Genomic DNA, 56,281 nt, shown 5'->3' with positions numbered 1-56,281 from the left:
GAGGGGCGGATCGCCGGCTCGCTGGAGATCGTGACGTCGGCCGCCACCGAACTCGACGCCACCGCCCGTTCGATGACGGGGGTCGCCGACAGCACCAACGGCCAGGCCATGGCCTCCAGTGCCGCCGCCGAGGAGACGTCGGCCAACGTGCAGACGGTGGCGTCGGCGGCCGAGGAGATGGTGGCCTCGCTCCAGGAGATCGAGCGTCAGGTGCAGCGCTCCAACGAGGTCGCCGGCCATGCCGCGCAGGAGGCCGAGGCGACCACGGGGGCGATGACCGACCTGGCCGCCGCAGCCGAGAAGATCGGCGAGGCCGTCACCATGATCTCCAGCATCGCCGGCCAGACCAACCTCCTGGCCCTCAACGCCACCATCGAGGCCGCGCGGGCCGGGGAGGCGGGCCGGGGCTTCGCCGTGGTCGCCTCCGAGGTCAAGGAGCTCGCCGGGCAGACGGCGCGGGCGACCCAGGAGATCTCGAGCCAGATCGCCGCGATCCAGGCCGCCTCGGGTCTGGCCCTCACGGCGATCCAGCAGATCGGCCGCACCATCGTCACCGTCAACACGATCACCGGTACGATCGCCTCCACGGTGGTGGAACAGACCGCGGCCACCAACGAGATCTCGCGCAACGCCTCCGAGGCGGCGCGCGGCACTCAGGACGTCTCCATGAACGTCGCCCGCGTCCTCGCCTCCTCGAGCGAGACCGGCAGTGCGGCCCAGCAGGTGCTCATGGCCGCGGCCGAACTCGCGACGCAGTCGCTCACCGTCAAGGAGGAGGTCGACGGCTTCCTCGCCGACATCCGCGCGGCCTGAGAGCGGCAGACGCAAAGAAGGTGGACGGCGGCCTCCCGGAAACGGGCGGTCGCCGCTCGCGTCCGGGCAGGCCGATCGCTCAGGGGACCCGGAATGACGCCGGCCGGCCGATTGCACCGGTCCCGCGCTTGTGAGCCGCCGGCCTTCGGTCTAGTGCTGCGGCGTCCCGATCCCTCGCAAGAAGGAGTCCGACGAGCCGTCGAGGCTCATCGGGCAGGCCGCGGACGAGACCTCGGGGGTCGTGTGCGCGACGGGCTCGTTCGCGCCGAACCCGGGGCGGTGGAACGCCCCCGGGACCAACATCAGCGACGAGGCCGGCATGGTATCTGCGACCCAGACATTCAAAAGCGACCCTGGCCTCGCGGAAGCTCTGAAAGGCGCGCGCGTCCTCGTGGTGGAAGCACGCTATTACGATGGGCTCGCCGACGAGCTCCTGGCGGGCGCGCAGGCGGCCATCGACCGGGTCGGGGCCGAGGCGGTGGTGGTGACGGTGCCTGGCGCCCTCGAGATCCCCGCCGCCATCGCCATCCTGATCGAAGCGGCGGCACGCGCCGGCCAGCCCTACGATGCGGCGGTGGCGCTCGGCTGCGTCATCCGCGGCGAGACCGGCCATTACGACATCGTGGCCGGAGAGAGCGCGCGCGCGCTCATGGACCTGTCGGTGACGCTGCGACTGCCGCTCGGCAACGGCATCCTCACCGTCGAGACGCAGGCCCAGGCCGAGGCCCGCGCCCGCGTCGCCGAGATGAACAAGGGTGGCGGCGCCGCCGAGGCCGCCCTCGCGGTGCTGGCGCTCAAGCGCGCCGCGGCCGCAGCCTCCGTCGGAGAGGACTAGCCCCATGGCCAAGCCCCAGAATACCCGGACCAACGAGCGCAGCGGCGCGCGTCTCTCCGTGGTCCAGGCGCTCTACGAGATGGAGATCTCCGACAAGGGCGTGATCGAGGCCCTGGCCGAGTTCGAAGCCTTCTGGATCGGCCGCGAGGTCGAAGGCATCGATCATCCGCCCGCCGAGATCGCGTTCTTCCGCGATCTCCTGCGCGGCGTCGTCGAGGAGCAGCGTGCCATCGATCCGCAGATCGACCGGGCTTTGGCCGCCGGCTGGTCGCTCAAGCGCATCGAGGCGGTGCTGCGGGCGATCCTGCGGGCGGGCACCTACGAGTTGATGTTCCGCCGCGACGTCCCCGCCCGCGCGGCGATCTCGGAATACGTCGACGTCGCCCATAGCTTCTTCGGCGGCGACGAACCCGGCCTCGTCAATGCGGTCCTCGACAAGGTCGCCCGCGACGTGCGCGGCATCGAGTTCGCGGGCCTGCCCGGAAGTGCCACCCTGCCCGGCACCGCCAAGGGCTGAGGGGACGGTGGCGGGGGAGCGGCCGAGCGAGGACGGGCTGATCGCGCGCTATTTCGCGCCTCTGGCCGGACCTGGCGCCGACGGCTTGCGCGACGACGCCGCCACGCTGACGCCCCGCGAGGGGTACGACCTCGTCGTGACCACCGACACGGTGGTGGCGGGCATCCATTACCTTCCCGACGACGCCGGCGCCTCGGTGGCCCGCAAGGCGATGGGCGTCAACCTGTCCGACCTCGCCGCCAAGGGCGCGACCCCGTGCGGGTTCGTCGTCAACCTCGGGCTGCCCGAGGCCTGGACCGAGGCCTGGCTCGCCGATTTCGCCGCCGGGTTGGGCCGGGCCATCGCGCAGTTCGGGTGTCCGCTGCTCGGAGGCGACACGGTGCGCACCACGGGGCCCGCCTTCGTCGGCGTAACGGCCCTGGGCGAGGTTCCGGCCGGGGCCATGGTCCGCCGGATGACGGCCCGGATCGGGGATCGCCTGTGCGTCACCGGCACCATCGGCGATGCGGCACTCGGACTGCCTCTGGCGCGCGGCGAGCGCCCGGCCTGGGCCGCGGGCCTCGACGACGCCTCGGTCGCCACCCTCGTCGACCGCTACCGGCATCCGCGACCCCGCCTCGCGCTGGCGCCGGCGTTGCGCCGCCATGCGCGGGCGGCCATGGACGTGTCGGACGGTCTGGCCGGCGACCTCGCCAAGATGCTTGCCGGCGAGGGACGCTGCGCGGTCGTCGCCATGGCCGACGTGCCGCTCTCGCCGGCCGCCCGCGCCGCCGTGGTCCGCGATCCCCGTCTGCACGACCTCGCCGTGACGGGGGGGGACGACTACGAGATCCTGTGCGCGGTGCCGCCGGACGCGCTGACGGCGTTTCTGGCCGACGCCAGGGCGGCGGATGTGGCGATGGCCGTCATCGGAACGGTGACGGCCGGGGCGGGGCGGCCGCTCTTCCTCTTTCCAGACGGTAGCCAACGGCGATTCGCGACCGGGTCCTTCAGCCACTTCTGACGACATCCGGCCGCCGCCGGCACAGGCCGATGTGCGCGGACGCACCGCTTGCCGACCCGCAGCGGCTGGTGCGGACGACGCGCGGCCCCATGTGATCCCGCATGGGACGACGCCCGCCCACGATCGCGCGCGTCCCCACCCTCGACACGCAAGAACGCGAGAATCCCTTTCATGCCGTCACTGTTCGATCCGATCCGCCTCGGCGCGATCGACGCTCCCAATCGCATCCTCATGGCTCCGCTGACCCGCGGCCGGGCCACCCGCGAGCACGTGCCGACGCCGATCATGGCGGAATACTACACCCAGCGCGCCGGCGCCGGCCTGATCATCAGCGAGGCCACCGGCATCAGCCGCGAAGGCACCGGCTGGCCGTTCTGCCCCGGCATCTGGACCGACGAGCAGGTCGCCGCCTGGAAGCCGGTCGTGGCCGCCGTGCATGGCGCCGGCGGCCGCATCATCTGCCAGCTCTGGCACATGGGCCGCATCGTGCACCCGGCCTTCCTCGACGGCGAGAAGCCGGTCTCGGCCTCCGCGACCGCCGCACCGGACCAGGCCCATACTTATGAGGGCAAGAAGCCTTACGAAGAAGCGCGTCCGCTCGGCCTCGACGAGATCCCGCGGCTCCTGGCGGATTACGACCGCGCCGCGCGCAACGCGATCGCGGCCGGCTTCGACGGCGTCCAGATCCACGCGGCGAACGGCTACCTCATCGACCAGTTCCTGCGCGACGGCACCAACCTGCGCGACGACCGCTACGGAGGGTCGGTCGAGAACCGGATCCGGCTGCTCGCCGAGGTCGCCAGGACTGTGGCCGACGCCATCGGCAAGGAGCGAGTTTCCGTGCGTCTGTCGCCCAACGGCGAGATCCAGGGCGTCGACGATTCCAACCCCGAGGCCCTGTTCACCGCCGCGGCCGCTGCCCTGGCGGAGGTCGGCATCGCCTTCCTCGAACTGCGCGAGCCCGGCCCGAACGGCACCTTCGGCACCGCCAACCGCCCGCCCGTGGCCCCGGCGATCAAGCGTGCCTTCGGCGGTCCGTTGGTGCTCAACTCCGACTACGACGGCCCCAGGGCGCAGGCCGCGCTGGATGCGGGCGAGGCCGATGCCATCGCCTTCGGTCGTACCTTCCTCGCAAACCCCGACCTGCCGAAGCGACTGGCGGAGGGCGCTGCCCTCAACAAGGACGATGCCAAGACCTGGTACAGCCAGGGACCCGAGGGCTACGTCGATTACCCGATCCTGGGACGGGCCGACGCGGCCTGAACCAACCGGTCCGGGCGTCGCCCTGACCACGTGATACGGTTCCCGCTTGATCCAAGCGGAAACCGTATCACCGAGCCCGCGCGGCGCCTGAGCGACGCCCATGTCCGCATCACGAAGTGATCACCCGGAAATGGTATGAGGTGATCGACCCGGCCGTTATTGTATCGTTTCGTACAATGACGGCCGGACTTTGGTGACCGTTTTGCTAACGATGGCGCCGGACCTACGCCATTTGGTCTAGCCCTCCATTCAGCGCGCGGCGACTCGTGTAAGCTCGACCGCAAGTGAAGCTATCGCAGGCCGCATTTCGGGCCTATGGACGGTTGTCCAGCGAGGGTTCAGAGGTTTGAGTTCGAACGACCCCTGTCTATCGGCTGTCTGTCATTGGGCGGAGAACGATCGGCTCGCGCATCTGCGCGACCTGAAGATTCTCGATACCGGTCCGGAATCGGTCTACGACGACATCGTCGCGATCGCGGTCCGCGTCACCGGTGCGCCGATTGCCCTCGTCAGCCTGGTCGACGAATTCCGCCAGTGGTTTAAGGCCCGCGTTGGCTTCCCGGAGGCGGAGACGTCACGACAGGTCTCGATCTGCGCCCATGCGATCGAGAGCGAGGCGCTGCTCGTCATCCCCGATCTGACCCTCGACCCCCGCACGCGCGACAACCCCTTCGTGACCGGCCCCCAGGCCCTGCGCTTCTACGCCGGCGCTGTCATCCGCACCTCCGGTGGCTTGCCGCTGGGAAGCCTGTGCATCCTCGACGCCGCGGCGCGCCCCGACGGGCTCACCGACATCCAGGCCGACGTACTGTGCGCCCTGGCGCGCCAGGTCGCCACCCTTATCGAGACCCGGCGCATCCGCGAGGAGGTGGCCGCGCAGGAAGCGGAACTGGCCGCGAGCGAGCGCCGGTTCCGCGTCATGACCGCGGCTATGCCGCAGATGGTCTGGACCACGCTGCCGGACGGCTTCCACGACTTCTACAACGACCGCTGGTACGAGTTCACCGGCGTGCCGGTCGGCTCCACCGACGGCGAGGGCTGGAACGGCGTGTTCCACCCCGACGACCAGGAGCGGGCGTGGTCGCGCTGGCGCCACAGCCTCGCCACCGGCGAGCCCTACGAGGTCGAATACCGCCTGCGCCACCGGTCCGGCGCCTACCGATGGACGCTCGGCCGGGCGATGCCCCTGAGAGACGCCGAAGGCCGCATCGAGCGGTGGTTCGGGACCTGCACCGATATCGAGGATCTCAAGCGGGCCGAGGGCGAGGCCCGCAAGCTCGCCGCGATCGTCGAGCAATCGAAGGATTTCATCGGCATCGCCGATACCTCCCTGGCGATGCTGCACGTCAATGCCGCGGGCCGACGCCTGGTCGGCCTGCCCGACCGTCAGGCCGTGACGGGCATGGAACTGCGGGATTACTTCACGCCATCGAGCCAGACAACGATCGAGGCGGTCGTCCTGCCCGCGGTCCGGCGCGAGGGCTGGTGGGAAGGCGAACTGACGTTCAGCCACGTCGTCACAGGCGAGGAGATCGCCGTCCTGTGCACCGTCTTCCCCGTCCACGACGACGACGGGGTGCCGATGGGCTACGCCACCGTGACTCGCGACCTGCGCGAGCGCAAACGCGCCGAGGAAGCCCGCGATCTCCTGATCAAGGAACTGTCCCACCGAATCAAGAACATCTTCGCCGTGGTCGGCGGCATCGCCGCCCTGTCCGGGCGGGGTGACCCCACCGCCAAGCCCTTCGTCGAGGCGTTCCGCCTGCGCCTGGGTGCCCTGGCGCAGGCGCACGAATACGTCCGCCCGCACTCGCCGGCCAGCGCGCCCTCGGTGGGCGATCAGACCGTTCTCGGCCTGATGCGCCTTATCATGGCCGCCTACAGCGACGAGGGCCGCGCCCGCGTCGTGATCGAGGGCGACGACGTCGCGATCGGCGACAGTTCGGCAACCGCGCTCGCCCTGATCATGCACGAGCAGGCCACGAACGCCATGAAGTACGGCGCCTTGTCCACGCCGGCGGGGCGCGTCACCCTCACGGGCCGCCTCGTCGACGGGACCTACGAACTGACCTGGGCCGAGACCGGCGGTCCGGTGGTGACCGGCCCGCCGTCGCGGCGGGGCTTCGGCACCCTGCTGGCCGAACGCAGCGTCGCCGGACAACTCGACGGCACCCTGCACCACGACTGGGCGCCGGGAGGCCTCGTCATGCACCTGGGCGTTCCCGCGGCCAACCTGCGGCATTGACCGAATTCGGGACGGGCATGAGCCCGATGGCGCGGTGCGGCGACGACGACCTCGCCCACGGACTACGCCCGGCTTCGGCGCGGCCCTACGGTCTCGTGGCGTTCGATTTCGACGGGACCCTGGCCGACAGTTTCCCTTGGTTCTGTGGCGTTCTCAACGACGTGGCCGCCCGCTATCGCTTCCGGGGCGTCGCGGAAGCCGACCTCCATACGATGCGCGGCATGGATGCGCGGGCCATCGTTCGCCACCTCGGCATCCCGGCCTGGAAGCTTCCCTTCGTCAGCCGGCACATGAAGGCGCTGGCGGTGCGCGATCGCGCCGACATCGGGCTGTTTCCCGGCATCGCGCCGATGCTGCGGACACTGGCCGGAGCCGGGATTCCACTGGCCGTCGTCAGCTCGAACGGCGAGGGCACGATCCGCACGGTGCTCGGGCCGGAACTCGCGGAAACGATCCGGTATTTTGCTTGCGGCGCCTCGCTGTTCGGCAAGGCCAAGCGTCTCGCCGAAACGGTCCGGCGGGCGGGCGAGCCCGGTACGGCGACACTCTATGTCGGCGACGAGATCCGCGATCACGAGGCGGCCACGGCGGCCGGCTGCGACTTCGCGGCGGTGAGCTGGGGTTATACGCGGGCCGATACCCTGGAGGCGCGACACCCGGCCTTCGTCTTCACGAAACCGACCGACATCCCGGCGGCCGTTATCCCGCAGTGACGCGCCAAACCGGCGACGACGACGGGAGGGCGTCGAACCCTCGCGTCGTCCCGTCGACGGGACGGATCAGAGGCCGCTTCTGGCGCCCGGGACGATGCTGGTGCCGCTGCCGCTGCCGAACGGCTCGTAGCGGGTGAGGCCGCGGAAGAGCTGGCTGAGGAAGGCGCGGTCGGCGCCGCTGGACGGGGTCGTCCGCTCGATGAAGTCGAACACCCGGCCGTCCTGGAGGCCGTACAGCGCCACGCGCTCGACCTTGAAGCCGGCGTTGAAATAGACTGCGGTGACCTTCTGGTCCTCGACCTGCTCACCGAGGAACAGCACCGTGCGGCGGGTGTTCTGGGTGATGTAGTACCAGGACTTGTTGCCAACGGTGGAAACGGTCGACGGCGTGCCGAGGATCTGTAGGACCTGCTCGGCGCTCATCCCGGGCTTCACGGTGGCGAGCGCGGCTTGATCGATCTGGTATCCGTGGCGGATATCCTCACCGATGCAGCCCGATACCCCGATACCGACGAGACCGACGATAGCGAAACGGGCGAGCGACGAAACGAGACGGCGCGACATCGACCACCCTTGATCTTGAACAACTGAACGCATCTTCGGTGCGGTGCAGGTAACCCGGTGACGACCGGGAGCCCTTGCACCTTGACCGTTCGTTGCCGTACCGCGGGGTTATGGTTTTGACAAGGCAAGCCCGGACACAGCCCTCCGCCCAAGCGCAGGCGCGATGGACCCACCATTGCGGGCAGGGGACCCGATCGTGATCTGGCGCTTGTTCAAGCGTGAGGCGCCGCGGGGGCTGGCCGTCGAGACGCTGCACCGGCGCATCAACGACGCCTCGCGCCAGCCCGGGCTCTATACCGGCCTCGGCGTGCCCGACACGGTCGAGGGCCGGTTCGAGTGCCTGTGCCTGCACGTCATCCTGGTGCTGCGGCGCCTTGAGACGCTGCCCGAGCCCGCCGCCGACGTGGCGCAGGATCTCGTCAATGCGGTCTTCCTGCAGCTCGATTCGTCGTTGCGCGAACTCGGCGTCGGCGACTTCGGCGTGCCCAAGCGCATGAAGAAGCTCGGTGCCGCCTTTTACGGACGGGCCGAGACCTACGGCGCCGCCCTGGCGACCAAGGACCTGGCGACCAAGGACGGTGAGGCGCTCGCTACGGCGCTGGCCCGCAACGTCATCGGCACTCCCGAACCCGGGGACGGGGCCGGCCTGGCACGCTATGTCCTGGCCGCGGCCGCCGCCCTGGAGGGGACGGACCTCGACGCCCTGCTGGCGTCGGGGCCTGGTTTCCCCTCGCCCGACGCCTTCACCGACCAGACGGGTGCGCCATGACACGTCACGACCACCCGCCACGCCACGACCGGAGCAGGGACCCCAAGCCCGGCCCGCTCTCGCGCCCGACCCGCGTCGATCGCCTGCGCAAGGAGGGCAGCGAGGTGATCGTGACGGCGACACCCGCCGAATGCCTGGCGCTGGCGGCCGACTTCAAGATCCCCGCGATCCGCGACCTGGTCGGGCGGTTTCGCGTCGCCGGCCCGTCCTCGCGCCTGATCGTCACCGGCACCGTGACGGCGCTCGTCACCCAGACCTGCACGGTGAGCCTCGATCCGTTCGAGGCGCCGGTGTCGGAGCCCGCGGAAGTGGTCTTCACCGACACCGACATTCTCGCGGGCACCGATGCGGAGGAGGTCGACGTGCCCGACCCCATCGTCGGCAACACCATCGATTTCGGAACCCTCACCGCCGAGTTCCTGGCGTTGGGCCTCGACCCCTATCCGCGCAAGCCCGGCATCGCCTTCACCCCCGTGATCGAGGACGCCGAGCCCGGACCGTTCGATCCCCTCGGGCAGCCTCCGGGGCGGCAGGACTGAGGGCCGGCGCGGGGCTTCGCGCGCCAGGCACCGCAGATTTCGTTTGCCCGGTGGGCCCGGATCGCTATTTTCCGCCCCGCCGAGCAGGGCCCCGCACGATGCGGCGCCTCCATCCCGCCCTTGACGACCGGGGCACCCCTTCGCACGAGGCCACCGGCCGGACCCGTCATGTCACAACGCGTGTGCATCTCCCTCGACGCCATGGGCGGCGACCACGGTCCCGCGACCGTCGTCCCCGGCGCGGGCCTCGCCCGCGAGCGACATCCGGAGATGACCTTCCTGATGTTCGGCGACGAGGCCGTGCTGGCGCCGCTGGTGGCGGCCGAGCCCCGCCTGAAGGGCGCCGTCGAGATCCGCCACACCACCGTCTCCATCGCCATGGACGAGAAGCCGAGCCAGGCGGTGCGCTCGGGGCGCGGCAAGTCGTCGATGTGGCGGGCGATCCAGGCGGTCAAGGACGGCGAGGCGGATGCCGCGGTCTCGGCCGGAAACACCGGCGCGCTCATGGCGATGTCGAAGATCTGCCTGAAGACCCTGTCGGGCATCGAGCGCCCCGCCATCGCCTGCCTGTGGCCGACGGTGCGCGGCGAGAGCGTCGTGCTCGATGTCGGCGCCACCATCGGCACCGACGCCGAGCACCTCGTCGAGATGGCGCTGATGGGCGCGGCCATGGCCCGGATCGTGTTCGACCTCGACACGCCGACCGTCGGCCTGCTCAACGTCGGCACCGAGGAGAAGAAGGGCAACGAGGCGGTCAAGGAAGCCGCCCGCATCCTGCGCGAGTCGCCGCTGCCGGGGCTGACCTACCATGGCTTCGTGGAGGGCAACGATCTCGGCCTCGGCACCGTCGACGTCGTGGTGACGGAGGGCTTCACCGGCAATATCGCCCTGAAGACCGCGGAGGGCACGGCCAAGCAGATCGGCACCTACCTGCGGGCCGCCATGAGCCGCACGCTCTCGGCCAGGATCGGCTACTTCTTCGCCCGCCAGGCATTCAAGGCCCTGCGGGAAAAGATGAACCCGAGCCGCGCCAACGGCGGCGTCTTCCTCGGGCTGGAGGGCATCGTCATCAAGAGCCACGGCTCGGAGAACGCGCAGGGCTTTGCGGCCGCCGTGGACCTGGCCCACGACATGGCCCGTCACGACCTCATGCGCACGATCCGCGACATGCTCGACCTGACGCCGACGGCGGCCTCGGCGTGAGGGCGCCCCCGATGCAGGAGCGGATGCGATGACGATCCTGCGTTCCGTGGTCGTGGGCGGCGGCTCGGCGCTGCCGTCGCGCTGCGTCAGCAACGCCACGCTGGCCGAGACCGTGGACACCTCCGACGACTGGATCGTCCAGCGTACCGGTATCCGGCAACGCTACCTCTGCGGCCCCGGCGAGACCACCTCGGTCCTGGGCGCAAGGGCGGCGCGGGCCGCCCTCGACGATGCGGGTCTGACCCCCAACGACATCGATCTCGTGATCTGCGCCACCTCGACGCCGGACCATACCTTTCCCTCGACGGCGACGCAGATCCAGGCGGCGCTCGGCATCCACCAGGGCTTCGCCTTCGACCTTCAGGCCGTCTGCGCCGGCTTCGTCTATGCGGTGGCCACCGCCGACAAGTTCCTGACCTCGGGCTCGGCCAGGCGCGCGCTGGTCGTCGGCGCCGAGACCTTCTCGCGCATCCTCGACTGGGAGGACCGGACCACCTGCGTCCTGTTCGGCGACGGCGCCGGCGCCATCGTGCTCGAAGCTCAGGACGGGCAGGGGACGATCGCGGACCGCGGCGTGCTCGCCTCCAGCCTGCGGTCCGATGGCCGCCATCGCGACAAACTCTACGTCGACGGCGGTCCCGGCTCGACCGGTACCACCGGGCACCTGCGGATGTCGGGCAAGGAGGTGTTCCGATTCGCCGTCGGCTCGGTCACCGACGTGATCCTCGACGCCTTCAATGCCACCGGGACGACCGCGGACGACCTCGACTGGTTCGTACCGCACCAGGCCAACCGCCGCATCATCGAAGCCTCGGCCGACAAGCTCGGGATCGCCCGCGACAAGGTGGTGCTGACCGTGGACCGGCACGGCAACACCTCGGCGGCCTCGATTCCGCTGGCGCTCGACGTCGCCCGCAAGGACGGGCGGATCAAACACGGCGACCTCGTGATGATCGAGGCTATCGGCGGCGGGTTCACCTGGGGCGCCGCGCTGATCCGCTGGTAAGGCCAAGGCTTTCTGTTGACCCGGGCCGGGCGGGCGATTAGCGTGTCCGATCATAGAGATACGTGTCAAACGTAGAAACGGCCCGGGGACGGATTCATGAGTGGGAAGACGGTCACACGCGCCGATCTGAGCGAGGCCGTCTATCAGCAAGTCGGCCTGTCCCGCACCGAATCCTCGGCCCTCGTGGAGACGGTGCTCGCCGAAATCTGCGCTTGCCTCGCGCAGGGAGAAACGGTCAAGCTGTCCTCGTTCGGATCGTTCGTGGTGCGCAGCAAGGGCCGGCGCATCGGCCGCAATCCGAAGACCGGCGTCGAAGTCGAGATCGAGCCGCGCCAGGTGATGGTGTTCAAGCCCTCCAACGTGCTCAAGGCCCGGATCAACGGCATGAACGGCGCGGCGGATCACGACGAGGAGTGAGCGACCATGGCGCTGGCGGCAACCCGGGATGGCGTTGACGGATCGGAGAAGAGCGCCGGGGCCTTCCGCACGATCAGCGAGGTCGCCGACGACCTCGACGTGCCGCAGCACGTCCTGCGCTTCTGGGAGACGCGTTTCACCCAGATCAAGCCGGTCAAGCGCGCAGGCGGGCGCCGCTACTACCGGCCGGAGGACGTCGATCTCATCAAGGGCGTGAAGCGCCTGCTGCACGGGCAGGGCTACACCATCCGCGGCGCTCAGCGCATCCTGAAGGAAGGCGGCGTGCGCTTCGTCCAGTCGATCGGACGCGGCGAGGCCGAAGCGGCGGCGCCGGCGGTGCGCGACGCGGACACCGGCGAGGATGGGCCGGACGCCCCCACGTCCATGACCGCCACGGACCGCGCCCTCCTGGAAGACGTGCTCGCCGATCTTCAGGTCTGCCGCGACAGGCTCGTCGCCCTGCGGCTCCCGCCGGAGATGGATCTGCCGGACCTGATGCTGCCGGACGTTACCGCGGAATCGTGATTCCCGCCCGGTTCCGAGGCAATCTGCCTCGAGTCTTCCGTCGACCTCGGGCATCCGTGCCTCGGCGGAGGGCAGCCTGCCCAACCGATCATCGTCCGCCGCAGAGCGGACGGCCCTCGACGCTCCCCCTCGCGCTCCCCACATCACGGGTGTTGGGGCGCGACCTGGCCGGGACACTCCGGATCTCATCGGCGCGCCCGCACCGGAGTGTCATCCCGATGTTGATCCGTTCGTCCGCCATCCTCCTCGCAGGCCTCGCCCTGTCGGGCCCCGCCTTCGCCCAGACCACGGTCACCCGCAGCGAGAGCGTGGCCAGCGGCAAGTCGGTCAGGCTCGCCATCGTCCCGAACCTGAAGAAGGATTGCTCGGCCGGCCCGATGCCCGAGATCCGGGTGAGCGGGGCCCCCAAGAACGGGTCGCTCGTCACCAAGGTTGGCAAGATCAAGACGCCCGCCAGCTATCGCTGCCCGGGCAAGGACGCCGCCGTCCAGGCCGTCTTCTACGAGGCCAAGGCGAATTACACCGGCGCCGACGAGGTGGTGGTCGACATCAAGGATTCGGACGGCCAGGTGCAGACCCAGACCATCAAGATCACGGTGGGACCGGCCGCCGCCAAGACGGGCGGCGACGCCAAGAAGGAGGGGACCGACCTCTGAGGACGACGGACGGAGGGGGTGAGGCCGGGAACCGTACCGGCCTCGCTCCCATTCGATCGCGGGCAGGGCGTCAGGCGTGCACCTCCGCGATAGGCCGGCGAGCGATGGGCCGGCGATCCGACACGGCCGCCCTCGAGAGGTCGTGCGAGAGGAAGCCAGGCACCGGCGGCCGGGCCCGGTGGTTCGGGCGCTCGGCCCAAATTCGGCCCCGTGTGGCCGTCATCACACGGGGTGTCCCGGCCTCCATCGCACTGCGACAAATCTGGGCCTGTCAGTTGCATCAGAGGCCAGACAGGATGAAGCTGCGAATGTCGTGAGGGGATCGGAGAGCCCATGCCGTCGACGAACGACCTTTTCCAGAGCTTTGCACGGGGCTACGAGGCCCGCCGCGATACGGAGATGAGCCTCTCCGACTATCTCGAGGCCTGCCGCGACGAACCCCTGATGTACGCCTCCGCCGCCGAGCGCATCCTCGACGCGATCGGCAAGCCGGAGTTCGTCGACACCGCCAAGGACGCCCGCCTCGGCCGCGTCTTCATGAACCGCACCATCCGGGTCTACCCGGCCTTCTCGGAATTCTACGGCATGGAAGAGACGATCGAGCGGATCGTCTCGTTCTTCCGCCACGCCGCGCAAGGGTTGGAGGAGCGCAAGCAGATCCTCTACCTGCTCGGCCCCGTCGGCGGCGGCAAGTCTTCGCTGGCCGAGCGCCTCAAGGCCCTGATGGAGGTCCATCCGGTCTACGTGCTCAAGGCCGGCAACGAGGTCTCGCCGGTGTTCGAGAGCCCGCTCGGCCTGTTCGACCCCGAGGTGATGGGGGCCGAGATCCAGGAGCTCTACGGCATCCCGCGCCGGCGCCTCACCGGCCTGATGAGCCCCTGGGCCCTCAAGCGCCTCGACGAGTTCAACGGCGACATCTCGCAGTTCAAGGTGATCAAGGTCCGGCCGTCGCGCCTGCGCCAGATCGCCATCGCCAAGACCGAGCCGGGCGACGAGAACAACCAGGATATCTCCTCGCTGGTGGGCAAGGTCGATATCCGGCGGTTGGAGACCCTGAGCCAGGCCGACCCCGATGCCTATTCGTATTCGGGCGGCCTGAACCGCGCCAACCAGGGCGTCCTCGAATTCGTCGAGATGTTCAAGGCGCCGATCAAGATGCTCCACCCCCTGCTGACGGCGACGCAGGAGGGCAACTACGTCGGCACCGAGAACATCGGCGCGATTCCCTTCACGGGCATCATCCTCGCCCACTCGAACGAGTCCGAGTGGCAGACCTTCAAGACCAACAAGAACAACGAAGCCTTCATCGACCGCATCTACGTCATCAAGGTGCCCTACTGCCTGCGGGTGACGGAGGAGCAGCGCATCTACGAAAAGCTTGTCTCCGGCTCGGAATTGTCGGCGGCTTCCTGCGCACCGGGCACACTGGAAATGCTGGCTCGGTTCTCGGTGCTCTCGCGCCTTCGCGAGCATGCCAATTCCAATGCTTTCTCGAAGATGCGGGTCTACGACGGCGAGAGCTTGCGCGAGGTCGATCCCCGTGCCCGCTCGATGCAGGAGTACAAGGATTCCGCCGGCGTCGACGAGGGCATGGACGGGATCTCGACCCGTTTCGCCTTCAAGGTGATGGCGGCGACCTTCAACCACGACACGACCGAGGTCTCCGCCGACCCCGTCCACCTCATGTACGTGCTCGAACAGGCCCTTCGCCGCGAGCAGCTGCCGCCCGAGACCGAGAAGCGCTACCTCGAATTCATCAAGACCGAACTGGCGCCGCGCTACGCCGAGTTCATCGGGCACGAGATCCAGAAGGCCTATCTCGAGTCCTACCACGACTACGGCCAGAACCTGTTCGACCGCTACATCGACTACGCGGACGCCTGGATCGAGGACCAGGACTTCAAGGACGCCGAGACCGGCCAGCTCCTCAACCGCGAACTCCTCAACCAGGAGCTCACCAAGATCGAAAAGCCGGCCGGCATCGCCAACCCGAAGGATTTTCGCAACGAGGTCGTCAAGTTCGCCCTGCGTTCACGGGCGCAGCACGGCGGCCGAAATCCGTCGTGGACGAGTTACGAAAAGCTGCGCGAGGTGATCGAGCGGCGCATGTTCAGCCAGGTCGAGGAACTGCTGCCCGTCATCTCGTTCGGCTCCAAGAAGGACGGCGACACCGAGAAGAAGCACGGCGAGTTCGTGGAGCGCATGGTGGCGCGCGGCTACACCGAGCGGCAGGTTCGCCGCCTCGTCGAATGGTACATGCGCGTGAAGCAGGCCGGATGAGGACGGCCTCCGGACGGCTCCCTGCAGGGGACCGTCCGGACAACCGGGACCCGCGGCACTCCTGGGGCGAGGGCGAAGAGACCGTATGCACATCGTCGACCGTCGACTCAATCCGGGAGGCAAGAGCCTCCCCAACCGTCAGCGCTTCCTGCGCCGCATCAAGGACATGGCGCAGCGTTCAGTGCGAGAATCGGCGCGCGAGAAGGACATCAAGGATCTCGGTAAGGACGGCCGCGTCACCGTGCCGGTGGACGGGGTGCGCGAACCGCGCTTCAGCCGCCAGTCCGGCAGCGGGTTGCAGGACCATATCCTGCCGGGCAACAAGACCTACGTGGAGGGCGACCGTATCGAGCGCCCACCCGGCGGATCGGGTGGCGGCGGCTCGGGGGAGGGCGGCGACGGCAACGAGAACAACGAGGACGCGTTCCGCTTCGTCCTCACCCGCGACGAGTTCCTGGAACTCTTCCTCGAAGACCTCGAGCTGCCCGACCTCGCCAAGCGGCGCCTCTCCGTGGTGGAGACCGAGGGCCTGCGCCGGGCCGGCTACACGGTCTCCGGCTCGCCCGCCAACCTCGCCCTGACCCGCACCCTGCGGAACTCGATGTCGCGGCGCATCGCCCTCAAGCGCCCGAAGCCCGACGAGATCGCGGCCCTGGAAGCGCAGATCGCCGAGGCCTTCGAGACCGACCCCGGCCTGCCCGATCTCAGGCTCGCCCTGGAGGCCCTGCGCGAGCGCGCCAAGCGCATCCCCTACGTCGACCCCCTCGACCTGCGCTACCGCCGTTTCGAGACCTACCCGCGCCCGGTGGCCCAGGCGGTGATGTTCTGCCTCATGGACGTTTCCGGCTCGATGACCGAGCACATGAAGGACCTGGCCAAGCGGTTCTACATCCTGCTGCACATCTTCCTGACGCGCCGCTACCGCCACGTCGAGATCGTCTTCATCCGCCATACCGACAAGGCGACGGAGGTGGACGAGGAGACGTTCTTCGGCTCGCGCGAGACCGGCGGCACGCTGGTGTCCTCGGCGCTCGTGGAGATGAAGCGGGTCATCACCGAACGCTACGACCCCAACGACTGGAACATCTACGCGGCGCAGGCCTCGGACGGCGACAACGTCTCGAGCGACGCGCCCACCGCCACCGACCTCCTGCGCGCCCACATCCTGCCGGCCTGCCAGCACTTCGCCTACCTCGAGGTCGGCGACGAGAACGGCCCGCGGGCCGGCTTCGTCGAGCACCGCACCACCCTGTGGCGCACCTACGAGGCCCTGGCGAAATCCGGTGGCGCCATCGCGATGCGCAAGGTCAACCACCGGCGCGAGATCTATCCGGTGTTCCGCGAACTGTTCGGGCGCAAGGATGCACGTACGGAGGCGGGGGCATGACGGGGACGGCACCAAGACACGTCTCGGGTGGAAACATCTCAGGTGCGCAGCAACCCCTGTTCACCGGCAACGACTGGGATTTCGACACCATCCGGCGCATCCACGACGCCTGCGAGGCCGAGGCGGCTGCGCTCGGGCTGTCGTGGTACCCCAACCAGATCGAGATCATCACCGCCGAGCAGATGCTCGACGCCTATGCCTCGATCGGCATGCCGCTGTTCTACAAGCACTGGTCGTTCGGCAAGCACTTCGCCCAGCACGAAGCCGGCTACCGCCGCGGCCTGATGGGGCTGGCCTACGAGATCGTCATCAACTCCGATCCGTGCATCTCCTACGTCATGGAGGAGAACACGGCGACGATGCAGACGCTCGTCATCGCGCACGCCGCCTTCGGCCACAACCACTTCTTCAAGAACAACTACCTGTTCAAGCAGTGGACCGACGCGGAAGGCATTCTCGACTACCTCGACTTCGCCAAGGGCTTCATCACCCGCTGCGAGGAGCGCTACGGCCACCAGGCGGTGGAGCAGGTGCTCGATGCCGCCCATGCCCTGATGAGCCAGGGCGTGCACCGCTATCCCCGCAAGAAGCGCCCCGACCTCGCCTCGGAACAGCGGCGCGAGCGCGAGCGGCTGGAGCACGGCGAGCAGATCTACAACGACCTGTGGCGGACCCTGCCGCAGAAGGTCGCCGGCGTCCGGCCCGACGTGGCGATGGAGCGGCGCAAGGCACTGCTCGAACTGCCCCAGGAGAACATCCTCTACTTCCTGGAGAAGGCGGCTCCCCGCCTGCGACCCTGGCAGCGCGAGATCCTGCGGATCGTGCGCCTGGTGGCGCAGTACTTCTATCCCCAGCGCCAAACCAAGGTAATGAACGAGGGCTGCGCGACCTATTGCCACTACCGGATCATGAATAGCCTCTCCGAGAAGGGGCTGATCACCGAAGCGGCCTATCTCGAATTCCTGCAGTCGCACACCAACGTCATCCGCCAGCCGAACTACAACGAACGCGGCTACGGCGGGCACAACCCCTACGCCATCGGGTTCGCCATGATGCAGGACATCGCCCGCATCGTGGAGCAGCCCACCGACGAGGACCGGCAGTGGTTCCCCGAGATCGCCGGCACCGGTGACGCCATGGCGACGTTGCGCGATATCTGGGCGAACTACCGCGACGAAAGCTTCATCGCGCAGTTTCTCAGCCCCAAGCTCATGCGCGACATGCGCCTGTTCCACGTGGTCGACGACCCCGACGAATCCGAGCTGCGGGTGGCGGCGATCCACGACGAGCGCGGCTACCGCAAGCTGCGCCGCTCGTTCGCCCGGCAGTACGACGTCGCCTGGCTCGACCCCGACATCGAGGTGATCGACGTCGACCTCGAAGGGGACCGCCGCCTCATCCTCCACCACAAGGCCCTGAACCGCATCACCCTGCAGAAGGACGACGCCAAGCGCGTGCTCCAGCATCTCGCCGATCTGTGGGGTTACGACGCCGTGCTCAGGGAGATCGATCCGGCCACCGATGCAGTCCTGGCCGAACACAACGCCAGCGCGCGGCCGATCTTCTTCTGAGGGCCGCGCCCGTCAGCGGGCATCGAGCAGGGTGTCCGGCCGGGCCGGCGTCAAAGGCCCCTGCGAGCCGGGCAGGAGCCCGCTGTCGATGAGCCAGAGCAGGGCCATCACCCCTGCGATCAGCGTCGCCAGCGAGGTCAGGCGGCCGATGTCGCGCCGCCGCACCAGCATGAGCACGAGGACGGCGAGCAGCGCGAGGCCGAGGAGCACCGTCAACATGGGCGAGCAACGCCGGTCACGCGACACCCCGGCGCAGCCCGAGTCGGTGTCGCCGGCGGTCGCTCGGTGATCGTCATGCCCGCGCCATCCTGATCCCTCGCAACGACTACGGTTCCGTGATGCCGCACGGCTCGCCTCCCGGCAACCGCCCCGAATTGGCGCGGCCGGCGACGACCTGCAGCGAAGCGGCCTTCGGTTGACTCCGCCCTCGGCCTCGTGCGCCTCTGGCCGAGGCGGGCGAGGGGCTCCGCATGAGCGGTACCGGCCACATGCTCGATCTCGCGACGCGGGTGCACAACCACAACTTTTCCATCGACCCGGTGGTGCGGTCGCTGCTCGACACCGATTTCTACAAGCTCCTGATGGCACAGACGATCTTTCGGCGACACCGCGACGCCGACGTGACCTTCGGGATCCAGAACCGCAGCCGCAGCGTCCGGCTCGCCGATTTCGTCGATGCCGGCGCCTTGCGCGAGCAGCTCGACCACGCCCGCTCGCTGCGCCTCAGCCGCGGCGAGTCGACCTGGCTGCGGGGCAACACCTTCTACGGTCGCCGGCAGATGTTCTCGTCCGACTTCATGGAGTGGTTCGAGGGCTTCTCCCTGCCCGAGTACGAGCTCGAGGCCCGCGACGGGCAATACGTCCTCACCTTCCACGGCCCGTGGATCGAGACGACGATGTGGGAGGTGCCGGCGCTGGCCATCCTCAACGAGCTGCGCTCGCGCGGCGTGTTGCGCAGCCTCGGCAAATTCGACCTGCAGATCCTCTATGCGCGGGCCATGACCCGGGTCTGGGAGAAGATCGAGCGCCTCAAGCGCCTGCCCGGTCTGTCGATCGCGGATTTCGGGACCCGGCGACGGCACGGATTCCTGTGGCAGGACTGGTGCGTCGAAGCGATGCGCGAGGGTCTGGGAGAGGCCTTCCTCGGCACCTCGAACTGCCTCATCGCCCTGCGCCGGGAGGTCGAGGCGGTGGGCACCAACGCCCACGAGCTGCCGATGGTCTATGCGGCCCTCGCGGACGGTGACGCGGCGCTCGCCCGCGCGCCCTACGACGTGCTCGCCGACTGGCAGCAGGATTATGCCGGCAATCTCCTCGTCATGCTGCCCGACACCTACGGCACCACCGGCTTCCTGGCCGAGGCCCCGGACTGGATCGATGCCTGGACCGGCATCCGCATCGACTCGAAGGAGCCCATCGCCGGCGGCGAGGAGGCGATCGCCTGGTGGCGGTCGCGGGGCTGCGACCCGCGCGAAAAACTGGCGATCTTCTCCGACGGCCTCGACATCTCCACCATCGAGGCGATCCACGCCCATTTCCACGGGCGCATGCGGATCGGCTACGGCTGGGGCACCCTTCTGACCAACGATTTCCGCGGGCTGGCGCCGCAGGGCGGCCTCGACCCGATCTCCATCGTCTGCAAGGTCATCGCCGCCAACGGCCGGCCGACGGTGAAGATCTCGGACAATGCCTCGAAGGCGATCGGGCCCGAGGCCGAGATCGCGCGCTACCGGCGGGTGTTCGGTGTCGGCGAACTGGCGGCGATGCCGGTCGTGGTCTGAACCTTCCTCACGCGGGCGGCGTCTGCACGATGACGCCGTACCAGCCGAGCCCCGCATAGGTCTCGTAGCCGGGCGTGCGGTGGAAGGCAGTGACCGCGCCGGAGGTCGGGCTGCGCGCGGCGCCGCTCGCCTGCGTTCCGGGGGCGAAGGCCAGGGTCTCGGTGAGGGCGCCCTTGCCGTCGGAGGCGGCCAGGACGCGCCTGTCGGCATCCACGAGGAGGATGCGGGTGCGCGCCCTGTCCTCGGGGCTCACGCGCACGCCCTCGACGATGGCCTTGGCCTGCGGCTCCCAGTCGAAATGGACGGCGAGGATGCCCAGCGGCCGACCTGTGGCGCTTCCGCCGGCGCGGATGCCGGCGCAATAGGTGGCGACCTGGGCGCCGCCGAGCAGGCCCTGCCGGGCGACGTCGCCGGCGACGTAGGCATCGCCGGCGGGCAGGGCCATCGCCTCGCGAAACCAGGTCTCGCCCGCCACGCTTCGCCCGGTCAGGCCGGGATAGCGGTCGGGGCGGCCATGGGCGACGACCCGGCCGTCGAGGTCGCACAACCACAGGTCGAGGTAGACCGTGTAGGCCCCGAGGATGACCGCGAGCCGCTCCATGGCGTAGGCGATACGTTCCGGCGAGGGCGCGGCGGCGCATTCGACGATGGCGGTGTCGGTGGCCCACCAGCGGACGTCGCAGGTGCGCTCGTACAGATTGCGGTCGATCAACTCGACCGCATTGAGGGCGAGGTCGGTGAGGCGGGCGTCCTCGGACGCCTGCGACAGGCTCTCGAACCGGCCCTGGAGCCCCGCGATCCTGTCCGAGAGCTCATCCTCGAGGGCCTTGGCGATGACCTCGATCTCGGCTCCGATCGCCCGCACCTCCTGGGCGACCACGGAGAAGCCGCGCCCCATCTCGCCGGCGCGCGCCGCCTCGATCAGGGCGTTGAGCGCCAGCATCTTGACCTGGCCGGTGATGCCCTGGATGCGGCGGCTCTTGTCGAACGAGATCCGTTTGATCTCGCCGATCTCCTCGGCGATGCCGCGGATGCTCACCCCGGCGGGAGCCGCCCCGGCCGAACGCGCCGCCCTGTCCTCCCTCGAGATCGTCAGTCCAGCCACGGGGTCGCGTCCCTCTTGTGTTTCGTTGCGCGGATTATCCGTGGCGGCGCATTACAGTTTCATAAAGACGGGGGGATTTCGGCCGGTCGGTAGCGCTATCAATCCGGCTTCATCCCGTCGGGCGGGGTCGTCGTCCGTTCGAGAACAGATCACGCCAGGACATCACCCGGCGCCAAGACTGTGTTCACGCCGACCGTCGAAGGCCTCGGCGACGCGTCGATGCGGGAGCGCGCAATGAACCGGCACCCTCGGGGTCATGCCATCCTCAAACGCCGTATCGGGCACGGCTTGGAAAAATCAGGCCGTTCGGGCATGTCCCCACCCATGAACACATGCCCCCACCTATGAACACTTGTTCTCACCCATGAACACCTGCCCTGGGATCCGGGCCGTGCGCGGTCGGCCAATACGGCCGGGCGTTCCCGTCGCCCGCGCGGTGGCGCGGTCATGACGGGGGCTGCCGGTGACGGAAAGGTCATCGACCTCAATGCCGACCTCGGCGAGGGCTTCGGGCCCTACCGGATCGGCGACGATGCGGCGCTTCTGGACATCGTCACCTCGGCCAACGTCGCCTGCGGTTTCCATGGCGGCGATCCCGTCATCATGGTCGCCACCGCCGCCGCTGCGAAGGGGAGGGGGGTGGCGATCGGCGCCCATCCGGGCTTCGAGGACCGCCGTGGCTTCGGCCGGCGCCCGATCCGCCTGAGCGAGGCGGAGATCGAGGCCGAGGTCGCCTATCAGATCGGGGCGCTGCAGGCCTGCGCCGCCCTGGCCGGGCATGTCGTGACTTACGTCAAGGCCCACGGTGCCCTGGCGAACCTGTCGAACCGGGAGGACGGCGTCGCCGGGGCCATAGCCAGGGCGGTGCGCGCGGTCGACCGCGCCCTTCCCGTGACGGTGATGCCCGGACTGGCGGCCGAACGCGCGGCGGAGCGGGCGGGCCTCAGGACGATCCGGGAAATCTACGCCGACCGCACCTACGACGAGGACGGCCAGCTCGCCGACCGCAGCCTCCCCGTGGCGGTGATCCACGATCCCCCGGCGGTGGCGGCCCGCGTCGTGCGGATGGCGGCGGCGGGCGTGATCGAGACCCTGTCGGGACGGGCGATCCCGGTGTCCATCGACACGGTCTGCGTCCACGGTGACGCGCCCGGCGCCGTGGCGACGGCACGGGCGGTCCGGGCGGCGCTGGAAGACGGCGGCTACCGGCTGGCGCCGTTCGCGACGGCGTGAATCCCCGGCACCCGGACCCGTCCACCGGGACATCCCGCCGGCGCCAGGGATCGATTGGTGCCGGACCGTCGTTTTGAATACGGATGCCGCGCCCGTCGGGCGTCGTCGAGAGCGGGCTTGATCATCGGAATGAATGCGAAGGCGTCCCTCCCGCGCTTGCGGGGCACCCGCGTACCGCCCGCCGAGACACCGCCGCCCGTGCTCGTCTCACCGGTCATCGTCACCGCGGTCTTGATCGCAGGGCTCTACGTGGCGCGGGACGTCCTGATCCCCATCGCCATCGCGATCCTGCTCTCGTTCGTCCTCGGCCCCCTCGTGAACCTCCTGCGCAGGCTGCGCCTGGGCCGTCTCTTCGCGGTGGCGTCCGCCGTCCTGCTGACGCTCGGGATCGCGGCGGCGCTCGCCACCCTGATCGGCGTCCAGCTCGCCGATCTCGCCGGCGACGTGCCACGCTATCGGGACACCATCGAGCGCAAGGTCGAGGGCCTGCGCGACAGTCCGGCCGGCCGGTTGACGGGTTATGTCGCCAGCATCGGCCGCTCCATGCGCGAGGGCGAGCGGACGGACGAGAAACCGAAGGACGAGGCTCCCAAGACCGAGGCTTCCAAGACCGAGGCTTCCAAGACCGAGGCTCCCAAGACCGAGGCGGCGCCCCAGCCCCCGCCGGTGAAGCCGATCCTGGTGGAGGTGCGCGAGCGCCCGCCGAGCCCCGTCGAACTCGCCACCACGGTGCTCTCGCCGGTGCTGCACCCCCTGGCGACCACCGGCATCGTGTTCATCGTGCTGCTGTTCCTGCTGATGCAGCGCGAGGACCTGCGCGACCGCATGATCCGGCTCGTGGGCTCGAACGACCTCCACCGCACCACCGTGGCGATGGACGACGCCGCCCGCCGCCTGAGCCGCTACTTCCTGGTCCAGCTCGGCCTCAACGTCGCCTTCGGCGTGGTGATCGGGGTCGGGCTCTATTTCATCGGTGTGCCGAATCCGGTGCTCTGGGGCATCTTCTCGGCGTTGATGCGGTTCGTGCCCTACATCGGCGCCGTCGTCTCGGCCGTCTTCCCGCTGGCGCTGGCCGCCGCGGTCGACCCAGGCTGGTCGATGGTCATCGCGACGCTGATCCTGTTCCTCATCCTCGAACCGCTGGTCGGCCACTTCATCGAGCCGATGCTGTACGGCCACTCCACCGGCATGTCGCCGTTCGCCGTCCTCGTCTCGGCGCTGTTCTGGACCTGGCTGTGGGGGCCGGTCGGGCTGCTGCTGTCGACGCCGTTGACGGTGTGCCTGGTGGTGCTCGGCCGGCACGTCGACAAGCTCGAATTCCTGGAGGTCCTGTTCGGCGACAAGCCGGCCCTGACCCCGGTGGAGAATTTCTACCAGCGCATCCTCGCCGACGACCCGGAGGAAGCGCAGGAGCACGCCGAACTGCTGCTGCAGTCCTGCTCGATGCTCAGCTATTACGACGACGTCGTCCTGAAGGGGCTCGAGCTCGCCGCGCGGGACGCCGGGCGCGGTGTCCTCACCGCCGAGCAGAAGACCGACATCCGCGCCAGCATCGCCGGGCTCGTCGAGGACATGGCCGGCCGCGAGGTGGCGGGGGACGCCACGGAGCGCGTGGCGGAGGTGCCGCCGGCCTGGCGCCGGCCCGGCGCGGTGCTGTGCGTGGCCGGCCGCAGCTTCGTCGACGATGCCGCCTGCGCGATCCTCGCCCAACTCCTGGCCAAGCGCGGCTTCGGCATCCGCGTGGTCCCGTTCTCCGAGGTGTCCAAGGCCAAGATCGACGATTTCCGCGACGACGACGGCGAGACGGGGCCGGCCCGGATGATGTGCGTGGTGTCTCTGGCCATCAACGGGGAGCCGACACACCTGCGCCGCCTCGTGACGCGGTTGCGCCGGCGCATGCCCGACATCCCGGTGGCGGTCGGCGTCTGGCAGGCGGACGATACCCTCCCCGACGAGGCCGCGAAGCGCGACATCGGCGCGGATGCCAACCTCGTTTCGTTCCGTACCTCCCTGGAGGCCGTCGCGGCCATGGCCGCCGCCGACCCCGGCCCCGCCATGCCGCCCGAGCCGGCCGCGGTCGAGCCGGCGCCCGTCGTCGCCCCCGCCGACCTCGACCTCGGCCGCATCCTGGCCGGACCGCCCACCGCCCAGGCGTGATGACCCTCGAAAAGCCCTTGACGCTGGCTGGCCGAGACGGCTTGCCTCATCGACGCTGAAGGGCCGAACGGGGGGTCATGCGATGGCGGTGGTCGATCTCGCGCGGTTCATGGACGATCTCGCCGCCCAGTCGGGCCAGGCGATCCTGCCGTTCTTCCGGGCCGCCTTCGGCATGGACGACAAGACCCGCGGTGCCGGGGCGTTCGATCCGGTGACGGAAGCCGACCGCGCCGCCGAACTCGTCCTGCGCAAGCTGATCGGAAAGACCTTCCCGACCCATGGCATCCTCGGAGAGGAGTTCGGCGACGAGCGGCTCGAATCCGAATACGTCTGGGTGCTCGACCCCATCGACGGCACGCGGGCCTTCGTGGCTGGACTGCCGACCTGGGGCACCCTGATCGGCCTCACGCGCAACGGCGTGCCGGTGCGTGGACTGATGCACCAGCCCTTCCTCGGCGAGAGCTTCTCGGGAGACGGCGGCGGGGCGCGGCTGCGCGGGCCGCGTGGCGAGCGCATCCTCTGCACCCGGCGCATCGCCGATCTCTCGGAAGCCCTGCTGGCGACCACCGACCCGCGCCTGTTCGCTCCCGGCGAGGAGCGCGAGCGGTTCGCGACCCTGGAAGGCCGCACGCGCCTGTTGCGCTACGGCACCGACTGCTACGCCTATTGCATGCTCGCCGCCGGCCAGATCGACCTCGTCGTCGAGGCGGGCCTCAAGCCCTACGACATCGTCGCCCTCATCCCGATCGTCGAGGGGGCAGGGGGCGTGATCACCACCTGGGACGGCGGTTCGGCCGCGGGCGGCGGCCGCATCGTGGCCGCCGGGGACCGACGCCTCCACGAGGCCGCCCTGGCGATCCTCAACCCCTGAGCTGCACCCTCATCCCACCGCCAGCGCGGCCGGATCGGCCTCGGCGACGGCGGTGCCGGGCACGAATGCGTCGAACGCGGCCCAGAACTGGTCGCGGATGACGTCGGTCTCGGACAGGATCTCGTGGCGGGCGCCGGGCAGGACGATGACGTCGCCCACTCGCATCCGCGCGCCGAACCGCTCGGTCGTGGCCGTGCAGCAGACCGGATCGGCGCCGGCGGCGACGATCAGCGTCGGGATCGTGATGGTGCCGGCCAGACGCAGGTCGCGCAGGCGTGCCATGGCCCGGAAGGCCTCGGCCGCCCAGGCGATGCTCGGATCGCCGACGGCTCCCGCCCCCACCGCCTGCGCCGCCCTGGCGTTGCGGGCATAGCGGACGCGGTCGCCGCTGAGGCGGTTGCCTTCGAAGGGCTTGGTGGCGATCGACACGGCGTTGCCGCCGGCGATGTAGCGCTGTCCGAGGCCGATGCGCTGCAACAGACGGGCGGCGACCGAATTGATCCGCGGCCAGCGCACCATCGTCAGCCCCAGCATCGGCGCCACCGTGACGATCCGTTGGAACGGCAACCAGCCCTCCACCGCCCCGGTGAGCACGACCGCACCCCCCATCGAATGGGCGAGGCAGACGTGAGGATGCGGCATGAACGGCCGCAGCACCGCGTCCTCGATGGCCTTGAGGTCGCGGCGATACTCCTCGAACCGGCCGATGTGGCCGCGATGGGGATCGTCGAGCACCCGCGCGGATTCACCGTGGCCGCGCCAATCGAAGGCCACCACGGCGAATCCCCGGGCCCTGAGGTCGCCGATGGTCTCGTAGTACTTCTCGATGAACTCGGCTCGACCCTGGACCAGGCAGACGGTGCCCTTCTGCGTCCGCCCGGTGGACGGCCAATGGGCGGCCCGCAGGGTGATCCCGTCGGACGTGACCACCGGCACGAGGGTGCCGCCGGGGGGGACGGGATTGTCGGGGGTGTCACGCAGGGTCAGCATCGGCCGGTCCTGAAATCGCAAAAGGAGCGCGAAAAAAATCGGCCGCACCGATGGGCGGACCTCTTGAAGGGTCGGAAAAGCATACCGATCTCAGTCCTGTGCCGGCCAATACGGCGGCACGACAGTCTGGCCTTCGGGCGGACCTTGACGTTACATGTTGCTTCACTTGGAGGATATGTCATGCGCCAGTTCGATCTTGCTCCCCTCTACCGTTCGACCGTCGGCTTCGATCGCCTGTTCTCGGCCCTCGACCAGTTCGTCGCCAGCGACGCCGTCCCCAGCTATCCGCCCTACAACATCGAGCGCACCGGCGAGAACGCCTACAGGATCACCGTGGCCGTCGCCGGCTTCACGGAGGCGGATCTCTCCATCGAGGTCAAGGAGAATGCGCTGACCCTGAAGGGCGAGCGCAAGGGCGAGGCCTCTCGCACGACCGAGGTGCTGCACCAGGGTATAGCCGCACGCGGTTTCGAGCGTCGCTTCCAGCTCGCCGACTACGTTCAGGTGACGGGTGCGTCACTCGATCACGGCCTGCTCCATATCGATCTCGTCCGCGAGATTCCGGAGGCGAAGAAGCCGCGCCACATCCAGATCGCGTCGGGATCGACCCGGACGACACCGGTGATCGAGGGTACCGCCCAGGAGAGCCGCACCCGGGAAGCCGCTTGACCGGTTTCGAGCGGCCGGCTCCGAATGAGCCATTCATCGCATGCTGACCGAAGCGCCCCGACCGAGGTCGGGGCGCCTTTTGTGCGGATCTATACCAGGGGCCGGTGCTAGAAGGCGCCGTCGAAACGGTCGCCGCGACCGGGCTCCTTGCAGCGGTAGCCGATGAAGCATTGCGGCGTGTCGCGGGTCGGTGCGAGGGCGCGGGTGGCGATCTCGGTCACCTCGCAGAAGCCACGGTCGCGCACGAAGCGATCGTAGGTCGGACCGCCGGTGCCGAGCACGATGCCGCCGGCCTGAGCGACGGTGGCCTGGGCCTGCCGGCAGGTTATGTCGACCGTGGACGGACGCTGCGCCTGCGCCGAGGTCGACAGAACGACGAGCCCGAGGACGAGGACGAGGCCGGTGCGGAGGGTGGCGGGTCGGGTCATGAGGCTTGTCCCATCTGCGATGATCCGGATGGAGAACACGCCGGCCTGTCGCCCGGGTCCGCGAACCTTGTGCGATGAACTTCGTGTGCTCGCGTCGACCGGGCGCGGGCAGATCGGAGGCGTCGGCCACGCCTGAACATCTCCGAAGCCTGGAGATCTCCGACCTCTAGAGATCGCCGAAGACCAGCTGTCCTTGATGCCCGGCGGGTTTTGCGGGCCGCGCCGGCCGCGGCGGCTTCGCGCGCGTCGGGCGCGAGGCCTGGGGTCTGGCCGGCGCGGCCGGGCGCTTGGCCGGCGCATCGCCGCGCATCTTGGCCTTGGCCTTGTCGCGGGCCACCGCTTCGGGCGATTGCGGGTCGTCGTTGAGCCACTTGCCGCGCTTGATCACCTCGTTGACCCGGCCCTGGTTGACGCCGACTTTGAAGGCGATCTCCTGCTGCGTCATGCCGGTGGAGGCGTGCAGGTCGAGGATCGCGCGGCCGAGTTCGGGGGTCATCTTCTGGCCGGTCAGGCGACGGGCGGGCTTGATCGTGCGGGTCGCACGGTCACGCTCGCGCAGACGCTCGAGCAGCGCCAGCGCCATGAGCATGCCGTGCTCGCGCAGGGACTCCTCGAATTCCTTCAACGTGGCCATCGGCGCATCATCCCCGTCGGCTCTCGAACCGAATCACGCGATTCCCGACGCGACGAGGTCGGGAAACAGTATTCGTTCGAAGGTGGGCTCGGCATGTACGCCTGGCAACCGGACGACACCGTCATCCACTGCGAAGTGACGTCACGGCCGACTTCGGAATCCAGCCGGACCGCTCCTCGGCGCGTCCCGCGACCCGCCCCTTGGCCTGCGCCCTCGCCATCGGCTACACCCGCGACCCTGTCGCCCACCGGAGGTCCACCGCCGATGATCAGTCCGATCGTGTCCGTGCCGACCGGGGCGCCCCCGAGCGGCGCGACCAGCCTCGTGGATGCGCTCGAGGGCGGCGCGGTGCTGATGTTCCCGGACCTCGACTTCCCCTTGAGCCCGTTCGAGGAGCGGTTCGTCGAGCGCCCCTTCGCCGACGGCAAGGCTAAGAACGTCAACATCCGCGGCGAGGCCGCGACCCTCAAGGGGGCCGCCGGCACGCCCGAGGAGCAGGCGGCGCTGCGCGCCCTTCTGTTGCGATACCGGGGCTTTGCCGATGACCTGATCCGGACCCACCTGCCGGCCTACCTCGGCAGGGTGACCCTGGCCGGCACCTCCTATCGCCCGTTCGAGGTGGACCAGCGCAAGCTGAGCTGGCGGCGCGACGATACCCGCCTGCACGTGGACGCCTTCCCCTCCAATCCCATCGGCGAGAAGCGCATCCTGCGGATCTTTCGCAACATCAACCGCGACGGGCAGCCGCGGCGGTGGCGGGTGGGCGAGGATTTCGGCAGCATGGCCGAGAAATTCCTGCCGCGCCTGCCCGGCTACTCGCCGCTCTCGGCACGGCTGCTGGCGGCCCTGCGCATCACCAAGGCGCGGCGTTCGGAATACGACCACCTCATGCTGCATCTCCACGATGCCCTGAAGCAGGACCTCGACTACCAGGCCAAGGCCCCCCAGCAGGACGTGCTGTTCACGCCCGGCCAGACCTGGGTGACCTTCTCGGACCTCGTCATGCACGGCGCCATGGGCGGCCGCTACATGCTGGAGCAGACCGCCTACCTGCCCGTCGCCGCCCAGGCCGATCCCGAGCGTAGCCCGCAGCGGATCCTGGCGCGAAAGCTCGGCCGTCCCCTGCAGTGACCGCCCTGTCCAGGCGCGTACAACCCAAGAACCAGGAATGTCGCATGATCCTCGAAATCGCTCAGATCGACGTGAAAGCCGGGACGGAAACCGATTTCGAAGCCGGCATCGCCAAGGCGGCCGCCTACTTCAGAACGGCCAAGGGCTGCCGTAGCTTCGCCCTCCGCCGCTCGATTGAGAAGCCCCAGCGCTACCGCCTACTGATCGAGTGGGACACCCTTGAGGACCACACCGTCGGATTCGTGAATTCCCAGGATTGGAAGGACTACCGGGCGCTGGTCTCGCCGTATTTCGAGTCGCCCCCCAGCGTCGAGCATACCGAACTGTCCCTCCGGTCGTTCTGACGCAAATGGCGGCCGCCCGTTTCGTCAGCCGGAGCCGCGCACGAACATCTTGAGCCGGCTGTCGAGGGCGTTCCACCGTTCGGCGATGCCGTGCCGCGCGCATCGCTCGAAGGTTTCGCCGACGAACAGAGCGTTTTCGTCGTGCTTCTGCCGGCAATCGAGCAGGGGCGGGACCGCGACGACGAGAGGCACGATCAGCAACAGCAGCAGGATGTCGAACACCACCCAGAGCGGCCAGGTCCGCGATGCCCGCTCCTTGGCGGCGGCATCGCCGTCACGCATTTTGACCTGACGCAGGCCGGGGTCTCCGGCCCGAAGGCGCTCGCGCGCCTCGCTGCGCAGGGCGACCGCGTCCGCATCCGGAGCCGTGAAGGCCTGGGTGCCCACCGCGTTCGAAGCGATGGCGCCGAGGCGTCGTTGCAGCGGGTCTGGCCCGGTCGCGTTCGATCTCATGGTCAACCCCGATCGAGGCGCCATCGCCCCATCGTCACAAAAGCGTGAATGCAAGATCCTAAGATATCGTTGGTTGTGGCCGCTCGTTTGAAGCGATCGTGGTCACCGGAATACCTCCGTCGCGGTGCGCGTCGTCTTTTCCATCGCGGCGAGGCGCCGGATGATCTCTCCGCGAGCGCAGGCGTTCGACCCGGCGACGCCCGAGCGGGCGGCCGTGCCGGAGCGGTGGCGACCGTCCACGATCCTCGCCCGGTGCGGGCGGGAGGACGGCATGGCAGGACATGGTGAAGACACGGTCGCGACGGGCCTGCGCCTGCGGAGAGCCGGTGACAGGCGCGCGTGGCTTGCGTACCAAGACGGCAGGCCCGTCGTCGCAGCCGCGACCCGTCGAGAGCGTTTTTGTCCATGATCCAGCGTCCCCTGCGCATCGGTACCCGCGGCAGCCCGATGGCCCTGGCCCAGACCGGCATGGTCCGTGACAAGATCGTGGCCGCGAATCCGGGGCTGGAGACCGAGATCGTGGTGGTCAACACGGTCGCCGACCGTATCCTCGACCGGCCGCTTTCCGAGATCGGCGGCAAGGGCCTGTTCACGAAGGAACTGGAGCAGGCGCTGTTCGCCGACGTGGTCGACGTGGCCGTTCATTCCATGAAGGACGTGGAGACCTGGCTGCCCGACGGTCTCGTGATCGCCTGCGTCCTGGAGCGCGACGATCCGCGCGACGCCTTCCTGGCGCGCGACGTCGATCGCCTGTCGGACCTCGCCCCGGGCGCCAGTGTCGGAACCTCGTCGCTGCGCAGGGCGGCCCAGGTGCTGATGCGGCGGCCCGACCTGCGCATCGTGCCGATGCGGGGCAACGCCAACACCCGCATGCGCAAGCTCCAGGAGGGCACCTGCGACGCCACCCTGCTGGCCCTGTGCGGGTTGGAGCGCCTCGGGATGGTCGATGTCGCCCGCAGCGTCCTCGCCGTCGAGGAGATGCTGCCGGCCGTGGCGCAAGGCGCGCTCGGGATCGAATGCCGCGAGGACGATGCCGACGTTCGCGCCCTGCTCGCCCCCCTGGTCTCGGCCACGGCGACGGCGGAACTGGCGGCCGAGCGCGGCCTGCTGGCGGAACTCGACGGGTCCTGCCGCACGCCGATCGCGGCGCTGGCACGGATCACCGGCGACCACCTCGCCCTCGACGGACTGCTGTTCCTGCCCGACGGGTCGGCTCATTGGGCGGTCTCGCGCTCCGGGCCGGTGGCCGACGCCGCGCGCATCGGCCGGGAGGCCGGCGCCGACCTGAAGCGCCAGGCCGGGGACACCTACGCCCGGCATCTGCAGTAGCGCGCCCGCCGCCGGTCCTTTTTCGGCCCCGGTCAGGCGACGCTGCGCTCGATCTCCTCCTCGTCGCAGATCACCCCCGTGGTGCTCTGGTACTCGGCCGACAGGCTGGACATCGCCAGCGGCGGCCCGGCGCGGTCGGGCGCGAAGGTGGCCAGGAACGAGCGCATCACGTGGCGCACGCCGGCCTCCGAGATCGTGCGCTGGTCGTCGTTGTAGTAGCGCCCCGCGTTCACGTTGCTGGTCACGAGGTCGTAGGCCGGAAAGTACACGAGGCGGGGATCGCCCGAGGCGCAGACCTCGCCGGCCGCCACCCGTAGGACGGATTTCGAGTAGCTGTTGGACACCATGACGTGGCGGTCCATGTAGGTGGCGATCATCGGCACGGGGGAGACCGTGACGATCACCCGGGCGGCCGGATTCACGCTCCACAGCCGGTCGAGAAAGCCCTGGAGGTCGCCCAGCACTTCCGCCGCGCCGGCGTTGACGCACTCGTAGAGCGCCGGATCGTAGCTGCCTCCGGCGACGCCCGGGGCGAGGGGCAGGGCGGCGCCGTCGGCCCGCCAGCGCCATCCCTCGGTGAGGCCCAGGGTCAGGACGAAGACGTCGAGGGTCTCGAACAGCTCGCGGACACGGGCGAAATGATCGACCCTGGCGGCCTCGACCTGCGCCGGTGTCGCGAAGCCCGCAGGCTCCACGGTCGGCCGGAACGGATCGACGTAACGCCCGTCCTCGCGCTCCCAGACCGACAGCTCGGGCGTGAAGAGGCCGTAGGCCCGGTCGAACAGCTGGGTGAACTGGCGCGTGTAGTAGAGGTTGCCGTAGCGGGCCGAGAAGGTGCCGAACTGGCGCTCGCGAACCTCGTCGGTGGGCATGTCCGCGCCGGCACCTTCGGTGACGTGGTAGTTGAAGCCGGCCTCGCGCAGGGCCTCGGCCACGCGCTGGGCGAAGCAGGAACCGCCGGTGGCGACCTTGTCGGTGAGGCCGATGGCGAAGGGGCTGCGCGGGCGCGGGTCCACCGCGAACGGCGGCAGGTTGGTGACGACCTTGCGCCAGAACCGCTCGGCCGGTAGATCGCTGTAGGGGTTCGTCGCCATCGAGACACCTTTTTCGCGGGTATTGTCCGGCCGGGAGAGATCCGGCGCCGTCGCGTCATCCGGCGGTCGAGTGCCCGAAAACCCGGCGCGTATCGTGGTCCTGCCTCGTGATCCTGCCTACGGTGTCCTTGCACAATCTGCCGCACCGCGCGATCAGGTCCCTGGCCTTGTCGGCATCATCCTGGGCGAGACCGTGGCGGACCGGCCGGTCGGGTCGAACGGATGGCCACGGCCCGTCCTTCGCGGTGATCGGCAACTGCCAGGCGCGCGGCATCGCTCAGGCGATCCGCCTGCTCCGTCCGGGCAGCCCGGTCACCTACATTCCGATGGGCACGCTGCGCCGCCGCTACGGCACCGTCGAAGCACTCGCGGAACAGATCGCCGGCCACGCCCATGTCTACAGCCAGTTCGTCCCGCCGGACCTGATCCCCGGCGGGACTGACGCCCTGCGGGTGCTCGACCCGCGCATCGTCCGCTTCCCGACGCTGGTGTTCCAGGCCTATCACCCCGACATGGTCTACGCCGGGCCGATGACCACGCTGGCGGGCATGAAGCTCGCCCCGTCGCCGCTCGGCTTCTACCACTCGGCGATTGCCCTCTTCGCCTATCGCCTCGGGCTCGATGCCGGGCAGACGGTGCGGCTCTACCGCGAGGACGTCTTCAGGCGCCTGGGCTACCTCGCCGGCTGGGACGATGCGGTCCGCGACCTCCTGGCCAATGCCGACGGGGTCGGCTTCCCCCTGGGAGCCGACCTGGTGCGCTGGGCCCGGCGGGGAGCGTTCATGCACCTCCTGAACCACCCCAAGGCCTTCGTCCTCGGCGACATCGCCAGGCGCCTCGTGATGGAAAGCGGCCTGACGCCAGAGCCGGTGGCGGTGGAGGACTACCTCGGCGACGACCTCGCCCGCGACGTGGTCTGGCCGATCTACCCGCCCATCGCGGAGGCCTACGGGCTGACCGGCTCCTACCTGTTCAAGGCGCGCCCGCGTGGAGAGGCGTTCCCGACGCTCTACGACCTGCGCGGCTTCATCGACGCGAGCTTTGCCCTCTACGCGCGACAGGCCCCCGCCGACATCGCTTGCCACCGCGTGGAGACCTGGCTGGGCATGCCCGAGATCGTGGAGACGTTTCTGCGCGAGACGACGGCCTGACGCTGCGCCCGACCCCGCCCCATCAGCCTGCGGCTCGCAGGGCCCGGCGAGGAGGGGCGGCCATCATCCGCACGAGCTCGACGAGATCGTTCACCCGGAACGGCTTGCGCAGGAACGCGCTTCCGGCAACCGCCGACCGTTCGGGGAGGCGCGACGCCGAAGTGTAGATGACCGGCCGCCCCGGATTGAGCGCCCGGTAGGCCTCGGCCACCACCCAGCCGTCGATCAGGCCGGGCAGGTTGATGTCCGTGAACAGCCAGTCGACCTCGCCGGGGTTGCCGCGCAGGAAGGCCATGGCGTCCTCGCCGCTCGACACCGCCGTCGCGGTGATGCCCTGTCGCTCGCACAGGGTGGAGAGGAGATCGAGGAGGATGTAGTTGTCCTCGACGACCAGAACGACGGGCTTGCGGTCCATGGCGGCCATCCGCTTCAGATCGGCGACGATAGGAGCGGAATGGTTAACGCGCGACCAAGGTGGTCGCGGCGTCGCAACGATTGCGAGACGTCGCCGGCCGAGACCGAGCGCCCGGAGTCTGCGCGGCCAGGGTGCGTTGGCCGTTCCGAGCGGCGGCCCGGTACGGTGCGTCGCCGCACATGGGCGACCCGGTCAAGGCTCCATCAAGGTTGACGGAACCGTCGCTTAACCGGAACGACCCTAAAGACGCCATCGTGATGATCGCAAGGATGCGTCGCGAGACGCGTTGACGGCTTGCGGGCGACTGTCGCCCGAGCCCGAGGAGAAGAGACCATGGTGATGACCGCCCGCTTCCGCGTGCTTCCGCTGGTGGCGGCCCTGTGCGCCGCGCTCAGCGTGGCCGCCTGCACCAACGACAAGGATCTGGCCGACGCCTCGGGCTTCGGCGGCGGGGCCGGGACGCCCGGCAGCGCCCAGGACTTCGTGGTCAACATCGGCGACCGGGTGTTCTTCGAATCCGATTCCACCGACCTGACCCCCACCGCGACGGCGACCCTCGACAAGCAGGCGCAGTGGCTGCAGCGCTATCCCCGCTACACCTTCCTGATCGAAGGCCATGCCGACGAGCGCGGCACCCGCGAGTACAACTTCTCCCTCGGCGCCCGCCGTGCACAATCGGTGAACGACTACCTCGCCTCGCGCGGAATCGCGGCCGGGCGGATCCGCACCGTGTCGTACGGCAAGGAGCGGCCGGTGGCGGTGTGCAACGACATCTCCTGCTGGTCCCAGAACCGCCGTGCCGTCACCGTGCTCGACCGCGGCGCGGGTTCCTGAGGGGCGGCGGATCCGCATAGGGTCGGCGCCGCAATTTTGCCGCGGCGGCGGCCCTCTGATAGGGGCCTGATGCGCACCGCGCTCTCCCGGCCCGCGTCCTTCCAAGCTTCGATCATCGGTCAGACCGCCATGTTCCGTCGCCTCCTGCTCGCAACCGGCCTCGGCCTCGCCATGCTTGCGCCCGCCGCGGCGCAGGACGGTGCGGACTTCGTGGTGCGCCTCAACCGCATCGAGAACCAGTCGCGCCAGATGGCCGGGCAGATCGAGACGCTCCAGTACGAGAACCGGCAGTTGAAGGAACAGCTGCGCAAGTTCCAGGAGGACGTCGAATACCGCCTGAACGAGGGCAAGGGCGGAAAGCCCGCCGCGCCCTCCGGGACCAATCCCGGACAGGCCAAGCCCCAGAAGCGCAGCGACGCCTTCGATCCGGAGCAGAATCCCGGCCGTCCCGGCGCCCCCCAGCCCCTGGGTGCGACCGCTCACCCGGCGGATGCATCGAACGGGATCGCGACGCTCCAGGCGGTCACGCCACCGCCCCAGCGCGGTCGCAGCGTCCCGCCCACGGTGGTCGAGGCCGACGACGACGAGCCCGGCCTGCCGCCGCCCGGCCTGGGCGGCCCCGTCGACCTCACCCCTCCGGGACGGGTCGCTTCGACCGGCGGCCTGCCGGCCGGCACGCGTTCTTCGGGCAGCGTCGCGGCCACCGGCAGCGGCGACGCGCAGGAGGACTTCGAGCTGGCCTACGGTCTGGTGCAGCAGCGCCAGTACGAGCAGGCGGAGATGAGCCTGCGCCAGTTCATCCAGTCCCATCCCCGCGACGCCCAGGTGCCGGCGGCGACCTACTGGCTCGGAGAGACCTACCTGCAGCGCAACCGCAACCGCGAGGCCGCGGAGCAGTTCCTGAAGGTCTCCACCGACTATGCCCGCTCACCCCAGGCCCCCGAGGCGATGCTGAAGCTCGGCGCCTCGCTGGCGGCCCTCGGCGCCCGCGAGCAGGCCTGCGCCACCCTGGCCGAGTTGGAGCGCAAGTTCCCCTCCGTCGGCGCCAGCGTGCGGCAGAACGTGGCCCGCGAGCAGAAGCGCGCCCGCTGCGCCGCATGAACCCGGACGGGAGCGGCGACGCCCTCGCTCAGGGCCTCGCCCCGTTCCTGACCGCTGCCTCGCCGGGCATCGTCCTGGCGGTCTCCGGCGGCCCAGATTCCACCGCCCTGATGCATGCCGCGGCGGCGTTCGGTCGGGGCCGACTCCACGTCGCCACGGTCGACCACGACCTGCGGCCCGGTTCGGCGGACGAGGCGGCGCGGGTCGCCACCGCTGCCGGCGCCCTCCGCCTCTCCCATGCGACGCTGCTCTGGGAGGGAGCGAAGCCCGCCACCGGTATCGCGGCGGCCGCCCGCGCCGCCCGGTATCGCCTGCTTGCCGACCACGCCCGCGCCGTCGGCGCCGATCTCGTCCTCACCGGCCACACCGCCGACGACCAAGCCGAGACCGTGCTGCTCCGCCTCCTCGCCGGCAGCGGTGCCGCAGGGCTCGCCGGTATGAGTCCGGTGCGGGATCTGGCGCCGGGCCTTCGCCTCGGCCGACCCTTCCTGAGCCTGCCGAAGTCGGCCCTCGTCGCCTATTGCGAGGACCGGGGCATCGCCTACGAGAGCGATCCGTCGAATGCCGACGACCGCTTCGCGCGGGCGCGCCTGCGCCGGGCGATGCCCGTCCTGGTCCAGGAAGGGTTGACGCCGGAGCGCCTGTGCCGGCTCGCCGCACGCAGCCGCCGCGACGAGATCGCGCTCGCGGGCCTGGCGCACGACGCACTGACGCGGGCCTCGCGCCCGGACCGGAGCGGGATCGTCCTCGACGGCGGCGTCATCGCCGCGCTCCCCGAGGCGGTGGCCTTGCGGGTGATCGGGCGGGCCCTGGCGGGGAGGGGGGGGAGCGTGCGCCTGGACCGCCTCGAGCGGCTGGTGTTCGAGGCGCTGCTGCCGGCCCTGCGGAAGGGCGCACCGATGCGCCGCACCCTGGCCGGTCATCTCGTGGCCGTGACGGAGCGCGGCGACGTCGCCGTGACCCTCGCGCCGCCGCGCCGGCCGGCCGGACGGCCCTGTCCCGTCGGCCTTGCCGCAGCCCCGCCTGATTTACTTGGCAAGGGGGAAGCCGCTGCCTACATTGTTCCTGCGTGCCAGGATTGACCTGCGAGTACGCGCAGCGCGCCGCACGCCCCCAGGGATCGATCGATGAACCCCAATTTCCGCAACTTCGCCTTGTGGGTGGTGATATTCCTTCTCGTTCTCGCGCTGGTGACCCTGTTCCAGAACCCGGGTCATCGCGGCGGCGGAAGTGAGATCGCCTACAGCCAGCTTCTCAACGACGCCGACGCCGGCAAGATCCAGACCGTCGTGATCTCGGGCCAGGACGTCAGCGGCACCTATGTCGGTGGCGGCACCTTCAGCTCCTACGCGCCCAACGACCCGAGCCTCGTCAACAAGCTCCAGAGCAAGGGCGTCCAGATCACCGCCCGGCCGCCGTCCGACAACACCCCCTGGTTCATCCAGCTCCTCGTGAGCTGGCTGCCGATCCTCGTCTTCATCGGTGCCTGGATCTTCCTGTCGCGCCAGATGCAGTCGGGTGCCGGCCGCGCCATGGGCTTCGGCAAGTCGAAGGCCAAGCTCCTCACCGAGGCTTCGGGCCGCGTCTCCTTTGAGGATGTCGCCGGCGTCGAGGAAGCCAAGGAGGACCTGCAGGAGATCGTCGAGTTCCTGCGCGACCCCCAGAAGTTCCAGCGCCTCGGCGGCCGCATCCCGCGCGGCGTGCTCCTCGTCGGCCCCCCCGGCACGGGTAAGACCCTGATCGCCCGCGCGGTGGCGGGTGAGGCCAACGTGCCGTTCTTCACGATCTCCGGTTCCGACTTCGTCGAGATGTTCGTCGGCGTCGGCGCCAGCCGTGTGCGCGACATGTTCGAGCAGGCCAAGAAGAACGCGCCCTGCATCATCTTCATCGACGAGATCGACGCGGTCGGCCGCCATCGCGGCGCCGGCCTCGGCGGCGGCAACGACGAGCGCGAGCAGACCCTCAACCAGCTGCTCGTGGAGATGGACGGGTTCGAGGCCAACGAGGGCGTGATCATCATCGCGGCCACCAACCGGCCCGACGTGCTCGACCCCGCCCTGCTGCGTCCGGGCCGCTTCGACCGCCAGATCATGGTGCCCAACCCCGACGTCGTCGGCCGCGAGCGCATCCTGCGCGTCCACGTCCGCAAGGTGCCCCTGGCGCCGGACGTCGATCTCAAGGTCATCGCGCGCGGCACCCCGGGCTTCTCGGGCGCCGACCTGATGAACCTCGTCAACGAGTCGGCCCTGCTCGCGGCGCGCCGTGGCAAGCGGATCGTCACGATGCACGAGTTCGAGGACGCCAAGGACAAGGTGATGATGGGCGCCGAGCGGCGCACCCTGGTCATGACCGAGGACGAGAAGCGCCTGACCGCCTACCACGAGGGCGGCCACGCCATCGTCGCCTTCAACGTGCCGGCCACCGACCCCGTCCATAAGGCGACGATCATCCCGCGCGGTCGTGCCCTTGGCATGGTCATGCAGCTGCCGGAGCGCGACAAGCTGTCGATGAGCTACGAGCAGATGACCTCGCGTCTCGCCATCATGATGGGCGGCCGCATCGCCGAGGAGATGACCTTCGGCGCCGACAAGGTGACCTCGGGCGCCCAGTCCGACATCGAGCAGGCCACGCGTCTGGCCCGCATGATGGTGACCCGCTGGGGCTTCTCGCCCGAACTCGGCACCGTGGCCTACGGCGAGAACAACGACGAGGTGTTCTTAGGGATGTCGATGGGTCGTCAGCAGACGATCTCGGAGGCCACCGCCCAGAAGATCGACGGGGAGGTTCGCCGCCTCGTCGAGACCGGCCTCGAAGAGGCTCGCCGCATCCTGGCCGAGCGCAAGGACGACCTCGAGGCCCTGGCCCAGGGGCTGCTCGAGTACGAGACCCTGTCGGGCGACGAGATCAAGGGCCTGCTGGCCGGCAAGCCGCCGATCCGCGACTCCGGCGACGGCCCGACCCCGATCCGCGGCTCGTCGGTTCCCTCCGCCGGACGTGGCCGGCCGCGCGAGAGCGACGGCGGGCTGGAGCCCCAGCCGCAGGGCTGACGCCGGCGGCGGACGAGAGACCGAGGGCGGCGGGTGAAGACCCGCCGCCCTTTTTCGTATCGCGGTGAAGGCCGTCGGTGGGTCGATTCACCATCGATTCGCCATGCTTGGATACCAGCCGTCCAGACGGATGAAGTACGAGGACCGGGCAACCGGGGATGGGCGACGTGCGCAAATATTTCGGAACCGACGGCATCCGGGGACTGGCCAACGGCGTGATCACGCCGGAACTGGCGCTCAAGGTGGGGCAGGCCGCCGGCCTGGTGTTCCAGCGCGGCGACCACCGCCATCGCGTCGTCATCGGTAAGGACACCCGTCTGTCGGGCTACATGATCGAGACCGCGCTCATGGCCGGCTTCACCTCCGTGGGGATGGACGTGCTCCAGCTCGGTCCGATGCCGACGCCGGCCGTGGCCATGCTGACCCGCTCGATGCGCGCCGACATCGGCGTGATGATCTCGGCCTCGCACAACGCCTATGAGGACAACGGCATCAAGCTGTTCGGCCCGGACGGGTTCAAGCTCTCCGACGAGGTCGAACGCGAGATCGAGGCCTTGATCGACGGCGCCCTGCACAAGCGGCTGGCCGGCTCCCTCGACATCGGCCGGGCCAAGCGGATCGAGAGCGTGCACGCCCGCTACATCGAGTTCGCCAAGCGCACCCTGCCGCGCCAGGTCACCCTCGACGGCCTGCGCGTGGTGGTCGATTGCGCCAACGGCGCCGGCTACCGGGTCGCGCCCGAGACCCTGTGGGAGCTCGGTGCCGAGGTCATCGCCATCGGCGTCGAGCCGGACGGCTTCAACATCAACCGTGGGGTCGGCTCGACGGCGCCGGCGGCGCTGGCCGCCAAGGTCCGCGAATTGCGCGCCGACATCGGCATCGCGCTCGACGGCGACGCCGACCGCGTGCTGATCGTCGACGAGAAGGGCCAGACGGTCGACGGCGACCAGCTTATGGCGGTGATCGCCCGCTCGTGGAAGGAAGACGACCGTCTGACCAAGCCCGGCATCGTCGCCACGATCATGTCGAACCTCGGCCTCGAACGCTATCTGGCCGGCATCGACCTCACCCTGGCGCGCACGGCGGTGGGCGACCGCTACGTCCTCGAGCATATGCGTGAGCACGGCTACAACCTCGGCGGCGAGCAGTCCGGCCACATCATCATGTCCGACTACGCCACCACCGGCGACGGCCTCGTGGCGGCCCTGCAGGTGCTCAGCGTCGTCAAGCGCCTGGAACGGCCGGTGAGCGAGGTCTGCCACTGCTTCGATCCGTTGCCGCAGATCCTGCGCAACGTCCGCTACGGCGCCGGCGAGCCTTTGAAGCAGGACACCGTGGTGACCGCGATCGAGCACGCGCGCTCGCGCCTGGGCAATGCCGGACGCCTGGTCATCAGGCCCTCGGGCACCGAGCCGGTGATCCGGGTGATGGCGGAGGGCGACGACCGTGGCCTCGTCTCCGCGGTGGTGGACGACGTCGTCGATGCGGTCGCCCGGGTGGCGGCCAAAGCCGCCGCCTGAGGGCCGGCGCCTCAGGGCGATTCGTCGTCCAGGAGAGTGGGCGCGAGGCGGCGCCAGGCCGCCAGCAGGACCCGGCCGACGAACGCCTCGTCCGCGTCCCACAGATCGAGGTTGGTCCAGCCCCGGCGACCCCAGGCTCCCTCGATGGGCGTGAGCAGGCCGGGTGCCTCCTCGTCGAGGGTGGCGATGTCCGCTGGCGTGAGCCGGACCACCAGACGCTCCTCCTCCAGCCACAGGGTCGCGAAGATGCGCCCGGCGAGGCGGAAGTCGGGGTTGCCGTTGTGGGCGCCCTCGACCACCTCGGGCAGCCTCGATGCCAGCCGGGTCACGTCCGTGGCGAGCATGATCTGACTCTTTCCTTGAGGTGTCGGCGGACGGGAGCTGCCGTCCGCACGGGCGAGAGGGATTCCATCGCCGGGATTCTACGTCCGGTAGAAATGTCCCGCGAGGTGTTTCGGCCAGGGTGTTGATGGCAGCCCTGATCTTCGTGCCGACATGAACAGAGGGTTAAATTCAGTAACGCGGCACTAGGGATAACTTTTAACGTTAAGCCTGATTTAACCTCTTGGGGACATCCTCCAACTCGTCATCCAAGCCGGCGCCCGAGCTTCCGGCACGCGATCGAGTAAAGGACACCCCATGCGCCGCTCCAAGCTCTCCGCTTTGGCGCGCTCGATCACGCTCCTTGTGAGCGTGGGAGCGCCATGCCTCGCCCAGGCCGCCGACCTCCTGCCCCCGCTGCCCCCCGAGCCGCTGCCCCCGCCGATCGAGATCGGCGGCGGCTGGTACCTGCGCGGCGACGTCGGTGTCGGTGCGGTCGAAGTCTCCAAGATCAAGACCATCATCCCGGGCGGCGGCGCGCTGCCGCCAGCCTACGGCATCGACCAGAAGGCGGTCTCCGAGCAGTACTTCGCCGGCGGCGGTGTCGGCTACCAGTTCAACGCGTTCCTGCGCGGCGACATCACGGGTGAGTACCGTGGCGGCAGCCGGATCAGCTTCAGCGACAGCTTCAATGCCTTCGACGGCAACGGCCGCCAGATCTTCGACGGCCAGGGCCGGCCCTACAAGTCGATCAACTTCTACAACGGCAACATCTCGTCGGTGGTCGTCATGGCCAACGGCTACATCGATCTCGGCACCTGGTACGGCGTGACGCCGTTCGTCGGCGGCGGCGCAGGCTACGCCTTCCACAAGATGTCGGGCTTCCACGATGTCGGCGCTGGCGGCGCCACCGGCGGCTTCGGATACGCCCCGGACAAGAAGTCGTCCAGCTTCGCCTGGGCGGCGCAGGCCGGCCTCGCCTATGCCGTGACGCCCAACGTCAGCCTCGAACTGGCTTATCGTTACATGAACCTCGGGACCGTGAAGTCCGGCAACGTCGCCTGCTTCAACGATCCGGGCTGCGGATACGTCAGCTACCAGGCCAAGGAGATCACCTCCCACGACGTGAAGCTCGGCATGCGCTGGCTGCTCGGCGGCGTCGGTGTCGCCGCCCTGCCGCCGCTGGCCCCGAGCTACGAGCCCGGCCCGCTGGTGCGAAAGTACTGATCGCAGACCCGTTCCGCCGCGAACGGCGACTGGGAACTCGAGACGAGGGCGACGCGGACATCGGGTCCGCGCCGCCCTTTTTGCTGTCGGAGCGATCCCGATCGCCGCCCGAGAAATGCGATCCCGGCAACCGGTTATTAAGGTTACCCAAGTAGAACGGGACAACAGGCTCAGCACGCCTCCCTAGAGGCCACGCCTTGAGGACGATCCCCATGCGTACCCTGATTGGTTTCCTTGTCGCGGGACTGGCCGCTTTCGGAACTCCGGCAGCCCAGGCGGCCGATCTCGACTACGGCGTCCTGCGCGGCGCGGAATACGACACTCCGGTGCAGACCGTCGATTGGACCGGCGTCTATGTCGGCGGGCACGGCGGCTACACCGGAACCAGTGTGGGCTTCGGCAACGCCGGCCGGTCCGAGATCGCCCAGATCGTGAGGGGATTGCGGGTCGAGGCGGAGTACGGCGTGTCCGGAAGCAACCGCCTGCGGTCGAAGAACGGACGCGGCGGCTCCTTCGGTGGATTCGCGGGCTACAACATGCAGTTCGACGATACCGTCGTCGGCATCGAGGTCGATTACACCAGCCTGAACCAGTCCGTCGCCTCGTCCGACAGCCTCGGCCGCAACGTGACGCTGAGCAACGGCCTCTACGACAGTTTCGCGATCGCCACTCGTTCGAGCGCGAAGATGATCGACTACGGCACGATCCGGGCCCGCGGCGGCTTCGCCTTCGGTCCGTTCATGCCCTTCGCCACGGCGGGTATTGCCTTCGGCCGGGCCGAAGTCCGCAACCAGGTCCAGGTGAGCCTGCGGGAGTACACCGACAACACCCGGACCACGCTCGTGGGCGCGCTCGACCAGTCGGGCGGCGGCGGCGCGAAGGAGAAATATGCCCTCGGCTTCGCGGCGGGCGGAGGCATCGACTACGCCATCACCTCCAACGTCTTCCTGCGTGCGGAATACCAGTACATCCAGTTCGCCGACTTCGGGGACCAGAAGGTCCACCTCAACACCGTCCGCGGCGCGCTCGGCGTGAAGTTCTGATCCACCGACCGTTCAGCGAGACGTCTCCATGATCCGCACCTTCATCCTCGGCACCGCCCTGGCGCTCGGCCTAGTGTCGCTGGCCCAGGCCGACGGTTTCGAGCCGGGCCGCGAGCCGGGCTACGACCGGCCGCGTGTGCAACGGGTCGTCCATCACCGCCGTCTCATTACGGTGCGGCGGCGCTACGTGACGCGGCACGTGTATCACGAGCGGCACGTCCGCCCGATCGCACCGGGCGGCCTCACCCACTCGCTCAACGTGCCGATCTACAACGTGCCGCCGCGCCGGTTTCCCTGAGACCGGCTCAGCTCTCGAGCTCGCTGTCCCAGTACAGGTAGTCGAGCCAGGTGTGGTGGTAGTCGCGGTGGTCGAACTCCGGCTGGCGGTGGTGCAGTTCGTACCGGGTCGGCCGGCGCGGCTCGTTCAGGAGCGGCATCTCGGCTTCCGCGGGCGTGCGGTTCGACTTTCGCAGGTTGCACGGGGAACATGCGGCGACCACGTTCTCCCAGCTCGACAGGCCGCCGCGTGAGCGCGGCACCACATGGTCGAAGGTCAGGCCGCCCGAGGGCAGGCGCAGGCCGCAGTACTGGCACGAGAACGTATCGCGCAGGTAGATGTTGTAGCGGGTGAAGGCCGGGCTGCGCGCCAGCGTGACGTAGTTCTTCAGCGCCACCACGCTCGGCACCCGCAGCGACCGGCTCGGCGAGCGCGCCTCGGTATCGTAGGTCGCCACCAGGGTGACGCGGTCGAGGAACAGCGCGGTGAAGGCGTCCTTCCAGGACCACAGCGAGAGCGGATTGTAGGAGAGCGGCCGGTAATCCGCGTTCAGCACGAGCGTCTGGAGGTCGAGCATCGGCGCTACTCTCTGTACGGTTCGCTGATGGGACAACGCGTCGAACGCGTCGAAGGCGCCGTCCCATCGCCATCGCAGAGCGTGACCCGCTCGCTCGGGCGCGAGTCCCATGACCCACCCGGCAAGCGGGGAGGGCGGCGCCATGGCCGGGACGGGGGAGGGGACGGAACGGATGGCACCGGCCAAAAGCGGTCGCATCGGGCGAAAACGCCCGGCGCGTGGCGGGGATCATCGGCACGGACGATCGGCGCCACCTCCTCGCACAGATACGAAAAGGCACGGTCCATTGCGCGGTAGTCTAATATCAGCGTGACAGGCTTGTGAAGGTTGCCCGTGTCGACTGCGACGTCACACACACAGTTCGTCCGCTGCGGCTCTCCCAGGAATGCCGGGCCCGGGAATGCCGGGCCTCGGAATGATGGGCTTCGGAAGGCTAGGCTCCGTAATGCCGGGCCTAGCCGCGCCCCCGGCGATCCCGCCCTGTCTCCACCGCATCGCCGGGAGCACCGTTTCGCCCCATTGCTTGGCGAGAGACGGCGCGTGTCACGGTGCTGCCCTCGCGGCACGGGGTCTGCGTTCCGCCGGGTCCCGGATCGGTGACGAACGAATCCGACGAGAGTCGGCGCCGGGAGCCGGCGCCCCGAAAGGAACGAGATGGGTCAGGCCATATCGCGCATCCACGCCATCGTCCGGGATCGATCCGGTGAGAGGTCGTCGTGCTTGCGCCGGTCCTGGCGCGACGCGGTGGTCGCGATCTCCGCCGTCCTGCTGTTCGGCATGACGCCCGGGGCGCTCCGGGCCCAAGAATCGGCGGCTCCGGCCGAGAAGGCCAGGCCCGCGACGGCGGGCAAGCCGAGCGAAGCCAAGCCGACAGAGACCAAGCCGACTGGCGCCGGCACGACGGCCGGAAAGCCCGCCGACAAGGCGGTCGAGGAGGAGGAGGTCGAGGAAAAGCCCGTCGTCTCCGAGATGATCCAGGGGATCCGCGACCGGCTCGACAAGGCCAAGCAGGATCTCGACGCCCGCGAGAAGATCGTCTCCAGCCGGACCGCGGCCGCCGGCGACCTCCTGCGCGCCCGCGACGGCCTCGATACGGTGGCCGACGGGATCCGGCGCATCATCGACCTGACGCAGCCGCGCCTCGATGCGGCCCGCGAACGCCTGAACCAGCTCGGCCCCAAACCCAAGGATGGCGAGGAGGGCGACGACGTCGCCAAGGAACGCTCCGAGCGCGAGCACGCCGTCGCCGAGATCGACGAGACGCAGCGCCTGGCGAAATCGCTGCTGGTGCAGAGCGAGCAGATCCTCGACCAGGTCTCGAACCGGCGCCGGGCCGCCTTCACGCGTGGCCTGTTCGAACGGTCCTCGCCCCTCGTCAGTCCCGACCTGTGGATGCGGGTGACCGCCGACATTCCCCGCGACCTGCGGGCCCTGCAGAGCGCGGTCACCGACCTGCCGGACCTTTTCACCCGCAACGGCACGCTCGGTAACCTGCTGCTGCTGGGCGTCGCCTTCGGCATCTCGGGCGCCCTGTACTTCGGGCGCCGCAACATCGCGCCGCGCTTCGGACGCCGGGGCAAGGCGGTGGTCGATCCGCCCCGGCGCCAGCGGCTGATGGCGGCCTGGCGGGTGTTCCTTGTTGGCACCGTGCCGGCGCTGGCGGGAAGCTATGCGGTCTACTACGCCCTGGACGCCACCGACCTGATGCCGCCGCGCCTGATGCCGATGGCCGGCGCCATTCTGATCGGGCTGGCCTTCGTCGCCTTCGTGCAATCCCTGTGCGACGCGTTGCTCTCGCCGGACAAGCCGTCTTGGCGCCTGGCGCCGGTGAGCGACGCGGCCGCCTCGCGCCTCACGCTCCTGGCGGTGAGCATCGCCGTCGTGATCTCGGTGGTGAAGACGATCGAGGCCTTGAATTCCGGCATCTCGGCCGCGCTGCCGGTCTCCATCGCCACCCGGGGTATCGGGGCGCTGGCGACCGTGCTGATCCTCGCCATCGGCCTGCATCGCTTCGCCGACACGCAGGACGAGGAGGAGGCCTGCCTCGGCCCCTACGTGCCGCCGGACAACGCCACCACCATCGGGGGGCCGGCCCGGCTGCTCGGCTGGGCGGTGGTGGCGGGCGTCGGCGCGGCGACGACGGTGGGCTACGTCGCCTTCTCGTCCTTCCTCATCGACCAGATCGTGTGGACGGCGAGCCTGTTCGCGCTGCTCTATCTGCTGACGGCCAGCGCCGACACCTTCATCGGCGGCTCGCTCACCGAGCAGACGCGGGTCGCCACGGCCCTCCAGGCCAACACCGGCCTGCGCAAGCGCTCGATCAACCAGATCGCCGTGCTGGCCACGGGCTTCGCCAGGGTCGCGCTGGTACTGGTCGCGATCCTGCTGGCATTGGCGCCGTGGGGACTCGATTCGACGGACGTGCTCACCTCGGTGCGCACGGCCTTCTTCGGCTTCAAGGTCGGCGACGTCACGATCTCGCTCTCCACCATCGCGCTCGCCATCGGCATCCTGGTGCTCGGCGTGGTGGTCACCAAGGCGATCACGCGCTGGCTGGAAAAGACCTACCTGCCCGCCACCGACCTCGACGCGGGCCTGCGCAACTCGATCGCCACGGTCACCGGCTATTGCGGCTTCCTGCTCGCCCTCGCCCTGGCCTTTTCGTACCTCGGCCTCAGCCTGGAGAAGCTCACCATCGTGGCCGGCGCCCTGTCGGTCGGCATCGGCTTCGGTCTCCAGTCCATCGTCAACAACTTCGTCTCGGGCCTGCTCCTCCTGTGGGAGCGGCCGATCCGGGTCGGCGACCAGGTCGTCATCGGCGACAGCGAGGGCATCGTGAAGCGCATCTCGGTGCGCTCCACCGAGATCCAGACCTTCGACCGCTCGGCGGTGATCGTGCCGAATTCCAACCTGATCTCCGGCATCGTCAAGAACCGGGTCCGCGGCGACCGGACCGGGCGCGTCAGCATCTTGGTCAGCGTGATGCGCAACCAGGACCCGGTCCGGGCGGCCGAAATGATCACCGCCTGCGCCACCGCCCATGCCGACGTGCTCAAGTCGCCGGCCCCGCGTGTCGTCTTCCGCAAGATCGGAGACCCGTTCCTCGACTTCGAGCTGCTCGCCTGGATCACCGACGTCGATTTTGGCACGCGCGTGCAGAGCGACCTCAACTTTTCCGTGTTCAAGGCGTTGTCCGCAGCGCAGATGATCCCGGACCTCGGACCGGGATCGAGCGTCGTCACCGTCCAGGGATTGGAACCCGTGCAGAACGCCCTCGGCCAGATCGCCACCGCCTTCGCGACGAGTTCGGCGGCACCCGCCGCGACGGGCGCGCCCGGAGCGACGACCCCCGAGGACGGGGACGACGCAGCACCGGCCTCGCGGCGGCGGCCCGCGCGGGCCTCGTCGTGACGCGCGCGCGGCGCTTCACCGCCGCCATCCTCGCGGGTGCCCCGTTCCTGTCGGGCTGCATGGCCGACCGGTCCGAACCGGCGCCGACCCTGTACCTGGCGCTGGCGACGCCCGCGGCGCAGATCGATGCCGCCACCGCCCGCGACATGATCTCGGCCTATCGCGCCAGGACCGGCCTCGCGCCGCTGGCCCTCGACCCGGACCTCCAGCGCCTGGCCCAGGCCGAGGCCGCCGCCATGGCGGTGGCGGACAAGCCGAGCCGGGCCGAGACGGTGAAGAACGCGGTGGGGCGCCTGGGCTACGTCGGCGCCGAGGCCAACCTCTCGGCCGGCTACCATACCCTGGCCGAAGCCTTCTCGGGCTGGCGCGAGAGCACGGGGCACGACGCCGTCATGCGCGCGCCCAGGGCGCGGCGGATGGGCATCGCCACCGCCTATGCGCCGAACTCGAAGTACAAGGTCTACTGGGCGCTGCTGGTCGCCGAATAGGACGACCGGCCCGTCTCGCGATGGGCGTCGGCGGCGGCGGCCTCAAGGGATCCCCTTGGTCCACGGCGTCGGAGCCGATTCGCTGAGCAGGGTCACCGTCACCCTCCGGTTGGCGGAGAGGTAGGGGTTGTCGGGAAACAGCGGCTCGGTGTCGGCCTTGCCGCTGACGGAGGCGAAGCGATCGTCGGGCACGCCGGCATTGGCGAGGATCTCGCGCACGGTGATGGCGCGGTTGGCCGAGAGTTCCCAGGGCGGAACCGACGTGCGGGCGCCGGGGCGATCCGTGGCGGTGAAGCCGGTGATCGCGATACGGTTGGCCATCCGCCGCAGGGTCGGCGCCAGCTTTTCGAGGAGGCGGCGGGTGCGGTCGTTGGGCCGGCTCGACCCGTCCGGGAACATCGAGGCGCCGTCCTGGTCGACGAGCGTCAGGTCGAGGCCGCGCTGGGTCGGCGTGACGATGATGTTCTTCGACAGTTCGGCGACCTCCGGCATGTCCTGCAGCGCCTGGCGCAGGCTGGCGGCGGCCAGGCCCGCTCCGTCGCGATAGCCCGCATCCGGGATGCCCTCTTCCTGGATGGCGTCGGTTCCGGGCGGTGTCGGGCGGTCGGTGGCGTTCTCGGGGGCGATGTCACGCAGGTTCTTGACGCGCTGCGCGCTCGGCAGCCCGTCCTTCTCGATGATGCCGGCGAAGCGCGATTCCTTGGTCGTGCCGAAGGCGTCGCGCATCGAGCCGGCCACCATCTGCAGCTTCTTCTGGTCCTGCGTCGAATAGGCGGCGATCATGACGAAGAAGCTCATGAGCAGCGCCATCAGGTCGGCGAAGGTCACGAACCAGCCGTGGCCGCCGTGCGCGCCGCCGCGCTTCTTCTTGGCCACCGCCGCCTCCCGTGGTCGTCAGGCCGCTTCGGCCGAAAGGTCTTCGCGGTGGTTGTGCGGCAGGTAGGCGATCAGCATCTCGCGCACGAGCGAGGAGCTCTTGGCGTCGCGGATGAGCAGGATCCCGTCGATGATGAGGGAGCGCGAGACGTCCTCCTCCTCGAGCTTCATGTGGAGCTTGTCGGCCAGCGGCAGCGTGATCGCGTTGGCGAGCAGCGCCCCGTAGAGGGTGGCGAGCAGCGCGGTCGCCATGGCGGGGCCGAGCTTCGAGGGATCGGACATGTTGGCGAACATCGTCACCATGCCGAGGATGGTCCCGATCATGCCCCAGGCCGGGGCGCAGTCGCCGAACGCCCGGTAGATCTTCGAGCCCTCGTCGAGGTGCATGAGAAAGTTGTCCCGGTCGCGCTCCATCGTGTCGCGGATGAACTCGCGGTCGTAGCCGTCGGCGATGTAGCGGGCGCCCTGGGCGAGGAACGGGTCGGAGATCTCCATGCTCTCGAGGGCCATCGGGCCGGACTTGCGCACCACGTCGGCGATCTTGGTGATCTCTTCGATGAGGTCGCGCGGCTTGATCGCCCGCATGGTGAAGGCGTAGCGCAGGCCCATCGGCAGGCCGTGGGCGATCGTCGAGAACGGGAAGCGCATCATCGTCGCGGCGGTGGCGCCGCCGAAGATCACGATCACCGCGTGCTTGTCGAAATAGGCGGCGAAATTGCCGCCGTCGATCATGATCAGGACGAAGACGGTCGCGATTCCGCCGAGCAGACCGACAGCGGTTGCGAGATCCATGGCGGGCAAACCTGAGCGACGGAGACGCGCCGGAAACGGACGCCGGGCGTAAGCCCCGTGCACAGACTTAGGTGGACGCGGTGAACGAACCGTAAAATCGGTGGCGCCGCGCCTGGGAATCGTGTCATTCGCCGTTCAGGGAGAGGCTGCGATAAGCCGATCAGCACCGAGGCTAAGCCGTTCCGCCGACAGCGGACCGCCGATCCGCAGGTGCCGCGTACAGGCACAAGGTCCCGCACGAACGGGGGCCGCCAAAATCGGCTTCGGAGCACACGTCATCATGTCGTTGGTTCGTCTCTACGCCCGGGTCATGGGCCTTTTGGGCGCCGACAAGCGGCTCGCCGTCTTCCTGGCCGCCGCCAACGTGGCGCTGGCCGTGGCCGCCTTCGTCGAGCCGTTGCTCATGGGCCGGATCATCGACAAGCTCACCCATCTGAACAAGGATTCCGACGCTTTTGCGACCCTGCTGCCCCTGGTGGCGGCCTGGGTCGGCTTCGGCCTGTTCACCATCGCGGCCGGTGTCGCCATCGCGCTCCACGCCGACCGGCTGGCCCACCGCAACCGCCTCTCGGCGATGGCCAACTACTTCGAGCACGTCCTCGAGCTGCCGCTCGCCTTCCACTCCTCGAACCACTCCGGGCGCGTCCTCAAGGCGATGCTGGAGGGCACGAACGGCATGTCATGGCTGTGGCTCGGCTTCTTCCGCGACCATTTCGTCGCCATCGTCTCCCTCGGCGTGCTGCTGCCGCTCACCCTGTTCGTCAACTGGCAGCTCGGCGGCATCCTCGTGGTGCTGGTCCTGGTCTTCACCGTGCTGACCACCCTCGTCATCCGCCGCACCGAAACCCTGCAGGGCAAGGTCGAGGCCTACCAGTCGGGCCTGGCCGAACACGCCTCCGATGCGCTGGGCAACGTCGCGGTCATCCAGTCCTTCACCCGCGCCAAGGCCGAGAAGGATGCGATGCACGGCATCATCCGCAACCTGCTCGCCGCGCAGATCCCGGTCCTGTCGTGGTGGGCTCTGGCCAACGTCGCCACCCGCGCCTCCGCCACGCTGACGATGACCGCGATCTTCATCACCGGCATCGTGCTGCACCAGCACGGGATGGCCAGCGTCGGCGAGGTCGTTGCCTTCATGAGCCTGGCCACCATGCTGGTGTCGCGCCTCGACCAGGTCGCCTGCTGCATCAACGGCCTGTTCCAGCAGATGCCCAAGATCGCCGAGTTCTTCGAGATCCTCGACACGGCGCCCGCCGTCCACGACCGGGCCAACGCCCGCCAGGTCGCCCGCTTCGAGGGCGAGGTCTCCTTCGACAACGTCGGCTTCTCCTACACCCCCCGCCGCAAGGCCGTGGAGGAGGTCTCCTTCACCGCCCGCGCCGGCGAGACCGTGGCCCTGGTCGGCACCACCGGCTCGGGCAAGTCGACGACGCTGGGCCTGCTCCACCGCGCCTTCGATCCCGACCACGGCGCCATCCGCATCGACGGCATCGACATCCGCGACATCGGCCTGTCGTCCCTGCGCCACAACATCGGCGTGGTGTTCCAGGAGCCGATGCTGTTCGCCCGCTCGATCCGCGAGAACCTACAGGTCGGCCGCCCCGACGCCACCGACGCCGAGATGCTCGACGCCCTCGACCGGGCTCAGGCCACCGAGTTCATGGACCGCCAGCTCGACGGCCTCGACACGGTGATCGGCGAGCGCGGACGCTCGCTCTCGGGCGGCGAACGCCAGCGCCTGTCGATCGCCCGCGCACTCTTGAAGAATCCGCCGGTGCTGATCCTCGACGAGGCCACCAGCGCGCTGGACGCCACCACCGAGCGCAAGCTCCAGGGTGCCCTGGAAGCCGTGATGGAGGGCCGCACGACCTTCGTCATCGCCCATCGCCTCGCCACGATCCGCAACGCCGACCGCATCCTCGTCTTCCACGAGGGCCGGATCGTCGAATCGGGGAGCTTCGACGCGCTGGTCGCGCAGAACGGGCGCTTCGCGGACCTCGCCAGGGCGCAGTTCATGGCTGGCGCCCACGAAGCCGACGACGCCCTGCCGCTGGCGGCCTGATCCGCGTCCCCGATCCCTTCCCCTCTGCGGGGGAGGGGTTTTTCGCGGTCACACCTCCTCCGCCCACACGCGGAACAGCGTCAGCCGGTTCGGCCCGAAGGTGTGGGTCAGCGGCACGTCGGCCGCGTCGCGTCCCCTGGCGACGAGGATGCGGCCCTGCCGGGCCGCGTTGTTGCGCGGATCGAAGGTGTGCCAGGCCCCGCCGAGATATACCTCGATCCAGGCGGCGAAATCCCCCGGCGGATGCGGCTCGGGCTCGCCGATGAAGCTGAGATAGCCGGTGCAGTAGCGCGTCGGGATGTTGAGGGCCCGGCAGAACGCGACGCTGAGATGCGCGTAGTCGCGGCAGACGCCGCGACCCACCGCCAGGGCATCGGTGGCTGTGCGGTCGACGCGGGAATAGTCGTAGCCGAAGGCGATGTGGTCGTGGACCCAGTCGCACACCGCCTGCACCCGTGCCCAGCCGGCGGGCGTATCCCCGAACAGCCGCCAGGCCTCGTCCGACAGGAGGTCGGACTCGCAGTAGCGGCTGGCCACCAGGAAGGGCAGGGTCTCGGGCGGAAGCTCCTCGACCGCATGCTGGTTCGCCTGCGCCACCACCGGATCGTGGGCGCCGTCGTCTTCCATCACGGATTCGACGGTCAGGGTCAGGAAGCCGGCCGGGGCCACGAGGCGGGCGCAGCGGTTGCCGAAGGGATCGAGGAAGGCCTGCAAGGGTACGTCCGCGTCGGTCCGCAGGTCGTCGGGGACGACGAGGGTGCCGCGGCAATCGGGATGCGAGGTCAGCCGCGCGATCAGCGGGGTCGGATAGGCGAATTCGTAGCCCATCTCGCAGCCGAACCGGATCCGCATGCCGTCACCCCTTGCCAGCCATCCGCGACGGCCCGCCCGTCTCATGCCCGCACCCCGGGCAGGAGGCTAGGACGCGCAGGTCACAGGCGAATGTCGGATGGTGGATCGCGCGTGACCGGACGCCGCGCATCAGGGCGGCGGCGCCTCCCGGGCCTGATCCTCCGGCTGATCCAGCGCCCTGTTCCGTCGTGCCTGCATCCGTGCCTGTAGCCTTCGCCGCCGCGCTGCAATGACGGTGCCATTGATCTCGCCGCCGAACAGGAACATTGCGGCCAGCCAGTACAGGAAGACGAGGAACACCATGGCCGTGGCCAGTCCCCCGTAGGTGGAGGCGTAGGCCGTCGAGAACCGGTCGAGGTAGAAGCCGAAGCCGAGGCCGGCGAGGAACCACAGCAGCAGCGTCACCGCCACGCCCGGCAGCACCGCCAGCACCGGCCGGCGCCCGGTGGCGACGAACTTGTGGGCGATGATGAGCACCGCGGCGATCAGGGTGGCGGTGATGCCGATGCGGCCGATGGCGACGGTGAGCCCGAGGGGCTCGAGGCCGGGGACGAACTTGATCAGGGTTCGCCACAGCAGCGGCCCGAGCACCACCAGCAGCGCGAAGGCGAGCATCGCGAAGGCGCCGCACACGACGTAGCCGATCGATTCGAGCCGGGTCAGCCACCACGGCCGCGATTCGCGCAGGCCATAGGCGCGGTTGAGCCCGACCCTCAGGCTCTCGACGCCGGAGGAGGAAAAGTAGAGCGCCAGCACCGCGCCCACCGTCAGCACGCCGCCGCGCTGCTCGGTGAGCACCCGGTGCATCTCTCCCACGATCGGCTTGGCGACCTCCCTCGGCCAAGCGTCGAAGATCAGCACGCCGGCCTCGTCGGCGAGCGATTTCGTGCCGAACAGGCCGGCGACAGCCGCCAGCAGGATCAGGAACGGGAACAGGGAGGTCAGGCTCGACAGCGCGATGTGACTGGCGATCGCCCAGCCGTCGTGGATCACGAAGCGCTGGGCGGCGATCGCCGCGATGCTGAGGCTGGTGCGCAGGCGGCTCACGGGCAGGCGACGTCTCCTGACGGGATGTCATGGCCCCCTCTAAACGCCAGGGCGGGCGACAGGGCAACGTCCACCGCGGAAAACGAGCGGGCGCATGGGCCGGCGGCGCCCGGCCGGGTTGTGTTCGGGCGCCCGCTATGGTGCCTGCCGGCATCATGTCAAACGCCTCGGCCGCCCGCGCCGCCATCCCCGGGCTCTTCGTCCTGATCTGGGCGACCGGCTTCATCGCCGCCCGCTTCGTGGCTCCCCATGCCGAGCCGCTGACCTTCGTCGCGGTGCGGGTGGTGGCGGTGTCGCTGGTGCTCGCCGGTATCGCCGCCACCCTCGGCGCGCGCTGGCCCAGAGGCCCGGCCGAATGGCGCGACGCCATGGTCGCGGGGCTTCTGATGCAGGGGCTCTACGTGATCGGGGTGTTCTGGTCGATCAAGAACGGCCTGCCGGCCGGCATCGCCGCTCTCGTCGGCAGCCTGCAGCCGCTGCTGACGGCGATGTTGGCGCGGCCGCTCCTGCGGGAACGGGTGAGTTCCCGCCGTTGGTCCGGCATCGGGCTCGGGTTTTCCGGGGCGATCCTGGTGTTGGCCCCCAAGATCGGCGTCGCCGGCGAGGCCGGCATCCCGGTCCTGCCCCTGGCGGCCTGCCTCGGGGCGATGGTGGCGATGACGCTGGGCACCCTCTGGCAGAAGAGCCATGCGGTCGATGTCGATCTCCTGAGCAACGCCACGGTCCAGTTCGTCGGCGCCTCCCTGCTGGCGGTGCCGGTCGCCCTCCTGTTCGGGGACGGGCGCTTCGACGCCTCGCTGCCGCTCTGGGCCGGGCTCGCATGGTCGGTGCTCGTCAATTCGGTGGCGGGCATCCTGCTGCTGCTGGTGCTGATCCGGCGCGGGGCTGTGGCCGGCGTCGCATCCCTGTTCTTCCTGGTGCCGCCGGTCTCCGCCGCCATGGCCTACGGCCTCTACGGCGAGGCCCTGAACGTCGTGCAGATGGCCGGAATGGCGGTGGCCGCGGCCGGTGTGGCCATCGCCAGTCGCGGATGAGCGCGACATCATGAAGTATACCACATCGAATTCCATCGACTGCGGCGAGACGCCTCTACAGAGGCGCCGATCGTGCCTATAATGACAGGCAGCATAAGACTTTTGCGAAGGAAGAATCCCCATGTCCGCATCGCCCGCCGTCACGATCGAACCTCAGGACTTCCTGACCCTCGCCCGGGAGGCCGGTGAGGCCGCCAAGGGGCTCGTCTCCGAGGCGACCCGCCGCGTCCGCACCCGGGTCCTGTCCGGCGAGGGCAAGATCTCGGCGGAGATGATGGAAGCCGAGCAGCACGCCACCCACGGCCTCGCCTGGATCGCCGTCTATGCCGAGGGCGTGCGCGAGCTCGCCGCCTACGCCGCCCGCCTCACCGAGACGGGCGAATTCGGCGAGACCGAATCCCTGCTCGTGAAGATCGGCATCGGCGAATACCTCGACCAGATGTTCTCCGGCATTCCGATGAGCCAGGGCGAAATGGTGCGTCCCACCGGCTCGCTCGGCCTGACCGCCCGTGAGGTCGCCAAGTTCCGCACCGGCGCCGTCGAGTCCCTGATCGCGGAAGGCAATACGGCCGAGAACCGGGCCGCCCTCGTCGCCCGCATCCGCGACAACGGCGGTTCGGCCACCATCGGCAAGTCCGGCCTCGACGAGGACATGGAAGCGATCCGCTCCGAGATGCGCCGCTTCGGGCTGGCCGAGGTCGTGCCCCACGCCCACGAGTGGCACAGCCAGAACGCCTACATCCCGATGGAGATCGTCACCAAGATGGCCGAGCTCGGCGTCTTCGGCCTGACGATTCCCGAGGAGTACGGCGGCATGGGCCTGCCCAAGATCTCCATGTGCGTGGTCTCCGAGGAATTGTCCCGCGCCTACATTGGTGTCGGCTCGCTCGGCACCCGCTCGGAGATCGCCGCCGAGCTGATCCTGTGCGGCGGCACCGAGGAGCAGAAGCACCGCTTCCTCCCGGGCATCGCGTCCGGCGACACGCTCCCCACCGCCGTGTTCACCGAGCCGAACACCGGCTCCGACCTCGCGTCCCTGCGCACCAAGGCCGTCAGGGACGGCGACGTCTGGAAGATCTCGGGCAACAAGACCTGGATCACCCACCCCGTGCGCGCCGACATCATGACCTGTCTGGTGCGCACCAAGCCCGAGGAGAAGGGCCACCGCGGCCTCTCGCTCCTCATCGCCGAGAAGCCGCGCGGCACCGACGAGGAGCCCTTCCCGGTCCAGGGCCTGTCGGGCGGCGAGATCCACGTGCTTGGCTACCGCGGCATGAAGGAATACGAGCTCGCCTTCGACAACTTCGAGGTGCCAGCGGCCAACCTGCTCGGCGAAGTCGAGGGCAAGGGCTTCGCCCAGCTCATGCAGACCTTCGAATCCGCCCGCATCCAGACCGCGGCCCGTGCCGTCGGCGTGGCGCAGAACGCCCTCGACCTCGGCCTGCGCTATGCCGAGGACCGGGTCCAGTTCGGCAAGGCGCTGATCAACTATCCGCGCGTGGCCGACAAGATCGCGATGATGGCGGTGGAGATCAACATCGCCCGCCAGCTCACCTACTTCTCGGCCCGCGAGAAGGACGAGGGCAAGCGCTGCGATCTCGAGGCCGGGATGGCCAAGCTGCTCGGCGCCCGCGTTGCCTGGGCGGCGGCCGACAACGCCCTGCAGATCCACGGCGGCAAC

54 protein-coding genes (2 of these 54 only partly in view) are annotated in these 56,281 nt (G+C 69.3%); 39 read left to right on the top strand and 15 right to left on the bottom strand.

Going from position 1 to position 56,281, the window contains the following annotated elements:
* The 7 genes from ASG59_RS01950 to ASG59_RS01920 all read left to right on the top strand — a co-directional run.
* Positions 1 to 813, top strand: partial view of a HAMP domain-containing methyl-accepting chemotaxis protein gene (locus ASG59_RS01950; protein ID WP_082528572.1) — the 3' portion only. The gene continues 1,119 nt to the left of window position 1, outside the view; the window shows 813 of its 1,932 coding nt (coding positions 1,120-1,932); the start codon falls outside the window, past its left edge; the stop codon is at positions 811 to 813.
* Positions 814 to 1,132: 319 nt separating this feature from the next.
* Positions 1,133 to 1,648: a 6,7-dimethyl-8-ribityllumazine synthase gene (gene ribH, locus ASG59_RS01945; protein WP_055884561.1), complete on the top strand. Its 516-nt coding sequence runs from the start codon at positions 1,133 to 1,135 to the stop codon at positions 1,646 to 1,648.
* Positions 1,649 to 1,652: 4 nt separating this feature from the next.
* The gene (nusB, locus tag ASG59_RS01940) at positions 1,653 to 2,165 is read left to right on the top strand and encodes a transcription antitermination factor NusB (RefSeq protein WP_055884558.1); all 513 of its coding nucleotides are present in this window, start codon (positions 1,653 to 1,655) and stop codon (positions 2,163 to 2,165) included.
* A gap of 7 nt (positions 2,166 to 2,172) precedes the next feature.
* Positions 2,173 to 3,168: a thiamine-phosphate kinase gene (thiL, locus tag ASG59_RS01935; protein WP_055884554.1), complete on the top strand. Its 996-nt coding sequence runs from the start codon at positions 2,173 to 2,175 to the stop codon at positions 3,166 to 3,168.
* 171 nt (positions 3,169 to 3,339) lie between these two features.
* Positions 3,340 to 4,431 (top strand): alkene reductase, encoded by a 1,092-nt coding sequence (locus ASG59_RS01930; protein ID WP_056406633.1) that lies wholly within the window; start codon positions 3,340 to 3,342, stop codon positions 4,429 to 4,431.
* Positions 4,432 to 4,777: 346 nt separating this feature from the next.
* On the top strand, positions 4,778 to 6,676 hold the full coding sequence (locus tag ASG59_RS01925) for a PAS domain S-box protein (protein WP_056406632.1): 1,899 nt from the start codon (positions 4,778 to 4,780) through the stop codon (positions 6,674 to 6,676).
* A 17-nt stretch (positions 6,677 to 6,693) separates the two neighbouring features.
* Positions 6,694 to 7,389: an HAD hydrolase-like protein gene (locus tag ASG59_RS01920; protein ID WP_347379667.1), complete on the top strand. Its 696-nt coding sequence runs from the start codon at positions 6,694 to 6,696 to the stop codon at positions 7,387 to 7,389.
* 66 nt (positions 7,390 to 7,455) lie between these two features.
* On the opposite strand, the gene ASG59_RS01915 is transcribed toward ASG59_RS01920, so the two are convergent.
* Entirely contained in the window at positions 7,456 to 7,953 is a 498-nt protein-coding gene (locus tag ASG59_RS01915) for an outer membrane protein assembly factor BamE (RefSeq protein WP_056406630.1), read from the bottom strand.
* A 196-nt stretch (positions 7,954 to 8,149) separates the two neighbouring features.
* On the opposite strand from ASG59_RS01915, the gene ASG59_RS01910 reads away from it, so the two are divergent.
* From ASG59_RS01910 to ASG59_RS01865, 10 genes are all read left to right on the top strand, one after another.
* The gene (locus tag ASG59_RS01910; RefSeq protein ID WP_056406627.1) at positions 8,150 to 8,722 is read left to right on the top strand and encodes a ubiquinol-cytochrome C chaperone family protein; all 573 of its coding nucleotides are present in this window, start codon (positions 8,150 to 8,152) and stop codon (positions 8,720 to 8,722) included.
* Positions 8,719 to 9,261, top strand: coding sequence for a DUF177 domain-containing protein (locus ASG59_RS01905; protein WP_056406625.1), 543 nt, complete (start codon positions 8,719 to 8,721; stop codon positions 9,259 to 9,261). The genes ASG59_RS01910 and ASG59_RS01905 overlap by 4 nt, the downstream gene beginning before the upstream one ends.
* A gap of 168 nt (positions 9,262 to 9,429) precedes the next feature.
* Positions 9,430 to 10,464 carry a phosphate acyltransferase PlsX gene (gene plsX / locus ASG59_RS01900; RefSeq protein WP_056406623.1) on the top strand — a complete coding sequence of 345 codons (1,035 nt, stop codon included), beginning with the start codon at positions 9,430 to 9,432 and terminating at the stop codon, positions 10,462 to 10,464.
* Positions 10,465 to 10,492: 28 nt separating this feature from the next.
* The gene (locus ASG59_RS01895; RefSeq protein ID WP_056406622.1) at positions 10,493 to 11,470 is read left to right on the top strand and encodes a beta-ketoacyl-ACP synthase III; all 978 of its coding nucleotides are present in this window, start codon (positions 10,493 to 10,495) and stop codon (positions 11,468 to 11,470) included.
* A gap of 96 nt (positions 11,471 to 11,566) precedes the next feature.
* Complete coding sequence (locus ASG59_RS01890; protein ID WP_055884521.1) at positions 11,567 to 11,887, top strand: integration host factor subunit alpha; 321 nt, start codon at positions 11,567 to 11,569, stop codon at positions 11,885 to 11,887.
* A gap of 6 nt (positions 11,888 to 11,893) precedes the next feature.
* The gene (locus ASG59_RS01885) at positions 11,894 to 12,412 is read left to right on the top strand and encodes a MerR family transcriptional regulator (RefSeq protein ID WP_056406619.1); all 519 of its coding nucleotides are present in this window, start codon (positions 11,894 to 11,896) and stop codon (positions 12,410 to 12,412) included.
* A 218-nt stretch (positions 12,413 to 12,630) separates the two neighbouring features.
* A complete protein-coding gene (locus ASG59_RS01880) occupies positions 12,631 to 13,068 on the top strand; it encodes a hypothetical protein (RefSeq protein WP_055884513.1) in 438 nt (145 codons plus the stop codon).
* 333 nt (positions 13,069 to 13,401) lie between these two features.
* On the top strand, positions 13,402 to 15,348 hold the full coding sequence (locus ASG59_RS01875; protein ID WP_056406617.1) for a PrkA family serine protein kinase: 1,947 nt from the start codon (positions 13,402 to 13,404) through the stop codon (positions 15,346 to 15,348).
* Between the two features lie 85 nt (positions 15,349 to 15,433).
* A complete protein-coding gene (locus tag ASG59_RS01870; RefSeq protein WP_056406615.1) occupies positions 15,434 to 16,735 on the top strand; it encodes a YeaH/YhbH family protein in 1,302 nt (433 codons plus the stop codon).
* The gene (locus ASG59_RS01865; protein WP_056284573.1) at positions 16,732 to 18,306 is read left to right on the top strand and encodes a SpoVR family protein; all 1,575 of its coding nucleotides are present in this window, start codon (positions 16,732 to 16,734) and stop codon (positions 18,304 to 18,306) included. The genes ASG59_RS01870 and ASG59_RS01865 overlap by 4 nt, the downstream gene beginning before the upstream one ends.
* A gap of 12 nt (positions 18,307 to 18,318) precedes the next feature.
* On the opposite strand, the gene ASG59_RS01860 is transcribed toward ASG59_RS01865, so the two are convergent.
* Entirely contained in the window at positions 18,319 to 18,525 is a 207-nt protein-coding gene (locus tag ASG59_RS01860; RefSeq protein WP_055884498.1) for a hypothetical protein, read from the bottom strand.
* 269 nt (positions 18,526 to 18,794) lie between these two features.
* Here ASG59_RS01860 and ASG59_RS01855 point away from each other — a divergent pair, with 269 nt between their 5' ends.
* A complete protein-coding gene (locus ASG59_RS01855; RefSeq protein WP_056406735.1) occupies positions 18,795 to 20,087 on the top strand; it encodes a nicotinate phosphoribosyltransferase in 1,293 nt (430 codons plus the stop codon).
* A gap of 7 nt (positions 20,088 to 20,094) precedes the next feature.
* Here ASG59_RS01855 and ASG59_RS01850 read toward each other — a convergent pair whose 3' ends face one another.
* Positions 20,095 to 21,126 (bottom strand): methyl-accepting chemotaxis protein, encoded by a 1,032-nt coding sequence (locus ASG59_RS01850; RefSeq protein ID WP_277996088.1) that lies wholly within the window; start codon positions 21,124 to 21,126, stop codon positions 20,095 to 20,097.
* 513 nt (positions 21,127 to 21,639) lie between these two features.
* Between ASG59_RS01850 and ASG59_RS01845 the strand changes: the two genes are divergently transcribed.
* From ASG59_RS01845 to hisN, 3 genes are all read left to right on the top strand, one after another.
* On the top strand, positions 21,640 to 22,425 hold the full coding sequence (locus ASG59_RS01845) for a 5-oxoprolinase subunit PxpA (RefSeq protein WP_056406613.1): 786 nt from the start codon (positions 21,640 to 21,642) through the stop codon (positions 22,423 to 22,425).
* A 129-nt stretch (positions 22,426 to 22,554) separates the two neighbouring features.
* A complete protein-coding gene (locus ASG59_RS01840) occupies positions 22,555 to 24,582 on the top strand; it encodes an AI-2E family transporter (protein ID WP_082528570.1) in 2,028 nt (675 codons plus the stop codon).
* 82 nt (positions 24,583 to 24,664) lie between these two features.
* A complete protein-coding gene (gene hisN / locus ASG59_RS01835) occupies positions 24,665 to 25,453 on the top strand; it encodes a histidinol-phosphatase (protein WP_056406609.1) in 789 nt (262 codons plus the stop codon).
* A gap of 9 nt (positions 25,454 to 25,462) precedes the next feature.
* Here the strand turns inward: hisN and ASG59_RS01830 are convergent, their stop codons facing one another.
* Positions 25,463 to 26,443 (bottom strand): alpha/beta hydrolase, encoded by a 981-nt coding sequence (locus ASG59_RS01830; RefSeq protein WP_056406607.1) that lies wholly within the window; start codon positions 26,441 to 26,443, stop codon positions 25,463 to 25,465.
* Positions 26,444 to 26,623: 180 nt separating this feature from the next.
* Here ASG59_RS01830 and ASG59_RS01825 point away from each other — a divergent pair, with 180 nt between their 5' ends.
* The gene (locus ASG59_RS01825) at positions 26,624 to 27,112 is read left to right on the top strand and encodes an Hsp20 family protein (RefSeq protein WP_056406604.1); all 489 of its coding nucleotides are present in this window, start codon (positions 26,624 to 26,626) and stop codon (positions 27,110 to 27,112) included.
* 107 nt (positions 27,113 to 27,219) lie between these two features.
* Here ASG59_RS01825 and ASG59_RS01820 read toward each other — a convergent pair whose 3' ends face one another.
* Both ASG59_RS01820 and ASG59_RS01815 read right to left on the bottom strand, forming a co-directional pair.
* Positions 27,220 to 27,540 (bottom strand): hypothetical protein, encoded by a 321-nt coding sequence (locus ASG59_RS01820; protein WP_056406602.1) that lies wholly within the window; start codon positions 27,538 to 27,540, stop codon positions 27,220 to 27,222.
* A gap of 166 nt (positions 27,541 to 27,706) precedes the next feature.
* A complete protein-coding gene (locus ASG59_RS01815) occupies positions 27,707 to 28,174 on the bottom strand; it encodes a hypothetical protein (protein ID WP_056406600.1) in 468 nt (155 codons plus the stop codon).
* A gap of 264 nt (positions 28,175 to 28,438) precedes the next feature.
* Here ASG59_RS01815 and ASG59_RS01810 point away from each other — a divergent pair, with 264 nt between their 5' ends.
* Together ASG59_RS01810 and ASG59_RS01805 are read left to right on the top strand one after the other, a co-directional pair.
* Positions 28,439 to 29,305 carry a Kdo hydroxylase family protein gene (locus ASG59_RS01810; protein WP_056406597.1) on the top strand — a complete coding sequence of 289 codons (867 nt, stop codon included), beginning with the start codon at positions 28,439 to 28,441 and terminating at the stop codon, positions 29,303 to 29,305.
* A gap of 44 nt (positions 29,306 to 29,349) precedes the next feature.
* Complete coding sequence (locus ASG59_RS01805; protein ID WP_055884463.1) at positions 29,350 to 29,649, top strand: antibiotic biosynthesis monooxygenase family protein; 300 nt, start codon at positions 29,350 to 29,352, stop codon at positions 29,647 to 29,649.
* 24 nt (positions 29,650 to 29,673) lie between these two features.
* Here the strand turns inward: ASG59_RS01805 and ASG59_RS01800 are convergent, their stop codons facing one another.
* Positions 29,674 to 30,102: a hypothetical protein gene (locus ASG59_RS01800; RefSeq protein ID WP_055884459.1), complete on the bottom strand. Its 429-nt coding sequence runs from the start codon at positions 30,100 to 30,102 to the stop codon at positions 29,674 to 29,676.
* A gap of 405 nt (positions 30,103 to 30,507) precedes the next feature.
* On the opposite strand from ASG59_RS01800, the gene hemC reads away from it, so the two are divergent.
* Positions 30,508 to 31,431 (top strand): hydroxymethylbilane synthase, encoded by a 924-nt coding sequence (hemC, locus tag ASG59_RS01795; protein WP_055884454.1) that lies wholly within the window; start codon positions 30,508 to 30,510, stop codon positions 31,429 to 31,431.
* Positions 31,432 to 31,463: 32 nt separating this feature from the next.
* Here the strand turns inward: hemC and ASG59_RS01790 are convergent, their stop codons facing one another.
* Entirely contained in the window at positions 31,464 to 32,525 is a 1,062-nt protein-coding gene (locus ASG59_RS01790; RefSeq protein WP_056406595.1) for a GSCFA domain-containing protein, read from the bottom strand.
* A 245-nt stretch (positions 32,526 to 32,770) separates the two neighbouring features.
* On the opposite strand from ASG59_RS01790, the gene ASG59_RS01785 reads away from it, so the two are divergent.
* Entirely contained in the window at positions 32,771 to 33,676 is a 906-nt protein-coding gene (locus ASG59_RS01785; RefSeq protein ID WP_244475594.1) for a WcbI family polysaccharide biosynthesis putative acetyltransferase, read from the top strand.
* Between the two features lie 22 nt (positions 33,677 to 33,698).
* On the opposite strand, the gene ASG59_RS01780 is transcribed toward ASG59_RS01785, so the two are convergent.
* Positions 33,699 to 34,091 (bottom strand): response regulator, encoded by a 393-nt coding sequence (locus ASG59_RS01780; protein WP_056406729.1) that lies wholly within the window; start codon positions 34,089 to 34,091, stop codon positions 33,699 to 33,701.
* Positions 34,092 to 34,424: 333 nt separating this feature from the next.
* On the opposite strand from ASG59_RS01780, the gene pal reads away from it, so the two are divergent.
* The 5 genes from pal (at position 34,425) to glmM (ending at position 40,593) form a co-directional block, all read left to right on the top strand.
* Positions 34,425 to 34,925, top strand: coding sequence for a peptidoglycan-associated lipoprotein Pal (pal, locus tag ASG59_RS01775; RefSeq protein ID WP_055884449.1), 501 nt, complete (start codon positions 34,425 to 34,427; stop codon positions 34,923 to 34,925).
* Between the two features lie 129 nt (positions 34,926 to 35,054).
* On the top strand, positions 35,055 to 36,026 hold the full coding sequence (gene ybgF, locus ASG59_RS01770) for a tol-pal system protein YbgF (RefSeq protein WP_056406727.1): 972 nt from the start codon (positions 35,055 to 35,057) through the stop codon (positions 36,024 to 36,026).
* Positions 36,023 to 37,108, top strand: coding sequence for a tRNA lysidine(34) synthetase TilS (tilS, locus tag ASG59_RS01765; protein WP_200945911.1), 1,086 nt, complete (start codon positions 36,023 to 36,025; stop codon positions 37,106 to 37,108). Before ybgF ends, tilS begins: the two co-directional genes overlap by 4 nt.
* Positions 37,109 to 37,153: 45 nt before the next feature.
* The gene (gene ftsH, locus ASG59_RS01760; protein ID WP_055884442.1) at positions 37,154 to 39,073 is read left to right on the top strand and encodes an ATP-dependent zinc metalloprotease FtsH; all 1,920 of its coding nucleotides are present in this window, start codon (positions 37,154 to 37,156) and stop codon (positions 39,071 to 39,073) included.
* 167 nt (positions 39,074 to 39,240) lie between these two features.
* Complete coding sequence (glmM, locus tag ASG59_RS01755) at positions 39,241 to 40,593, top strand: phosphoglucosamine mutase (protein ID WP_055884762.1); 1,353 nt, start codon at positions 39,241 to 39,243, stop codon at positions 40,591 to 40,593.
* A gap of 11 nt (positions 40,594 to 40,604) precedes the next feature.
* On the opposite strand, the gene ASG59_RS01750 is transcribed toward glmM, so the two are convergent.
* Entirely contained in the window at positions 40,605 to 40,937 is a 333-nt protein-coding gene (locus ASG59_RS01750) for an MmcQ/YjbR family DNA-binding protein (RefSeq protein ID WP_056406594.1), read from the bottom strand.
* Between the two features lie 295 nt (positions 40,938 to 41,232).
* Here ASG59_RS01750 and ASG59_RS01745 point away from each other — a divergent pair, with 295 nt between their 5' ends.
* From ASG59_RS01745 to ASG59_RS01735, 3 genes are all read left to right on the top strand, one after another.
* Positions 41,233 to 42,141, top strand: coding sequence for an outer membrane beta-barrel protein (locus tag ASG59_RS01745; RefSeq protein WP_055884434.1), 909 nt, complete (start codon positions 41,233 to 41,235; stop codon positions 42,139 to 42,141).
* 212 nt (positions 42,142 to 42,353) lie between these two features.
* Complete coding sequence (locus ASG59_RS01740) at positions 42,354 to 43,184, top strand: outer membrane beta-barrel protein (RefSeq protein WP_056284604.1); 831 nt, start codon at positions 42,354 to 42,356, stop codon at positions 43,182 to 43,184.
* A 28-nt stretch (positions 43,185 to 43,212) separates the two neighbouring features.
* Positions 43,213 to 43,482, top strand: coding sequence for a hypothetical protein (locus ASG59_RS01735; RefSeq protein ID WP_055884427.1), 270 nt, complete (start codon positions 43,213 to 43,215; stop codon positions 43,480 to 43,482).
* Positions 43,483 to 43,489: 7 nt separating this feature from the next.
* Here ASG59_RS01735 and ASG59_RS01730 read toward each other — a convergent pair whose 3' ends face one another.
* Entirely contained in the window at positions 43,490 to 44,038 is a 549-nt protein-coding gene (locus ASG59_RS01730) for an HNH endonuclease (RefSeq protein WP_055884423.1), read from the bottom strand.
* 777 nt (positions 44,039 to 44,815) lie between these two features.
* Here ASG59_RS01730 and ASG59_RS01725 point away from each other — a divergent pair.
* Both ASG59_RS01725 and ASG59_RS01720 read left to right on the top strand, forming a co-directional pair.
* Positions 44,816 to 47,449, top strand: coding sequence for a DUF3772 domain-containing protein (locus tag ASG59_RS01725; protein WP_056406724.1), 2,634 nt, complete (start codon positions 44,816 to 44,818; stop codon positions 47,447 to 47,449).
* 59 nt (positions 47,450 to 47,508) lie between these two features.
* Positions 47,509 to 47,937, top strand: coding sequence for a CAP domain-containing protein (locus ASG59_RS01720; protein ID WP_056406722.1), 429 nt, complete (start codon positions 47,509 to 47,511; stop codon positions 47,935 to 47,937).
* Positions 47,938 to 47,979: 42 nt separating this feature from the next.
* On the opposite strand, the gene ASG59_RS01715 is transcribed toward ASG59_RS01720, so the two are convergent.
* Both ASG59_RS01715 and ASG59_RS01710 read right to left on the bottom strand, forming a co-directional pair.
* Positions 47,980 to 48,813 carry a flagellar motor protein MotB gene (locus tag ASG59_RS01715; protein WP_056406592.1) on the bottom strand — a complete coding sequence of 278 codons (834 nt, stop codon included), beginning with the start codon at positions 48,811 to 48,813 and terminating at the stop codon, positions 47,980 to 47,982.
* 18 nt (positions 48,814 to 48,831) lie between these two features.
* A complete protein-coding gene (locus ASG59_RS01710; protein ID WP_055884418.1) occupies positions 48,832 to 49,605 on the bottom strand; it encodes a MotA/TolQ/ExbB proton channel family protein in 774 nt (257 codons plus the stop codon).
* A 280-nt stretch (positions 49,606 to 49,885) separates the two neighbouring features.
* Here ASG59_RS01710 and ASG59_RS01705 point away from each other — a divergent pair, with 280 nt between their 5' ends.
* Entirely contained in the window at positions 49,886 to 51,667 is a 1,782-nt protein-coding gene (locus ASG59_RS01705; RefSeq protein ID WP_056284610.1) for a glucan ABC transporter ATP-binding protein/ permease, read from the top strand.
* A 48-nt stretch (positions 51,668 to 51,715) separates the two neighbouring features.
* Here ASG59_RS01705 and ASG59_RS01700 read toward each other — a convergent pair whose 3' ends face one another.
* Both ASG59_RS01700 and ASG59_RS01695 read right to left on the bottom strand, forming a co-directional pair.
* Positions 51,716 to 52,519, bottom strand: a complete 804-nt coding sequence (locus ASG59_RS01700; RefSeq protein WP_056406589.1) for a transglutaminase family protein — start codon at positions 52,517 to 52,519, stop codon at positions 51,716 to 51,718.
* 129 nt (positions 52,520 to 52,648) lie between these two features.
* A complete protein-coding gene (locus ASG59_RS01695; protein WP_055884402.1) occupies positions 52,649 to 53,566 on the bottom strand; it encodes a YihY/virulence factor BrkB family protein in 918 nt (305 codons plus the stop codon).
* 155 nt (positions 53,567 to 53,721) lie between these two features.
* Here ASG59_RS01695 and ASG59_RS01690 point away from each other — a divergent pair, with 155 nt between their 5' ends.
* Together ASG59_RS01690 and ASG59_RS01685 are read left to right on the top strand one after the other, a co-directional pair.
* A complete protein-coding gene (locus tag ASG59_RS01690) occupies positions 53,722 to 54,600 on the top strand; it encodes a DMT family transporter (protein WP_056406719.1) in 879 nt (292 codons plus the stop codon).
* A gap of 121 nt (positions 54,601 to 54,721) precedes the next feature.
* On the top strand, positions 54,722 to 56,281 hold the 5' portion of the coding sequence (locus ASG59_RS01685; RefSeq protein ID WP_055884400.1) for an acyl-CoA dehydrogenase family protein. It continues 123 nt past the right edge of the window; 1,560 of the gene's 1,683 nt are visible here — the first part of the coding sequence; the start codon lies at positions 54,722 to 54,724; its stop codon lies off the right edge, out of view.

This window comes from Methylobacterium sp. Leaf466 (genome assembly GCF_001425565.1).
Lineage (GTDB): Bacteria > Pseudomonadota > Alphaproteobacteria > Rhizobiales > Beijerinckiaceae > Methylobacterium.
The sequence above is the reverse complement of the archived record's forward strand: the minus strand, read 5'-3'. Positions and strand labels throughout refer to the sequence as shown.

Coding starts and splice junctions, on each gene's coding strand:
- ribH (WP_055884561.1), top strand. CDS start 1,133: ATGGTATCTGCGACCCAGACATTCAAAAGCGACCCTGGCCTCGCGGAA.
- nusB (WP_055884558.1), top strand. CDS start 1,653: ATGGCCAAGCCCCAGAATACCCGGACCAACGAGCGCAGCGGCGCGCGT.
- ASG59_RS01930 (WP_056406633.1), top strand. CDS start 3,340: ATGCCGTCACTGTTCGATCCGATCCGCCTCGGCGCGATCGACGCTCCC.
- ASG59_RS01920 (WP_347379667.1), top strand. CDS start 6,694: ATGAGCCCGATGGCGCGGTGCGGCGACGACGACCTCGCCCACGGACTA.
- ASG59_RS01915 (WP_056406630.1), bottom strand. CDS start 7,953: ATGTCGCGCCGTCTCGTTTCGTCGCTCGCCCGTTTCGCTATCGTCGGT.
- ASG59_RS01905 (WP_056406625.1), top strand. CDS start 8,719: ATGACACGTCACGACCACCCGCCACGCCACGACCGGAGCAGGGACCCC.
- plsX (WP_056406623.1), top strand. CDS start 9,430: ATGTCACAACGCGTGTGCATCTCCCTCGACGCCATGGGCGGCGACCAC.
- ASG59_RS01895 (WP_056406622.1), top strand. CDS start 10,493: ATGACGATCCTGCGTTCCGTGGTCGTGGGCGGCGGCTCGGCGCTGCCG.
- ASG59_RS01890 (WP_055884521.1), top strand. CDS start 11,567: ATGAGTGGGAAGACGGTCACACGCGCCGATCTGAGCGAGGCCGTCTAT.
- ASG59_RS01885 (WP_056406619.1), top strand. CDS start 11,894: ATGGCGCTGGCGGCAACCCGGGATGGCGTTGACGGATCGGAGAAGAGC.
- ASG59_RS01880 (WP_055884513.1), top strand. CDS start 12,631: ATGTTGATCCGTTCGTCCGCCATCCTCCTCGCAGGCCTCGCCCTGTCG.
- ASG59_RS01875 (WP_056406617.1), top strand. CDS start 13,402: ATGCCGTCGACGAACGACCTTTTCCAGAGCTTTGCACGGGGCTACGAG.
- ASG59_RS01870 (WP_056406615.1), top strand. CDS start 15,434: ATGCACATCGTCGACCGTCGACTCAATCCGGGAGGCAAGAGCCTCCCC.
- ASG59_RS01865 (WP_056284573.1), top strand. CDS start 16,732: ATGACGGGGACGGCACCAAGACACGTCTCGGGTGGAAACATCTCAGGT.
- ASG59_RS01860 (WP_055884498.1), bottom strand. CDS start 18,525: ATGTTGACGGTGCTCCTCGGCCTCGCGCTGCTCGCCGTCCTCGTGCTC.
- ASG59_RS01855 (WP_056406735.1), top strand. CDS start 18,795: ATGCTCGATCTCGCGACGCGGGTGCACAACCACAACTTTTCCATCGAC.
- ASG59_RS01845 (WP_056406613.1), top strand. CDS start 21,640: ATGACGGGGGCTGCCGGTGACGGAAAGGTCATCGACCTCAATGCCGAC.
- ASG59_RS01840 (WP_082528570.1), top strand. CDS start 22,555: ATGAATGCGAAGGCGTCCCTCCCGCGCTTGCGGGGCACCCGCGTACCG.
- hisN (WP_056406609.1), top strand. CDS start 24,665: ATGGCGGTGGTCGATCTCGCGCGGTTCATGGACGATCTCGCCGCCCAG.
- ASG59_RS01830 (WP_056406607.1), bottom strand. CDS start 26,443: ATGCTGACCCTGCGTGACACCCCCGACAATCCCGTCCCCCCCGGCGGC.
- ASG59_RS01825 (WP_056406604.1), top strand. CDS start 26,624: ATGCGCCAGTTCGATCTTGCTCCCCTCTACCGTTCGACCGTCGGCTTC.
- ASG59_RS01820 (WP_056406602.1), bottom strand. CDS start 27,540: ATGACCCGACCCGCCACCCTCCGCACCGGCCTCGTCCTCGTCCTCGGG.
- ASG59_RS01815 (WP_056406600.1), bottom strand. CDS start 28,174: ATGGCCACGTTGAAGGAATTCGAGGAGTCCCTGCGCGAGCACGGCATG.
- ASG59_RS01810 (WP_056406597.1), top strand. CDS start 28,439: ATGATCAGTCCGATCGTGTCCGTGCCGACCGGGGCGCCCCCGAGCGGC.
- ASG59_RS01805 (WP_055884463.1), top strand. CDS start 29,350: ATGATCCTCGAAATCGCTCAGATCGACGTGAAAGCCGGGACGGAAACC.
- ASG59_RS01800 (WP_055884459.1), bottom strand. CDS start 30,102: ATGAGATCGAACGCGACCGGGCCAGACCCGCTGCAACGACGCCTCGGC.
- hemC (WP_055884454.1), top strand. CDS start 30,508: ATGATCCAGCGTCCCCTGCGCATCGGTACCCGCGGCAGCCCGATGGCC.
- ASG59_RS01790 (WP_056406595.1), bottom strand. CDS start 32,525: ATGGCGACGAACCCCTACAGCGATCTACCGGCCGAGCGGTTCTGGCGC.
- ASG59_RS01780 (WP_056406729.1), bottom strand. CDS start 34,091: ATGGACCGCAAGCCCGTCGTTCTGGTCGTCGAGGACAACTACATCCTC.
- pal (WP_055884449.1), top strand. CDS start 34,425: ATGGTGATGACCGCCCGCTTCCGCGTGCTTCCGCTGGTGGCGGCCCTG.
- ybgF (WP_056406727.1), top strand. CDS start 35,055: ATGTTCCGTCGCCTCCTGCTCGCAACCGGCCTCGGCCTCGCCATGCTT.
- tilS (WP_200945911.1), top strand. CDS start 36,023: ATGAACCCGGACGGGAGCGGCGACGCCCTCGCTCAGGGCCTCGCCCCG.
- ftsH (WP_055884442.1), top strand. CDS start 37,154: ATGAACCCCAATTTCCGCAACTTCGCCTTGTGGGTGGTGATATTCCTT.
- ASG59_RS01750 (WP_056406594.1), bottom strand. CDS start 40,937: ATGCTCGCCACGGACGTGACCCGGCTGGCATCGAGGCTGCCCGAGGTG.
- ASG59_RS01745 (WP_055884434.1), top strand. CDS start 41,233: ATGCGCCGCTCCAAGCTCTCCGCTTTGGCGCGCTCGATCACGCTCCTT.
- ASG59_RS01740 (WP_056284604.1), top strand. CDS start 42,354: ATGCGTACCCTGATTGGTTTCCTTGTCGCGGGACTGGCCGCTTTCGGA.
- ASG59_RS01735 (WP_055884427.1), top strand. CDS start 43,213: ATGATCCGCACCTTCATCCTCGGCACCGCCCTGGCGCTCGGCCTAGTG.
- ASG59_RS01730 (WP_055884423.1), bottom strand. CDS start 44,038: ATGCTCGACCTCCAGACGCTCGTGCTGAACGCGGATTACCGGCCGCTC.
- ASG59_RS01725 (WP_056406724.1), top strand. CDS start 44,816: ATGACGCCCGGGGCGCTCCGGGCCCAAGAATCGGCGGCTCCGGCCGAG.
- ASG59_RS01720 (WP_056406722.1), top strand. CDS start 47,509: ATGGCCGACCGGTCCGAACCGGCGCCGACCCTGTACCTGGCGCTGGCG.
- ASG59_RS01710 (WP_055884418.1), bottom strand. CDS start 49,605: ATGGATCTCGCAACCGCTGTCGGTCTGCTCGGCGGAATCGCGACCGTC.
- ASG59_RS01705 (WP_056284610.1), top strand. CDS start 49,886: ATGTCGTTGGTTCGTCTCTACGCCCGGGTCATGGGCCTTTTGGGCGCC.
- ASG59_RS01700 (WP_056406589.1), bottom strand. CDS start 52,519: ATGCGGATCCGGTTCGGCTGCGAGATGGGCTACGAATTCGCCTATCCG.
- ASG59_RS01690 (WP_056406719.1), top strand. CDS start 53,722: ATGTCAAACGCCTCGGCCGCCCGCGCCGCCATCCCCGGGCTCTTCGTC.